Below are 57,671 nucleotides of genomic sequence, written 5' to 3'. Positions count from 1 at the left end.
CGCCATCGAGCGCTCGCCGCTCGACGTCGTCGGCTGGGACGGGACGGTGTACCCGTTCGCGTTCCCGATCCTGCGCTTCCAGGCGCGCGTCGGGCTCGTGCACCTGCCTCCGGACTGGCACGGGACGTTCGCCGCGCGGGGCGCCCTGGTCTGCAGCTTCGTGCCGCGCCCTGTCGACTTCCACCCGGAGGCGATCCCGTGCCCGTACCCGCACTCGTCGGTCGATTGCGACGAGTTCCTGTTCTACTGCCGCGGCAACTTCACCTCACGCCGCGGCGTCGGCCCCGGCAGCATCTCGCACCACCCCGCCGGCGTCCCGCACGGGCCGCACCCCGGCGCGTACGAGGCGAGCCTCGGGGCCCGCGAGACGAGCGAGCTCGCGGTCATGCTCGACACGATCCGCCCGCTCTCGGCCACCGCGGCCGCGCTCGCGGTGGAGGACCCGGGCTACCAGGACAGCTTCATCGCGGGCCCATGATCGGGGTCAGGCGCTCGGCCGACGACCATCTCGTTGGGTTCCAGCGCGAGCCGGACGCCGTGAATCGACAGGGACAGGCGATGACGCGCTACTCGCGGTGCCACACCACGATGGCGAGCGTCAGCGAGCCCAGCACGCCCGTGACGTAGATCGCGGCGGCGTGCTCCGGGAAGACCGCGGCGGCCGCCGAGCACGCCGCGCAGAGGGCGGCGGCTATCCAGCTCGCCCTCGGCAGGCTCGGCGCGGCCGTCGCGTGGACGGTCGCGAAGAGGAGCAGGTTCGTCGCGAGCGCGCGCTCCACGGGCTCGTCCGTGATCACGGCGAGCGCCCGGTGAAGGAGCATCGCGACGAGCAGCACCTTCACCACGTGGCCGATCCGCCGGTTCACCGCGCTCTTCGAGAGAGGGCGGCGGAACACCCGGAGCAGCGTGAGCCCCGCGAGCGCCGTGACGCAGCCCATCGCGAACAGGTCCACGGGGCGGACCACCGGGACGACGCGGCCGATGCCCACCGTCGCCATCACGACGCCGAGGGCGCCGATCAGGAGGCCGAAGCGGATGCGCTCGCGCCTGGAGACCGTGAGATCGAACTCGGAGCTCCTCGCCAGCTCATCGGCGAGGACGCTCAGCAGATCGTCGAGCCTCGGCCACCGCTCCTCGGGCCGGGCGCGGAGCCCGCGCGCGAGCGCGCCCCGGACCCGCGCCGGTACCTTCGAGCCGGCCGGCGCCGGCCTCAGGAGATCGCGCCGCGCGCCGTCGAGCCGCGCTCGGACGTCCTCCCCCTCGAACGGCGGCTCCCCGTAGAGCGCCTCGTAGAGCGTCGCGCAGAAGCTCCATTGATCGCTCCTCGCCGTCGCCGGCCTCCGCTCGGCCTGCTCGGGGGCCATGTACGCGGGCGTCCCCATGAACGCGCTCCCGGCCGTGAGCTGCGCGCGGAGCGCGTCCTCCCCGGGGATCTCGGCGCCGGAGCCCCCGCCGGAGAGGGGCCGGTCCTCCTCGAGATGGAGGCGCGCGAGCCCGAAATCGGCGATGCGCGCCCGGCCGTCCTTGCCGATCAGGATGTTGTCCGGCTTGACGTCGCGGTGGACGAGCCCCTCCTGGTGCGCCGCCGCGAGCCCGCGGCCGGCCTGGATCCCCGCGGCGAGCGCGGCCTCCCACGCGCGGGGCTGCTCGCCGCGCAGGTCGCGGAGCGTCCGGCCGTCGACGAACTCCATCGCCACGAACACGCCCCGCTCGTGCTCGCCGATCTCGTAGATGGGGACGACGTTCGGGTGCGAGAGCCTGGCCATCACCTGCGCCTCGCGCACGAGGCGGGCCCGATCCTCGGGATCGAACCCCCCCGGCGCGATGAGCTTGAGGGCGACGCGGCGGTCGAGCTCCGCGTCGTAGGCCGAATAGACGACGCCCATCCCGCCCTGTCCGGCCTTGGCGAGCACCGTGAACCGCCCGACGCGCGCGCCCGGGCTCAGCGATTCGCCGCGGTCCGGGAAGGCGACTGCGGCGCCTTTCAAGAACCCGTCCGGCTGCGCGCCGTCGCTCCGGAGCAGGCTCCACACCTCCCGGAGGAGCTCGGGGCGGCCCGCGCACCGGGCCTCCAGGAACGCCCGGCGGCGCTCGTGGCGCTCGTCGAGCGCCGCCTCGAAGAGCGCCTCTACCTCGCTCGGATCAAGGGGCGGGCTCATCTCCGCCGTGGAGCGCCCGGTAGAGCCACGCCTTGGCGAAGCGCCAGTCGCGCTCGACCGTGCGCGTCGTCACGCCCGAGAGCTCGGCGATCTCGTCCTCGGTCAGGCCCGCGAAGTAGCGCAGCATCACGATCTCGGCCTTGCGCGGGTGCTCCTGGCTCATCTTGCGCAGGGCCTCGTCGAGGGCGAGGAGGTCCTCGACGGGGAGATCGAGCGCGAGCGGCAGCTCGTGGATGTCCTCCTCGGGGGCGCGCTCCCGGTCTCCGCCCCGCTTCCGGGCGGCCTTGTGGCGCGCGTAGTCGACGAGGAGGTCGCGCATGGCCTGGGAGGCGGCGCCGAAGAAATGAGCGCGGCTCTGGAAGCGGGCCTCGCCGTCCCGGAAGAGCTTCTCGTACGCCTCGTGGACGAGCGCGGTGGGGCCGAGGGTCTGCCCGGCGCGGAGGTGGCGGACGCGGGCCAGCGCGATCGTCTTGAGCTCGGCATAGACGGCGCGGAGGAGGGCGTCTGCGGCGTCCTTCTGGCCCTCCTGGGCGGCGTGCAGGAGGCCCGTGATGGCCTCGCCGGCGCTCGGTCCGGGGGCGCGTCGATCGCTCGCGTTCATGGGGGGCGCCTCGCTCAGGCCGGAGCGTACACCATACGGCCGGGCCGACGAGCCCGACCGCGCGCCGCGCCGTGACAACAGTCCGGGGCGGGACGCCGGCGCGCCGCGCCGTCCCGCCGGCCGACCGGCGGCAGCCGTCAAGGGACCATGCTCGCCCGCCGCGGAGCCCCGCCCCAGCGGCCAAGCCGGGCGGCGCCGCGGTGGCCGCCTCGACGTCGCGGTCACCTCGACGCTGGAGGTGCTCGGCGTCGCAGCGTCGATGATCGGGTGCGACGAGATCTTCAGTCTGTTCATCCCTGCGCAGCGACCCTCCAGGAGCGTCCGCGCTCCAGCGAGTGTCCGAATCGAAGATGGATATCGCGTGTTTTGTGAGTTGCGCGACTCCGCCGTGCGGAGTAGTAAGCAGGGCTTTCCGCGAGCTCGCGATCGCTCGGCCGGGCGAGGAGCCGTCGCCGAGCGCAGATTGCCGCGGAACGCTCTATTGGCGGCAGCTCCGCGTTGCCGCTTCGACGCGGGCGATGAGCGCGAGCGCGAGCGTGTGCTCGACGGAGCGCCCAGCCCAAGGAGGTAGGATGCGTTCCTTACGAGCGAACATCGTTTATATTGCACCACTCTTCGCTGCCCTGACCGCGCTTTCGGCGTGCTCGCAAGGACCGGAGCTCGACCTGGCGCCGCTCGCCGAGGGCCACGATCGCGCGCTCGGGAGCGTGGTGAAGAGCGGAGTCGCGCTGTCGACTCGCGCCGCGGGCCTCGGCGCGCCCGCGACGCTCGAAGACCGCGCGCGGGCGACGATTGCCGAGCGACCGATGGCCCTCTGGTCGGAATACGCGCCGCCGATCCGGACGATCGGAGAGAACGTTCAGGTCAACGATCCGGCGCTCGACAAGATTTATAAGTTTCGCACCAACCCGCCGACACGCCCCTTCGTCCTGGTGACCCAGAGCGAGACCTCGATCGCCGCGCATGACCACAACATCGTTGTTGCCTACAACACGTCCGCCGGCGTGACGCCTGTTCTGGTCGACAACACCATCGTGCCCAAAACTTTTTTTGGCTCCGGCTTCTCGACCTCGAACGACGGCGGCGTGACCTGGAAGAGCGGCTTCATTCCTCCGCTGCCCGGGAGCACGACCACGCTCGGTGATCCTGTCGTGCGCGAGGATCGCCGTGGGGTCTTCCATTTCGCCGGGCTCACCGCGGACGCGGAGGGCCGGCTGGGTGTGCAGGCCAACAGGTCGACCGACGGCGGCCGAACATGGAGCGAGGCGGTGCTCGTGGCCCAGGACGACGGCGCCGACAAGAGCTGGCTGGCCGTGGGCCCCGACCCGGTGCGCCGGCGCCGGGACAACCTCTACGTGACCTGGACCAGCTACCAGCCCCCGGAGGCGCCCGTCCGGACCGAGCTCCGCTTCGCGCGCTCGACCGACGGCGGTGAGACCTGGACATCCAAGGTCGTCTTCGCCCCCGAAGCGAACCCGGATCCCACGCTGCCGCAGAACGCGATCCAGTTCACGAACCCCGTCGTGGATCGCCACGACGGCACGCTCTACCTGCCATTCCTTCAGTACAGCGGTTCGGACGCCGATTTCATCCGGATGCTGGTGTCCCGTGACGCCGGCGAGACGTTCGAGTTTGTGGAGTTCAATCTCGCGGGAGCCCCGGACCCGACCCTCCTGCCCGTGGTTCAGCCCGGCGAGCTCATCGATTGCGGCAACGTCGGCGGTCCACGCCTGGCCATCACCGACGGGCCGCGCCGCAGGGGGCGATTCGGTCTGCCCACCTACGTGCACGCCTCGCGCCTCATCGTTCAGCCGACGCTCGCGGTGCGCCGCGGTATCGTTTACCTGGCCTGGTCGGCCTCCACCAGCGAGATCTTCGGCGAAGCGGGATCGGGCTCGAACGTCTTCCTCATTCGCTCGGATGACCGCGGGCGGACGTGGACGTCGCCGATCCCCGTCACCTCCGGGGCCGGGGAGAACATCCATCACGTGCTCCCGGCCGTGACCATCGGCAAGCGCCGGAGCGACGTGCACATCGTTTACTATACGCAGAACCGCGACAGGTCCGTTGACGTGGAGATGGCGAGCTCGTTCGAATACGGGGAATCCTTCGGCGAGGGCGACAGGCAACAGGTGACGGACACCTCCTTCCGCCTCTCGCCGACGAACATCCCGCTGGACGTGCCTGTCGGTGCCAACTACCCGACGACGAACTTCGATCGGGTCGTCGCACCCTGTTACAACCTCGGCGAGTATCTCGACGTCACGTCGGAGCGGCAGAGGCTCTATTCGGCCTGGGGAGACCTGCGCAATCTCATCACGGAGCCCAGGAGCCCCGCGGACCCGATCGCGGGTCAGACGCACTCGCAGGCGGACGTCTTCTTCCAGGCCTTCAAGGCGCGCTGAGCGCGCGTCGTACGGCGCTCCATCGGCGCCTCGCCGTGCTCATCGCGCCGCCGGTGATCGTCACTTCGCCTTGCGCTTGCCCTGCCGCGACTTTTGCTCGGTCCGCTCGTGCGCCGGCGCCTTCTCGGGCCGCGTGGCCAGGGCCACGACGCGGCCGAGCTCCTCGCGGAGCGCGTCGGCCCTGCCCTCGCCGAGCTGCTCGCGGACGTGCTTCTGCGTCCGCTCCCACAGCGGGAACGCCGCCTCGATGGCGCGCTCGCCCTGGCGCGTGAGGGAGATGATGCGGACGCGCGCGTCGTCGGGCGCCCTCGCCACGCGGAGCAGGCCCGCCTTCTCGAGCGGCACGAGGTTCCTCGTGAGCGTCGTGCGATCCATGACGAGCCCGTCCGCGAGCGCGCTGAGCTGCACGCCCTCGTCGCCGCACGTCGCGACCGCGGCGAGCATCGTGAGCTGCGTCGACTGGAGCCCCACCGCGCGCAGGCTCTCGTCGTAGAGCCGCGTCAGCGCGCGCGACGCGCGGCGGACGCGCACGAGGGCGCACTGGCTCGCGATGATCTGGGCGGCGCGGGCAAAATCAGTCACCAGTGTATCTACACCGTTTCGACCGGGTCCGTCAAATCACGGCCAGGATCGCGGCTTGACATCCGTTCAGGTGTAGCTACACCTATCTCGTCCTCGACGACGTGGATCCGCCTCGTCTGCTCGACCGCCTGCTCGGCGTCGGCGGTCCTGGCGGCCCCGGCGCGCTGGCCGATCGCTGGAATCGATCGGTCATCAGTCGCCAGGGCCATGGCGGCGTTGAGGCGAGCATCGCGGCATCACCCGCGCGGACGGGGGCCATAGGCCTGCGGCGCGCTCTGCGCATTTACGTGTAGGTACACTTATTCGAACAGCCCGAGCGGCGCAACGGTGAGGAGCGCACGAGACATCGGCTGGCACCCGGTGCCAGGCGTGCGTCGACGCCGCGCGCGGGCGGGCTGCGTGGAGAGGATCTATGGGCGAGTTCTTCGTCGTTCCGTACTGCGTGAAGTTCGAGGACAGCATGGCTTATGGCAGCCATCACTACCTCACCAACTTCCGCTTCCAGTGCATCGCGCGCGAGACGCTCTACTTCGCCGAGGCCGCGGACGGCACGCTCCCGCATGAGGAGGATCGCGCCGCGATCCGGCTGCTCACCACCGAGGGGTACAGCAGGAACCTCGCGCCGGTGCGCGTGGGCGAGCGCGTCGCGATCTTCATGACCCTCGGCGCGGTGACGCGCTCGAGCGCGTACGGCTACTTCCGCACGGTCCGCTTCGACGGCGAGCCCGTGGCGTGCGGCTACCAGCGCATCGTCGCCGTCTCCTCGGCGAGCGACGAGCTCGCGCCGCTGCCCAGGTCGGTGACGGCGCACGTCGGGGCCCTCGACGAGCGCGTGCCGCACCAGCGCTTCGTCGAGCTCTGCCTGCGCGGCGGCTCCGCGCTGCGCGAGCTCTTCCCCGAGCGCGTGCTCCGGCACGCCGCCGAGGTCGCTCGGGGGCCGCTCCACGAGGCGCGCCCGCACAGGGCGCGGTGGGACGCGGAGGCCGCGGCGGCCGTGGAGGCGGCGCCGGGGCGCTCCAGGGAGGCCGCGGCGGGCGTGGACGGCGCCGGTGTCGCCGGCAAGATCGCGCTGCTCCTGCCGGGCCAGGGCTCGTTCGACCTCCGGCTCCTGCGAGCGCTCCACGCGCGCTTTGATGCCGCGCGCGAGGCGGTCGCCGCGGCCGAGCCCGCGGCGCGCGAGCTGCTCGGCGCCTCGCTCGCGGCGCTCGTGACCACCGGCGAGGCGGAGGCGCGGGCCGCCCTCGAGGCGTGCGTCGATCTCGATCAGCTCGGGATCCTCGTCCAGGACCACGTCGCCGTCGCGCTGCTCCGGTCCGCCGGGCTCGAGCCGGACATCGTGGCGGGGCACAGCCTCGGGGAGATCGCCGCGCTGGCCGCGGGCGGCGCGTTTCCCCTGGCGACGGCCGCCGAGGTCGTGTGCCGCCGGGTGCTCGCCCTCCGCGGCGCTCCGCCCGGCCGCATGCTCGCCGCCCACACCGGCGCGGAGCGCCTGCGCGACGAGGTGCACGCGCTCGGCCGGGACGACGTGTTCGTCGCGGTGGTCAACGCGGCCGATCAGGCGGTCGCGTCGGGCACGGCGGACGGCATCGCCGCGCTCGAGCGGCGGCTCACCGGCGCCGGCGTCCGCGCGACGGTGCTCGCGAGCCGCTACGCCTTCCACTCGCCGCTGCTCGCGCCGGCGGTCGGTCCGTTCGCGAGCGCCCTCGGGCGCGCCGGCGCGGCGCGGCCCGCGGTGGCCACGTACTCGCCGATCGATCGCGTCCACTACGGCGACGGCCCGCTCGCGCCCGCGCGCCTGCTCCCCATGCACCTCGTGACGCCGCTCGACTTCGAGGCGGCCGTGCGGGACCTCCACGCGGCGGGGGTCCGCACCTTCGTCGAGTGCGGCGGCGGCGGCGCCCTGACCGCGCTCGCGCGGCGGAGCGCGCCGCCCGGGCCCGATCTGCGCGTGATCTCGACGTTCCGGGCCGGAGAGGACGTCGTGGCCGAGCACCGGCGCGTGATCGACGCGCTGCGCGCCGCGGGGCGCGCGCTCACGGCGGTCGCGCCGCTCCCGGAGGAGGCGGCGGACGGCCGCCGCCCGCGCGAGGTCGCGAGCCCCGCCGCCGTGAGCTCCGCGAGCCCCGCCGCCGCCGCGAGCCCGCGCGAGGACGACGCCGCCGCTGCGGGTGCCACGGCGATCGCGATCGTGGGCATGGGCGCTGTGCTGCCGGGGGCCGGCGGCGTCGACGCCTACCTCGCGCAGCTGCTCGCGGGCACGTGCGGGATCGCCGACACCGGCGAGCGACACCCGGAGCTCGCGACCGACTTCCTGAGCCGCGGCCGCGCCGCCGACAAGACGTACAGCCTGCTGGTCGGCACGGTCGACGCCCTCGGCCCGTACGCCGAGCAGACAGGTTACGACGCGCGCACGCTCGATCGGCTGCCCAAGACGGCCCGCATGCTGGCGTGCGCGCTCGCCGAGGCCCGAGCGAACGCGGCCGCGCTCCGCGACGGCGCGCCCCTGCGGATCGTGTGCCTCCTCGGGTCCACGGCCGACGGCTCGATCGAGCACGACGAGGCCACGCTGCTGCTCGGCGTCGAGCGCGCGCTCGAGCGCGCCGCCGCGGACGAGGCGGCCCGCGCCGCCGCGGCGGACGCGCTGGCAGCCGAGCTCGGGCTCGACGCCGGGCGGCGCGCGGCGTGCCGCGGCCACCTCGAGCCGCTCGCGCGCGTCGTGCGCGACGTGGTGGGGGAGGGCGCGCGCACCGTCGTCGTCGACGCGGCCTGCGCGTCGTCGATGCACGCGGTGCACCTGGGCGCCGCGATGCTCCGCCGCGGCCTCGCCGACGTCGTGATCGCCGGCGGCGCCTACCAGCCCGGCCCGACGAACGCGTGCCAGTTCTCGCAGTTCGGCGGGCTCTCCGCGACCGGCAGCCGCCCCTTCGACGCGTCCGCGGACGGCGTCGTGTTCGGCGAGGGCGCCGCGGTCGTCGTGCTCGAGCGGCTCGACGACGCCCGATCGCGGGGCGATCGGGTCGACGCCGTGCTCCTGGGCAGCGGCCTGTCGAGCGACGGCCCGAGCCCGTCGGTCACGGTGCCGCAGCGCCGCGGGCAGGCCCTGGCGATGCGGCGTGCCCACGCGCGGGCCGGCGTCGAGGCGCGGAGCGTGCAGTACGTCGAGGCGCACGCCACGGCGACCCCGGTCGGCGACGCCACCGAGTTCCAGGCGCTCGCCGAGGTGTTCGCGAGCGACGCCGGCGGCGCGGGCGCCCCGCGCATCACCCTGGGCAGCGTCAAGTCGCTGCTCGGCCACACGGGCTGGACCGCGGGCGTCGCGTCGCTCATCAAGGTCGTGCTCGCGATCCGCGAGCGCACGCTCTTCCCGCAGCACGGGTTCCAGGCGCCGAGCGCGCGCATCGATCTGGCGGGCTCGCCGTTCGCCATCCCGACGGCGGCCGCCCCCTGGATCGCCGAGGGCGGAGCCCCGCTGCGCGCCGCGCTCGACAGCTTCGGCTTCGGCGGCACCAACGCCCACCTCGTCGTCGAGGAGCACCGCCCAGACCGCCACCCCGCGCGTCCGCGCCCGCGCGGAGGATGCCGCGCGCTGTGTGTCGTCGGGCTCGGGGCCGTGTTCCCAGCCACAGGCGGCGCGACCGGGGGCGCCCCCTCGGACGTGCTCGCGTTCGACGAGGGCGCGCTCCGGCTGCCGGCCCGCGCGCCGGTCCTCCCGGACGCCCTCGAGGCGATGGACCCGACGCAGCTGCTCGCGGCGATGGCCGCGGAGGAGGCGCTCGCGGCGCTGCCCGCGCGCGAGCTCTGCGAGCGCATCGGCGTCGTCGTCGGCCACGAGGGCAAGACGCGCCGCGGCGCCCGCGCCAACGAGCGCATCTTCGCCGACCGCGTGGCGCGGGCGCTCCGCGCGCGCGGCGTCGGCCCCGCGCTGGCCTCCGCGACGGCCGGCGCGCTCCGCTCGGGCTCGCCGGCGACGGGGCCGTACACGCAGCCGGGCAACATGCCCAACGTCATCTCCGGGCGCATCGCCAACGTCTTCGGCCTGCGCGGGCCGAACTTCGTCGTCGACACCTCGGCGACCTCGCTGCTCGACGCGCTCGCGGCCGCCGATCTCGTGCTCGACGAGGACTGCGACGTCGTGCTCGCGGGGGCCGTCAACGCCTTCAGCGACGACGTCGCGCGGGGCGCGTCCGCTACCCATGACCCGCGGCCGGTCGGCGAGGCGGCGCTGCTGGTCGCGCTGTGCACCGAGGACACCGCGGCGCGCCACGCCTGGCCGGTGCTCGCTCGCCTGAACCTCGTCGCCGGCGCGGCGGAGGGGCCGCGCCCCGCCGCCCGCGAGCTTACGGTCGGCGGATCGAGCGCGTGGCTGCGCGGGGCCGAAGGCGCCGTCGAGCTCCACGCGGCGATCCGCGGCGCGCGCGCGCACGGCGCTGCCCTGGTGCGCTGGCCGTCCGATCCCCGCGCCGTCCAGGTCACGCCCCCCGAGACCGCGTCCGTCGCGCCGGCGCGAGCGGCCTCGGGCTTCGCGACGGGCACGCCGATCCACGGCTTCGTCCCCGAGATCGCCCCCGCGCCGGCGGCGGGGCCGGCGGCGCGCGTCCCGTCCCGCGTCCTCTACGTCTGCACCGACGCGGCGCTCGCCGCGGAGGTGCGGCGCGCCGCTCGCTCCGACGAGGAGCGCGCGCGCATCCTCGCGCTCGCCGTCGAGGATGCGCCCGACAGGGCCGAGCCCGGTAGCCCGCGCGACCTCGCGGCGCCGGGGGCCGAGGCGTCCGGCGGTGCGCCCTCGCTCGACGCCCGCGATGAAGCGCGGCTCGGCGCGTCGTTCGCGGCCCTGGCCCCCGAGGACGTCGACGCGGTCGTCGTGCTCACCCGCGCCACCGACGCGCTCGCGTTCGTCGACGGCGCGCCGGGCTCGTACAGGCCCGTGCTGCGCGCGCTGTTCGGCGCTGCGCGCCGCTACCACGGCGCCATCGCGCGCGGCGAGGTGGCCTTCGCAGCCGTCGTCGCCTCCGCCGTGGACCTCCACGGGCGGCTCGCGCCGGTGAGCGGCGCGGTCGGCGGCTTCGTGAAGTCCCTGGCGCGCGAGCTCCCGGGCGGCGACGTGCGCGTCGTCCACACCGACGCGCGCGACGTCGCGGCCGCCCTCGGCGCGCTCTCCGAGGAGTGGCGGCGCGCCCGGCCCGCCGTTCCCGAGGAGGTGGTCGATCTCGGCGGCGCGCGGCACACCGTGCAGCTCGCCCGCGCCTCCGCGAGGCCGCGCGCGCGCGCCGTGCCGCAGCTCGGCGCCGATTCGGTCGTGCTCGTGACGGGCGGCGCGCGCGGCATCACGGCGGAGCTCGTCGAGGGCCTGCTCGACCGCTTCGGCTGCCGCGCCGTGCTCCTCGGCCGCTCGCGGCTGGAGGACGCTTCGGCTCGCGCGCTCGCGATGACCGACGCGGAGTTCGACGCGTACGAGCGGGACTTCTACGCCGAGGCCCTGCGCGAGGGCCCGGGCCTGCGGATGGGCGTCCTGCGCGAGCGCTACGCGCGCCTCCGCGCGGCGCGCGAGGCGCACCGGGTCCTCGCCCAGCTGCGCGCCGGGGGCGCGGGCGGCCGCGTCGTCGACTACCACGCCGTCGACGTGACGCGCGGCGAGGACGTCGACCGCGCCGTCGCGGCGGTCGCGGCGGCGTACGGCCGGGTCGATCTGGTCGTGCACGGCGCCGGCATCCAGGTGTCGAGCCGGCTCACGTCGAAGTCGCTGGAGCTGTTCGAGCGGATCGTCGACACGAAGCTCGCCGGCCTCGCCCACCTCCGCCGCGCCCTCGCGCGCCACCTGCCCGCCGCGCGCCCGCACGTCCACCTCGTCACGTCGGCGTTCAGCGTCCTCGGCAACGACGGGCAGCCGGACTACGGCGCGGCCAACGAGGCGATGAACCGCGCCGCGGCGTACTTCGCCGCCGAGGCGGGCGCAGGCCCGTGGTCGAGCATCGCGTGGCTCGGCTGGAACGGCGTCGGCATGACCGCCGGGTCCGAGTACAGCGCGCTCGGCGCGGCGCGCGGGCTCCGGGGCGTCGAGCCGGAGGAGGGGAGGCGGATCTTCCTCGACCTCGTCGCCGAGCCGCCCGCCGGCGCGGCCCAGGTCCTGCTCAGCGACGGCGAGATCGGGCGCTTCGCCCCGCGCATCGTCGCGGCGGCTGTGGCGGACGGCGCGCCGGGGAGCGCGCCCGAGAGCGCGTGGACGCTCGATCCACGCGTCGATCCGTGGCTCTCAGACCACCGGGCGCACTCGAGCGCCGTCGCGGCCGGGGCGTTCCTCGTCGACCTGGCCGTCCGGCACGCGCTTGCGACCTCGGGCGGCGGGGCGCTCGTCCGCGAGGTCCGCGACGTGCGCTTCCTCGAGTTCCTGCGCCTCGCCGACGACGCGCCGCGCGCCGTGCGCACGGTGACGACCCGCAGCGAGCGGCTCCCCGGCGGCCACGTCGCGTGCGCTGTCGAGGTGCGCGGCGACTTCGTCCACCGGTCGGGCGTGACCCTCCGCGCCGGCGTGGTCTTCGCGACATGCGTGGTCGAGCTCGGCCCGAGCCACGTCCGCCGCGCCGGCCTCGTCCCGCGTCACGCCGGGCGGGTCGACGGGCCCCTGGTGCGCGACCCGTACGCGGGCCCTGGCTCGCCGGTCCGGCACGCGGGCTGGTTCGATCACCTCGGCACCTTCGCGCTCGGGGCCGCGCTCAAAGAGGCCCGGTTCCGCCTCCCGACCGACGGCGCCCTCGCGCGGCAGCGCGCGGCCGCCACGCCGTTCCTCCTGCTCGACGCGCTCCTGTCGCTGGGCACGCTGCGCCGCGACGAGGCGGGCGCGTTCCCGGTGTGCGCCGCCGGCGGCGTCGACCGGATCCGCTTCGGGACGGCGGGCAACGACCTCGCGCTCCGCGACGCGGGCGTCCCCATCCGGCTCGTCGCCACGGTCCCGGCCGTGGCGGGCGACCGCGTCCTCGGCGCGTGGGCGCAGGCGCTCGACCCCTCGGGTGGCGTGCTTCTGGAGGTCGAGGGGCTCGAGGGGCGCGTCATGGGGCGCGTGGCCGCGGACGCCCGCACCGCGGCGCAGGCGCCGATGCTGAGGGCGCTGTGACGCCGCCGCTCGCGATCGCGGTCGCGCGCGCGGACGCCGAGGCCGCGGCGCGGCTCGAGCCCTACCTGACGGCCAGCGAGCGCCGCGCGTGCGCAGCGCAGCGCGTCCCGGCCCGGCGGGCGCAGTCCGCGTGCGCGCGCGTCGCGGCGAAGTGGCTGCGCCTGGAGCTCGCCGCCGGCCGCGGCGCGCCGCTGGTCGCGCTGGACGCGGCCGCGCTCGAGGCGCACCCGCGCGCGGACTACCTCGCCTGCGCGGTGACGGGGCCGTGCGGTCGTCGCCCGTGCTTCGAGGACGGCGCGTTCGCGCTGTCGCTCTCGCACGCGGGCGAGCTCGCGGCGGCCGCGGTCACCACGGCGCGCGCGGTCGGCGTCGACGTGGAGCGGGTCGAGGCGCGCGCGGCGGCCTTCGCCGACGAGCACTTCACCCCCCGCGAGCGCGAGGGCCTCGAGCGCGGCGCCGCGACGGGCGCCCCGCGCGCCGCGCTCGAGACGCTGCTCTGGAGCGCCAAGGAGGCGCTCTACAAGACGGGGGCGCTCGCGCTGCCGGCGCGGTTCTCGTTCCGGGACATCGACGTCGCGTTCCCGCCGGGGGGCGCGCGCCTGGCGCCGCCCTCGGTCCGCTCCTTCGCGCTGGGCGCGCGGGGCGGGCAGTTCTTCGGCCGGGCCGTGCTGACCGGTGCGTTCGCGCTCGTCGCGGCCGTCCCCGTCCCGCCGGCCGCGGCTCTCGGATGAATGGAACTCACCAAACACGAGGTTTCGACGATGCAATCTCATGATCTTCTCGACCATGTCCGCTCCGTCTTCGTGCGCATGACGCGCTACCCCGACGAGGTCGTCGTCGCCAACGCCGATCTGGAGCAGGACCTCGGTATCGACTCCGTGAAGCGCGGCGAGATCCTCGCGACGCTGCGCGCGGATTTCGGTCTCCCGAACGCCCTCAAGGCGGCGCCCGACGAGCTGCGCACGGTGGCCCGCGTCAGCGAGTTCCTGTCGCGAACGATCGCGGCCAGCGCGGAGGCCGGAGAGCACGCCGATGGTCATGTGGAGACCGGAAACCACGCCAACGGCCATGCGGAGGCGGCGAAGCACGCCAATGGTCACGTGGAGACCGGAAACGACGCCAATGGTCATGCGGAGGCAGCGAAGCACGCCAATGGCCATGTGGAAGCCCGAGGGCATGCCAACGGCCATCGGGAGGCCGGAAGGTACGCCAATGGCCACGTCGAGGCCGGAAGGTACGCCAATGGCCACGTCGAGGCCGGAAACCACGCCAATGGCCACGTCGAGGCCGGAAACCACGCCAATGGCCACGCCGGCGAGGCGTTCCATGTCGTGGTCCAGGCGCTGGCGGACGCGACCCGCCACCCGGTCGATCTGCTCGTCCCCGACGCGCGGCTCGAGGAGGACCTCGGGGTCGACCGCCGCCGGCGCGACGAGCTCCGCGCGCTCCTCTGGCAGCGCGGCGCCCAGCCGGCCGTGCTCGAGGCGGCGCTCGACGAGGCCCGCACGGTCGGCGATCTCGCGCGCCTCGTCGACTCCGCGCCGCCCGCGCAGATCGCCGCGGCGCGCGCGCCTGCGGCCCCTGCGGCGCAGCGGGCGCTCCCTGCCCCCGGGGTAGCGCTCGCGGGCAAGACGGTCCTCGTGACCGGATCGAGCCGCGGGCTGGGCCGCGCCATCGCCGCGAAGCTCGGGCGCGCCGGCGCGCGGGTCGTCGTCAACAGCTTCCACTCGCGGGACGACGGCGAGGCGGTCGCCGACGAGATCCGCGGGGCCGGCGGCGACGCTGTGCACGTCTGGGGCTCGGTCGCCAACCCCGCGCACATCGACAGGCTCTTCGATTCGATCGCGCGCGAGGTCGGCGAGCTGCACCACTTCGTCAGCAACGCGTCGAACGGCCGCTTCGGCCCCCTCGAGCAGACGACCCCGGAGCACTGGGAGCTGGCCTTCCGCACGAACGTCATCGGCTACCACCTGTGCGCCATGCGCGCGGCGCGCCTGATGGAGCGCCACGGCGGCGGGCGGATCGTCGCGCTCTCGTCGAACGGCTCGTCGAGGTACCTCGAGCACTTCGGCGCCATGGGCGCCGTGAAGGCCGCGGTGGAGTCGCTGACGCGCGCGCTCGCCGTCGAGCTCGCCCCGCGCAACGTGCAGGTCAACTGCGTCTCCGCCGGGCCGATCTACGGCCACGTGACGAGCAACTACCCGGATCACGAGCGGATCCTCCCGTACTGGGAGTCGCGCACGCCGGGCGGCCGGCTCTGCACCGAGGACGATGTCGCCGAGGCCGTCCTGCTGCTGCTCTCGGACGGTGCGCGGAGGATCAACGGCGCGACCCTCACCGTCGACGGCGGAGGCTCGCTGTGCATCTGACCGCGGCGATCGGCGGCGTCGGGGCGCGCTCGGCGCAGGCCCGCGCTGACCAGCTCACGTCAGCTTCCCTGGAGCTCGCGAAGAAGGAGGAATCATGAGTGCCACGCTCGATCGGCAGCCCCCGGGCCCTGGCCCGCTCGCCAGCCTGCGGTACCTGGCGAACTTCAGGACCGGTAACATGCGTCATTACGAGGACCTCTTCGCGCGGTATGGCGACGTCGTGCGCCTGCGGGCGCCCGGGGCCGAGGACTTCGTCATGGCGTTTCACCCGAACGACATCGCGCACGTCCTTCGCACGAACGTCCGGAACTACCCCAAGGGGAAGCGCTACCACGAGCTCGCCCCCGTGCTCGGCTGGGGCCTCGTGAACAGCGAGGGCGAGCTCTGGCGGCGCCAGCGAAGGCACGTCCAGCCCCAGTTCAACCACGCCAACACGCTCAAGTTCGTCCCCATCATCGTCGAACACATGGAAGCGGTGCTGCGGCGCTGGGACGCCCAGCCGGGCGAGTTCGAGCGCGACATCAACGACGACATGATGGACGTGACGTTCGGTATCGCGGGCGAGGCGTTCTTCGGCGCGGCGCTGGAGGCCCACACGGACACCGTCCGCGAAGCGTTCAAATATGCGCTGTCGATCGCGCTCAAGCGTATGTACTCCCTGGTCAACCCGCCCCTGTCCTGGCCGCTGCCCAGCCACCTGCGCTTCCGCCGGGCCATGGATCGCGTGCACACCGTGATCGACGGCATCATCGACGGCTACCAGCGCGGCGCCGGCGGCGAGGACAACGTGCTCGTCCGCCTCATGAACTCGGTCGATCCCGAGACCGGCGCCAAGATGGACCGCGCGCAGCTGCGGGACGAGATCAAGACCATCCTGATGGTCGGCCACGAGACATCGAGCGTCACCGCCTCGTGGGCGCTGTACCAGGTCGCGCAGCACCCCGAGGTGTACGCCCGCCTCACCGACGAGATCGACCGCGTCCTCGGCGGCCGGCCTCCGACGGCGAAGGACTTCGAGTCGATGCCTTACCTCACCATGGTCTTCAACGAGTGCCTCCGGCTCCTGCCGTCCGTGCCGTTCATCCTCCGCAGCCCGCTGGAGGACGACGTCATCGGCGGTTACCAGGTCGCCGCGGGGTCGACGGTGGCCATCGTCCCGTGGGTCACGCACCGGCACCCGGAGTTCTGGAGCGATCCGCTGGAGTTCAAGCCCGAGCGCTTCGCGAACCACCGGCGGAGCGCGGACGACAAGCTCGCCTTCATCCCCTTCGGCGCCGGCCAGCGGATCTGCCTGGGCGAGTTCATGGGGCAGCTCGAGGGCAAGATCATGGTCGCGATGGCGCTCCAGCGCTACCGGCTCCGGCTGGTCCCCGGCTTCGACCCGCGTTGCCGCGGCTTCATCTCGCTCCAGCCGGTGAACGGGATGCGCATGATCCTGAAGCGGCGGGAGCCGTCGAGCGTCGTACGCGCGGCGCCGGCGGGGCGCGGGGCGCCCGCTGCGGAGCCCGTGGTGACGGAGCCCGCGGCGGCCGCCGTGAGAGCTCACGGCTGCCCGTACAGCGCCCGGGCCTGAGGGCCTGGGCTCGGCGCACCTGGCCGGCGGCGCGACCGCCCGGTCTCTCCTCCCGGGCGGAGCCCCCGCCATCCTTTTTTTCTCGGCCCATGTCAGGCCCCGGGGAGCCGCGGCGAAGTAACAGGCAGGCAGGCGGACGGCTCGGGACGAAATCCTGAGCGCTGCCTTCTTCCACGGCACTGGCACGGCCGGCGCGCTCCGCATTCCGACGAGGAGCGCGCGCGCCAGGCGAGAAAGGCATCCATTCCCATGCGGACTCCCATGCACACGGTAGCTCGATCGATCGTCCTCACCCTGGCGGCGAGCCTCTCGGGCTGCGTCGCGGCCGGCCCTGCGGATGAGCCTGAAGACGAGGCGATCGCTGAGGCCTCCAGCCCGCTCGTGGCGGACCGGGCCAGCCTGCCGACGCCGGCGGCCTACTGGAGCTTCGACACCTGCGCGGCCGGCGCGATCACGCGCGTTCGCGAGGACTCGGGCCGGGGGGCGTTCGGCGTGATGTCCGGCCGCCGCCTTTGCAGCCCCGGATGGTCCCTGTCGGCCGGCGACTTCGACGGGGCAGGGGATCGTGTCGAGATCAGCAGCGAGGGGAGGAGCTACCTCCACTTCCAGGACCGGATCACGGCGGCGGCCTGGGTCAACCCGCGGAGCGTGACGGGGAGTCGCACCATCGTCAACCAGTGGTACGCCGCGGATTCGTTCCTGCTCGGCATCGACAACGGCAAGTACTTCTTCTCCGTGGCCTTCCCCGACGGGGGCGCCGGCCGGCGCGCGATCGTCCAGGCCCCGGCCGTCGCCAACGCGTGGGCGCACGTCGCCGGCGTGTACGACGGCGCTGCGCTCAAGCTCTACGTCAACGGCGTGCTCCGCGCGTCGACGCCCGCGTCGGGCGCGCTTCAGCAATCGACGCGGCCGATCGTCATCGGCGGACACCCCAGCTGGAACGCGTACGATGGCCTGATCGACGAGGTCCGCCTCTACCAGCAGTCCCTGAGCGACGCGCAGGTGGCGCAGCTCGCGGCGGGCGAGGTCTACCCGGTGAGGGCGTATTACGTCTATCCGAGCGACCAGCGGTATCACCAGGAGTACGTCGACGCCATCAACACGTACCTCGACGAGCTGCGCGGCTGGTACCGCGAGGAGTCGGGCGGCTCGTTCCACCTGGTGGGCTTCGTCCAGCCTGTGCGCTCGTCCCAGAACTACCTGACCATGCGCTGCGGCCCGACGCCGACGAGCGCCTGCCAGAGCAACCCGCAGGAGCTCCCGAACTGGCTCAACGCGGTGTCACAGGCCGTCGGCGGCTTCCCTGCGCGGCAGTCCACGCTGGTCTTCGGGCAGGGCGGCGGCGGCTGGGCGGGCGCCAACCTCCAGGGCGACTACACCGGATACGCCCTCGTGGGCGACTGGGTGCTTGAGCCCCTCTCGGGCGTGCGGGAGCCGCTCGCGCTCCACTGCGGATACGCCACGTGGCAGTGCAGCGGCGGCGTGCCGAAGGGGACCGTCGCCCACGAGCTCGGTCACTCGTTCGGCCTGCACCACCCGGACGGCACCTCGGGCACGACGATCATGGCGTGGCACGGCGACTATCCGACGACCGACTTCCTCGATCACGAGCAGATGATCCTCCAGGAGAGCCCGATGCTCTCGTCCGGCGTGTTCGTGCGCGGCGGGCTCTGGCTCGACTTCAACAACGCCGACGTCATGCACTGGGACACGACCGTGAGCCTGACCGGCTCGGGCTTCGGGCCCGGCGCGCAGGTCGAGTTCGTTGGCGCCAACAACGCCAACATCCGTAACCCGATCAGCATCAGCGCGACGAGCCTCACGGTGCAGGTCCCGCAAGGCCTCGGCCCCGGGTACATCCGCGTGCGCAACGGGAGCGGCGCGAGCAACAAGGTGCCGGTGAACTTCTATCCCTGAAGGGTGAGGTCCTCGAGGTGACGCCGCCGCGGTGACAAGCGGCGTCATCGCTATCGCTGGCCGCCCCGAGCGATGGCGCCCGCCAACCGTGGCAGGCGCCGTCGCCGTCTCTCGCGCAGCGCCGATGCGGCGCCGGCCGTCGGTTGTCGCTCCGACGGCCCTGCGCCCGCCCTCTCTTCAGCCTCCGACCGTCATTGCTGGCCCAGGACGGCCCACCCGCTCCACGTCGTCTGCACGCCTGCGCGGAGCTCCTGCGTTGCGCCCTGGTCCATCCATCGCACGCTGGCCCATGCCACGTCTTTGGCGAGCCCCTGGTCCAAGGCGTAGATGGCCTTCGCGGAGCCGTCGGGCCTCGGAGCGACCTTGTAGGTCGCGAGCGGTACACCCCTCGTCGAGTAGAGCGTCATCGAGACGTTGGGCATCGACTCCCTCTGAGCGATGAACAGGTACAGCGTCCGAGTGCTCAGGACGTACGCCGCGCACGCGCCGCACTGAGGATCTGCCGGTTGCATGGGCTCGTCCTTGATCCGGCGTTGCGGCCGCATACCGGATGACAGCGCCTGCGCCGCCTGGCCGGTCTCCGTGGCCGACTCGACAGGCGTGGCATCCATCGATGGACCGCACGCGGTGAGGACAAGGGCGCTCAGACCAAGAATCGAGGTACGCATCGTTCAGATCCTCCGTATGCCGTTTCCGGGGTCGATCTTCTCTTCGCCGTCGCCTTCCGGCCTCTGACAGACAGAGCTCGATCCCTCGCCCGATCTGTCAGGGGACGAGCGCCCGGAAGCTCGCCCAGTCGCTCGACGGATCCGCGCGCAGCGCCGCGAGGGTCGCCTCGCGGAGCTGCTCGCACGGCTCTCCTCGCTCGCCGGCGTAGAGCGCGGCCATCACCCGCTCTGCCAGCGCGTCGTCGACAGGGCGCGTCGCCGCGATGACCGAGCGCGCGCCGGCGATCAGCAGCGCCTGGGCCAGGCCGAGCCCGAGCCCCCGCGCCCCGGACGCCGCCTCCGTGCGCGCCGTGTCGCAGCCGGACAGGACCGCCCGCGCGGGCGCCCGGCGCAGCGCCAGGATGTCGCCCACGGCGAGCTCGCTCCCGCCGGAGAGCGCGAGGCTGCTGTCCCAGCCGTCGAGGCCCTCAAAGACGCCGTGGCCCGCGTAGTGGAAGAGCGCGAGCCCGGGCTCCTCCAGCGCGTCGGCCACCGCTCGGCGCGTGGCGAGCCCGCCCGACAGCCGCTCGACGCGCAGCCCCTTCCCGGAGAGCGCCGCCGCGACAGCGTCCGCCTCGCGCCGCGCGGCCGGCAGATCGCGCCGCGGATCCGAGACGACGAGCGCGCGCTCCGGCGCTCGCCCCGCGCCGGCGCCCTCCGCGGGCCGCGCGCCGCGCCTGGGGAGATCCAGGCCATACGTCACCGGCATGCGCGCGACGAGCGGGGCGCCGTCCCAGGGCAGGGCGTGGAAGTCGACGCGCGCGAGCTCGCCATGGGCGGCGACGCGGAGTCGCGTCGCGGCGCGCAGCTGCGCATCGAACGGCGCGAGCAGCCGCGGGGCCAGCGCCGCGGCCGGGGCGGAGGCGTCGAGCGCCGGCAGCCGCTGGGCCACGACGCCGTCGCGGGTGATTGCGAAGCCGGCCCATCCTTCGCGGATCGGATGGAGCACGAGCATCAGCTCGCCCTCTTCCAGCGCCGGCGCCGCCTCGACCTCCACCGCCGCGGGCTCCCCCTGTCGCACCAGGAGCAGCGCCTCCTCCAGCCGCGCGCGGATCGACCGCCCGCGCGACGCCCGGGCCACCCGGACCGCCTCGAGCTCGTCGGACGAGAGCCGCCAGTCGTCGCGCCCCTCCTCGTCGAAGGCCGCCCGCGCGTCGCGGTACGCCGCGAGGGCGCGCTCCCAGCGCGCCCGCTCCTCGCCGCCGAGCGCCTCGATCCGGTCGATCCAGCGGAGCATCGCGAGCGCCCGCGCGCGCGACCGCCGGGCGGCGCGCACGGCGCGGCGCGGATCGCGCCGGAGCAGGAGGTCGACGAGCCGCCGCGCGCTCTCCTCGAGGCGGCCGAGGTAACCGCCCCGGCCCTGCCCGAGCGGCACGAGCGCGCCGAGGTCGCCCCGCAACTCCTCCGCTTGCTCGTAGGCCTGGGCGGCCGCGTCGAGCCGCCCCATCGCCTCGAGCGCCCGCCCGCGGCCGAGCGCCGCGCGGTAGCGGCCTTCCGGCAGCTCGCTCGCGTCCGCGAGCCGCGCGAGCCGGCCGTAGATCTGGAGCGCGCTCGCGGGATCGCCGCTGCCCAGCGCGACGCGCCCCTCGATTTCGAGCCAGTACATCGCCACGCCGGCGTCGGGGCGCGCGTCCGTCCGCCGGGCCTCGTCGAGGAGGGCGCGCGCCGCGCCCGCCTGGCCCGCTTCCAGCTTGGCGAGGGCCAGGTTCGTCAGCGCGTTCGCGCGCTTCGCCGGCTTCGGGCACGCGGCCCCGTACAGCTCGAGCGCCGCCATGAGCGGCGATTCGGCGTCCGCGAGGGATCGAGGCCGCTCGGCGCCCGCACGCGGCTCGCTGGAGCCGCCGCTCGCCCACGCGACCTGCAGCGCGTTCCAGCCGAGATCGTTCAGCAGGGAGGCTTGCTCGCACGGGGCCCGCCCGGCGGGGGAGGACGCCTGCACGTCGCGCAGCAGCGCCTGCGCCTCCAGCGGTCGCCCCAGGGTCTGGAGCACGTCTGCGCGCTCCTGGAGCACGTGCAGCCGGTGGTCGCTCAGGCCGAGGCGCTCCGCGCCCGCCGCCGACGCGTCCAGCTGCCGGAGCGCCGCGCGCAGATCGCCCGCCTCGGACGAGAGCAGCGCCGCGTAGTACGGCTTCACCGCGCGCCCCTCGGGGTAGCTCGCCTCGAGCGGCCCGAGCGCGTCGAGCGCCGCCCGTGCCTCCGCGAACCTGCGCCCGTTGAAGAGGAGCGCGTACGACAGCGCGAAGCGGTCGAGGAACTCGTCGGAGATCCGCCCCGCCTCCCGGTGCGCCCGGATCGACGCCTCGAAGCCCGCGATCGCCTCCGGGATCCTGCCGCGCGCGAGGTCCACGCGCGCGCGCTTGCCGATCGCCAGGGCCTGGACGGCGGGGTCCGCGTCGGACGCCAGCGCGTCGAGCGCCGAGGACGCCGCGTCGAGATCGCCGCGCCGGCGCAGCGCCTCGGCCTCCTTCAGCCGGGGCGCGTCGACGGCTGGGCGGAGCTCCAGGCGGAACGACGCGCGCCCGCCGCCCCGCTCGGCGGTCACCGAGAGGGCGCGGGCGCCCGCGGCGACGGGGACGCGCGCCAGCACGCCTCCCTGGACGCGCGCTCCATCGAGCGAGGCGAGCGGAGCGTCCGCGACGACGGCCGCATCGACGGCGATCGCGACGCGGGCGTCCGCGGGGGCCTTCACCCAGATGCGGAGGGTCCGGTCGTCTGGCAGCGCGCAGGCGGGGCCGGCGTGCACGGCGCTGCAGCCGGCGAACTCCACCTCGAGGGGCGGCGCGGGCGCCCCGGTTGTCGCCGGGGCCGTTGTCGCCGGGGCCTCGGATGCACCGGAGGTCGCCTGGGCTGAGGTCCCCGTCGGGCGGCGCGCGTCGCATCCCGGCGCCAGCGCCGCCGCGCCGAGGATCGCTGCGCCCAGCGCGGGCCGGAGCGCTCGCCAGCGCGTCACGGGTCCTTGGAGGGCGCTGCGGGTCGGGCGGTGGGGAGGGGGAGCGGCGCTGCGCGTGGCAGGAGGAGCACTTTGAAACGTAAGATTCGGAATGGTTTATCTTTTTTCTCAGACGGCCGTGCGTCCGTCAGTCCGGCCGCGCTGTCTGGCAGCGCCGCTGGCCGTCCGATCGCGATCGCGATCTCCCACTCGCCCTCGGGCACTCCGGAGAAGAGCGTCTCCGTGTCGCCTTCGATGCGCGCCGCGCCCTGCTCCGAGAGGTCGGCGTGCACGTCCCAGGGGCGCGCCGTATCGCCCTGGATCAGGAAGGCGCGTACGGCGACGGGGCCGTCGACCCGGGTTGCGGGCCGCAGGGTGATCTCGAGCCTCGAGCCAGGCCCGAGCCGCGCGGTCGCGCCGGCGGCGCTGGAGGCGGAGCGCTCGCTGACCTCGCCGCCGGCGAGCGTCACGGCGTAGGCGGGCACCGGGAGCATGGCCACCGCGCCCGGATCGTCGAGCAGGCCGCGCGGGTGGTGTTTGTCGCCCTCCAGCGAGAGCCGCACGACGAGGACCGCCGCGGCGGCCGCGGCCAGCGCCGTCGCTGCGATCCGCCAGGGCGCCCTGCCCGGCTTTCGCGGGAGCGGGAGCACCTCGCCGCCGCGCGCTGCCGCCGTGCGCTGTCCCGGAGGTGGCGGGCCTACCGCCTCCGCGCCTGCCGCCGCGGTGCCAGTCGCCGCGGCGGTGCCTGCCGTCCCCGCGCCAGTCGCCGCGGCGCCTGCCGTCTCCGCGCCTCGCTCGCCCGCGCTCACCTGCAGCCCGGCCAGGATCCGGTCGGCGATCCGCGCTCGCGCCTCGCCGTCCAGCGGGCGTGACGCCTCCCACGCCTCGCGGTCCTCCGGGGTGCGCTGCGCCTCCGCCTCCAGCGCATCGCGCTCGCCGGCCGCGAGCGTCCCCAGCGCCCTCGCTGACCAGCGCGGATCGCTCGCCCGGTCCTGCTCGCGCGTGACGCGCGCCAGCGCCTTCAGCAGATCGTCGTCGTTCATCGTCCCCCTCCTGGGCTCGCAGCGCGCTTCATCGTCCCCCTCCCGGGCTCGCAGCGCTCGGCGAGGCGCTGTGTCCTCTCGGCTCCGCCTCGGCCGCGAGCTCCGCGGCGATCTGCCGGACGAGCCGGGCGATGCGGCTCCGCCACGCGTACACGGCGTCCGCGGTCATGCCGGTGATGGTGCAGGCTTCCTCGGTCGATCGCTCGTCGACGAGCAGCAGATAGAAGAGCTCCACCCCGCGCTCGCTCAGGCGATCGCGGAGCTTCCTGGCGATCGCCGCGAGCAGCTCGCGCGAGATCGCCGCGGGCTCCGGCGACACGGAGGCGCCGTCCACGCGCTCGAGCGCGTCGTCCTCGGTGGGCTGCTCGGTCCAGGGGTTCCGGCGGCGGCTGCGCAGGATCGAGCACGCCTCACGCTCCGCCACGAGCCCCACGAAGCTCGCGAGCGGCAGCCCCCGGCCGGCGTCCCACTGGCGCAGCGTGCGCCCGCGGTCCGCGAAGAGCGCGAGGAACACGCTCTGGGTCAGGTCCTCGACCTCCTGCCGGACGTCGCGGTGCCCCGCGGCCCGCCGCCGGCGGAGCAGCGGCCGCATCACCCGCTCCTGGATGGTGGGCGTCAGCAGATCGACGAGCGCCCTCACCGCGGCCGGCTCCCCGGCCACGGCCCGCGCGATGAGCGCGGCCTCCGGGCCCGGGGCGGCGGCGCCCGCCGATCCCCGCCGCGCGTCCTCATCGATCGTCCGCGGCTGCGCGGGCAAGGGAGAGCTCGGGGCCATCAGCGCACGGATAAACGCGCGCCACACGCCCGTCAATCCGGCTGGCCCGCCAGCTCGTCCACGAGCGAGCCCACCGGGATCGCTCGCGATCAGCCGCCGCAGGCGAGGGGGATCGTCAATCTCCACATGTCGTTGAGCAGCACCGGCGCGAACTCCGCGGTCGCTCCCCCGAAGATGTAGAGCTCGTAGGCCGTGGCGGTCTTGCGAGAGAAGTAGAACTGGCCGAACCTCGGCGCCGGCGCCGGCCCCGTCATCGCGGTGTCCACGCGAGTCCAGGTCCCGGCGTGGAGATCGAAGTACCAGAGATCGGACAGGGTGGTACCGTCGAACTGGCTTCCCCCGAAGAGCCAGATGCGGTCGTTGTGCTCATCGGCGATCAGCTTCGCGTTGTCGCGGTGGCCCGGTCCGCCGGCCTCGTCGAAGACGAGCTGATCCCAGGTCTCCGTGCCGACGTCGAATATCCAGAGGTCGCCGAGGTAGTTCTCCGGCGTGAACAGGCCGGTCCCGTTCACGGCGTCGTTCGTGTATCCGCCGTAGACCAGCAGGGCGTTCCAGCCCTGGGCGTAGACGAGCGGGTGATGGGCTCGAGCGCGCGGGCCGGGCGAGCCGGTCGCGACCTGCTTCCAGCCGTTCTTGTAGCGGACCAGGTCGTGCTGGAGTCCGTCCGGACGGTTGATGAAGGCCGGCAGCGTCGACGACGAGCCCGAAAAGGCATACGCGACGGTCTTGTGCTTCCCCTTCTCTCGCACGGCGACCGCCTCCGTGGAGCGGTTGGCGCGCCCGATCTGGGCCGCGCTCTGCGAGATCTGCGTCCACCCATGCACCGGATCGAACCGGAACGTGTCCTGGTGCGTGAGGTCGAGCCCGCGCCGGAAAGGACCTCTCCCGCCGGAGACGATCAGCGCGTCATCCTCGGCGACGCACCACATCATCGACTCGGCCCTGGCGGACGGCCCGCCCGGGTACTGGCCGAGGTCGTACCAGGTGAGCGTGTCGACGTCGAAGGCGCTGAAATCGGCCACGGGCTCGTCATTCGGGTAGGTCCCGTTCAATCCGCCGAAGATGTAGAAGAGGCCCTGGTGATAGGCACTCGCGCCGTCCCATATGGCGTCGGGGATGGCGCCGCCCTGCGGGAGCTCGGTCCAGTAGGGCAGGCTCGACCGGGCGGCGCTCGGGCGAATCCCGGCGAACGAGAGCGAGAGAAAGAAAGAAGCGATGAGAACGATCTGAAGGTGAACCCTGCGTATCATCCGGGCTATCTCCTTGTTCAGGCAACGGCGGGCTCGCGCCGTGGGCCTGGTTTCCGCCGAGGTCGTGGCGACGGCCATCGACGGGGCCCCGACCTGAGCGAAACCCCATGAACACCCGCACGACGATCCCTGGCTTGATGGGACGTTTCTTGGTCCTGCCGCGCAACAGCCGCATGTGCTCGTCGCGGCGCCGATCGCGTCGATGCTGACGCTCCAGAGCCACCTCCGCGGCAAGGGGCGCGCGCCGGAGCCGGCCTATTGGCCGGCTGCCGGAGCGGGGTGCAGGTTCGTGGGATACGGGCTTAGCCGTCAGCCCAGCGCGAGGCTGCTGCCGTCTTCCTGTTCGGGCGTCAACCGATCTCGCGGTAGTCGAACCAATCGAAGTCGGCGTGCAGGCGTGTTCCGGCCAGGTCCTGGCACGCCATCCCGACGAAATTGCCCGTGAACCCACAGGGCACCGCGTGCTCGTCCGACAGGATCGACGCGTCGTGCTCCCACCCCACCGCGTGGAAGGTGACGCCATCCCGGGAGTAGAAGAACGATATCCGATCGTCCTTGATCTCGAGCCGCAGGAAGATGTTCTCGGCCCCGTCCAGCACGTACTCCTTCTCGATCGGGAAGGTCAGGTTCCCCCGCTCGCACTTCATGAGCGCCAGGGCCTTCTCGGCGTGGTCCGCCCGTGAGACGTAGAGATAGTAGAACGAGTCCGTGCTGTAGAACGCAACGATGCCCGCCATCTGCTGGAAGTGCTGAGGGGCGAACTGCATGCACGTCGTCGCTTGCACATGTTTGGCCTGCTGGCGCCGCGCGACGAGGCTCTGCTCGAAGTTCGAGGTGATGCTCTCGCGTCCGATCAGGCGCAGGTACCCGGGTCGGGCGGCGAGGCTGCTCACGTCTGCCGGCAGCACGCGCGGCGACTGCCACTCGATGCCCAGCGTGGGCTTGTCGAAGTCGTCGCGCTCGGGCGTCTTCGGCCATTCGTGGCGAGCCAGGTTCGGCCCCTCGTAAACGTCCAGCGGAACCTGCCCGCCCGAGGTCAGCCGCGGCCACCCCTCGACCCACGTGATGCCCTGGAGCGCCGTCTCACGCCCCAGCGTCGATCGGCCATTCTGCAACGGGCGACGGCACAGGTGCGCGAACGCCCACGAGCCGTCCTTGTTCTCCACGAAGCTACCGTGGCCGGCGCTCTGGAGCCGCACATCGGGGCGGGACGCGCTGGAGATGAGCGGATTGTTCGGCATGACCTCGTAGGGGCCGTGGATCGAGCGAGAGCGGGCGACCGTCGCGGCGTGCGTGATGAACGTGCCCCCCTCGGCGGTCAGCAGGTAGTAGTAGCCATCTCGCTTGTAGAGGTGCGGCCCCTCCACGAGCCCGAGCGCGGTGCCTCGGAAGATGTTCTCCACCGGACCCACGAGCTTCTGCTCCTTGGGGCTGTACTCCTGGAGCAAGATCCCACCGAACGCGTTGTTGCCCGGCCGGTGATCCCACACCATGTTCACGAGCCACTTGCGGCCGTCGTCGTCGTGGAACAGCGAAGGATCGAACCCCGAGCTGTTCAGGTAGATGGGCTCCGACCACGGACCGGTGATGGAAGGCGCGGTGACCAGGTAGTTGTATACGTCCTTGAACGCCCCCGCCCAGCGTCGCGAGTTGGTGTAAATGAGGTGAAACAAGCCGTCTGCGTAGGTCAGGCACGGCGCCCAGATCCCGCCGGAGTTCGGGTTGCCGCGCATGTCCAGCTGCGAGTACCGCTCCAGCGGCCGCGCGACCACCCGCCAGTTGACGAGGTCTTTCGAATGGGAGATCTGGACGCCCGGGAACCACTCGAACGTCGAGGTCGCGATGTAGTAGTCGTCCCCCACGCGCACGATCGACGGATCGGGGTTGAACCCTCTCAGTGCCGGATTTTCAACCTTGCTCATTCACTCACCTTGATTGTCTCGTTGTGTTCCAGCGCAGCCAGTCCTGCTTCCAGCGCTCGACGGATACGCTCGGCATCGTGGGGACGCGCCCCGCCCATGCCCCACCGCTCGCGCGTCGGCGTGAGGCATCGGAGGTGCGTGGCCGCAGGCAGCTCGGGGTGCAGCGCGAGCTCGGGATGCGGCGTGGGGGGGCGAAGGCATCATAGGGGAACGTGGCGTCTGCAACGTCGCCCCTGCTGGTTCCCGCATCTGCGGTCCGTGGCCGCGCAGCGGGACCCGCCGGAGGAGCTCCGCCGTCGGCGCGCGAGGGTAGCACCGTGCGCGCCCACGTCCAGACGCTTCGTCCTGATGCGCGGGCGCCTCCGGTGGGGTTGAGCGCGTTGAGCGACCGCGCGCCAGCTCACTCCGCTGCCGTCGCGAGCTGCGCCGTGTCCGCCGGCCGCGCGCGGTTCCACGCGGACGCGACGGCGGCGAGCGACGCCATGTCGGCGTCCCCGTGCGTCCCCGCCCCGAAGCTGCGCTTGCGCCCGACCGAGATGGCCACATACGCCGCCGTCTCGTCGCCGCCGCTCCTCGGGAGCGCGTGCGCCGCGTGCTCGTCCACCGCGATCGCGATCCCCGCGTGGCGCGAGAGCGCGCTCGCGAACGCCTCGACCGGGCTGCCGCCGGCGGCGCTCAGCGCGTGGGCGACGCCCCGGATCTGCACATGGAACTCGTGTCGTTCGTCCGCGCCCTGGCCGACGCGCCTGTGCCGGGTGACGCGGAGCGGCCCTGCGCGGTTCACGTACTCCCGCTCGAAGATCGCCAGGATCTCGGCCTTCTGCACCTCGCCCTCGGTCCGCTCCGCCCTGCGCTGCACGGCCTGGCTCACCTCGACGGCGAGCCCCCTCGGCAGCGTGTAGCCGTGGTCGTGCTCGAGTACGTAGGCCACGCCGCCCTTGCCCGACTGGCTGTTCACGCGGATCACCGCCTCGTAGCTGCGCCCGACGTCCTGCGGATCGATGGGCAGGTACGGCACCTCCCAGAGCGGGCTCCCGCCCTCGCGCAGCGCCTTGAACCCCTTCTTGATCGCGTCCTGGTGCGAGCCGGAGAAGGCCGTGTACACGAGCTCGCCGACGTACGGGTGGCGCGGGTGGACCGGCAGGCGGTTGCAGTGCTCGACCGTCTCCTTGATCGACTGGACATCATGGATCTCGAGCTCGGGATCCACGCCCTGGGACATCAGGTTGAGCGCCAGCGTCACGACGTCGACGTTGCCCGTGCGCTCGCCGTTGCCGAACAGCGTGCCCTCGACGCGATCGGCGCCCGCCATCACGGCCAGCTCCGCCGCGGCCACGGCGGTGCCGCGGTCGTTGTGCGGGTGCACGCTCAGCACGATGCTGTCGCGCTGCTTCAGGTTCCTGTGCATCCACTCGATCTGATCCGCGTAGACGTTGGGCGTCGACATCTCGACGGTGGCGGGCAGGTTCAGGATGATCTTCCGTGATGGGGTGGGCTCCCAGACGTCCATCACGGCCTCGCAGATCTCCTTCGCGAAATCGAGCTCGGTGCCCGTGAAGCTCTCGGGGGAGTACTCCAGCGCGACCTCGGTCCCCGGCAACCGCGCCGCGAGCTCCTTCACCAGCCGGGCCCCCCGCACGGCGATCTCGGCGATGCCCGCGCGGTCCAGGCCGAACACCACGCGCCGCTGGAGCGTGGAGGTGGAGTTGTAGAGGTGGACGATGGCGCGGCGCGCCCCGCGGATGGCCTCGAACGTGCGTTCGATCAGCTCGGCGCGCGCCTGGGTGAGCACCTGGATCGTCACGTCGTCCGGGATGAGCCCCTGGTCGATGATCCAGCGCACGAAGTCGAAGTCGGGCTGCGACGCGCTGGGGAAGCCCACCTCGATCTCCTTGAACCCCATGCGCAGGAGCTCGTGCCACATACGGAGCTTGCGCTCGAGGCCCATGGGCTCGACCAGGGCCTGGTTGCCGTCGCGCAGGTCAACGCTGCACCAGCGCGGCGCTCTCTCGATCACGCGGCCGGGCCAGCGGCGATCGGGCAGATGGATGGGCTGAAAGGGCTTGTACTTGTGGACAGGCATCGTGGACATGACAGGACTCCCTGAAAGCTAGCGATGGGAGTCGTCACGACACGACGACGATGCGGGGGACCCCCATCGGGACCAAGAAAACCGAGGGGGGCCGTACTGCGAGGAGCGACGTCGTCAGCAGCGCGCGCAAAGGCCCCCGGGCCGTAGGCCTAGGCAGGGGCGTAGGGAGCGCGCGCGAGGGACGGACATCGAGGTGCAGCTTAGCGAACATTCGCGCGCCTGTCCAGCGCCGCGATACGAGGCGGCCAGGCGTGTCGCGCATCGTTGTGATCTTGCAGCGGCTGCTGGCGCTCGTCCCGCGCTCGTCCGGCGCGCAACGGGCGGAGCGCAGCGATGCCGGCTGGCTCGACAAAGATGTAGCGTAGTGTCGATGACGATGGCTGCGGATCGAGCGAGCAGCGATATCGACGTGCCGATCGACCCGGCGCTCCAGGACCTCGGCAAGGCCTACGAGAGCGGGCAGCTCGTCGTGTTCGCGGGGGCCGGCGTCTCTGCCGCCGCGGGGCTCCCGGGCTGGCAGAAGCTCACCGAGCAGATGGTCGCGCGCCTGCGCGTGAGCGGGGCACGGGCGGTGCCTGCCTGCACGCGATCGCGAAGGGTGAGATCGCGCGCTCCATCGGTGCGTAGCGGCGCGACGGACATGGACGGTGCATGTGCGTGCGCGCACACTCGTGCTGCGACGCGCGGGGCGCGGATGCCAGTGTGAATGTTAAGGCTACGATCAAAGCCTCCTCGTGTATCCTCGTCTGTCGGTCGCTCCGGGCGCGAGGTCACGGCGCATGCGAGAGCGCGAGCGAGGGTGGATTGACATGTGGAATCGACGATCGCTTGAACGATGGTCGCTCGCTGTCGCGACCGGGGTCGTTGTCTCTGCCTCCGGCTCCGGGCAGGCGCGCGCGGACGACGGCGCACCGCCTGCTGCGCCAGCCATGCAGACACAATCCCTGCCTGCGCCGCAGGCTCCTCCGCCTCCGGGCTTCCACGGCGCCCCGCCCGCGGTGGGCCCGAAGGTGCTCCCCTGGAGGGAGGGCGAGCCGGTGCTGCCCGGCTATCATCCGGAGACGCGCGTCCGGAAGGGGCTCGTGATCAGCGGCGCGATCGTCTTCGGAACCGTCTACCTGTTCACCGCGATCGGCGGCGGTGACGCGGTGTACCGCGGATCCCCGGGGTATGCGGCGCTGTTCGCGCCGTGCGCGGGCCCCTTCATCACCCTGGCCACGACCCGGCAGGACGACCTCGAGACCATGGCCCTCGTCCTCGACGGGCTCGTCCAGATCACGGGAGCCGCCCTGCTCGTCCCGGGTCTCCTCGTGCCGCGAAGTGTGCTGGTCCGCGACGACGTCAGCCAGCCGTTCGTGCTCCCGGCGCCGGTGGCGCTCGGCCCGAGCAGCGCCGGCCTCGGCCTCGTCGGTCGATTTTGATCGCGCGACCTTCCCTATTCCGCTCGACCGTGACAGCGGCGGATCTGTAACCCCTTGCCGCCGTCAGGGGTGCGCGTGGCAGGCGCCCGACGCCTTCCCGAACACCGCGTTGAACCTGGAGCCGCCGCTGTACACCTGCACGCTTTGCAGCTTGTACCCGAGCGAGGCCTCCTGGGCGGCGTACACCGGGTATACCAGGGTCGACGTGTCGACGTACGCGTGCGGCGCGCAGCCCGCGGCGGGGACCGCGAGCATGCTGAACTTCGCCGGGCTCCACGTGGTGTCGGCGACCACCTGGCCGACCTGCAGGCCCGCCGGGATGCCCGCGATGTCGCTCTGGACCAGCGCCGCCGACCGGCCGTACGTCAGCCAGTTCGATGTGCTCGCGCTCGTCGTGAACAGCACGGCGTAGTACTGCACGCCGGCCACGCGGTACGGGAAGAAGTCGCCGATGCCATAGCCGCCATTGACGACATAGACGTTGTACAGGCTGTCGAGCTGGGCCTGGGTGAGCTGGTGCCAGAACGCCGTCTGCTCGCCGGACTGCCTGGGCGTGGCGGTGAAGTCGTAGACGGGGTTTCCGCTGCCGTCGATCCGGATCCGGGTCTCGCGCGGCACCCACGCCTCGTTCGCGCCGTCGTTCTCGGCGATCTTGGAGCCGCCGACGCCGACCTGCAGGAAAAAGCCGGTCGTCGAGTACTGGTAGGAGCCCGTCACCTTGAAGCCGCCCTCGTTGTAGAAGCTGAGCGTCGCCGGGGCATAGCCCATCCCGCTCAGGTAATCGGGGTAGTCGGTGAACGGCTTCCAGCCGAGGTCGTGGAAGTCGGGCAGGAACGGCGCGAACAGCCGCGAGTAGTACGTCGGCTGATCGGTCTCCGTGAGCGGATCCTCGACATAGCAGCCGTTGGCCTTCTGGTACGCGCCGAAGGCGTCCACTTCTACCGCGATCTTGTCGTTCGGCGCCGTGGTGCCCTTGGGGACGGCGATGTAGACGTGCAAGTGCATGTTGCCCCAGTCGGCCGAGGAGACGCCGTTCGCGTCCAGGGTGTCCATGACCGTCATGCTGCTCCCCGCCCGCGCGATCTTGGTCCCCCGCTTGACGAGCTGGCCGGGCTTCACGGGGATCGTGTCCGACTCCTTGCCCCACCATTTCGCCAGGGGAGACTTGTTCGCGGCCAGCTGATAGCGCTGGCACGCCACCGAGGCGCCGCAGCTGATGTTCTTCACGGCGCTTGCGTCGTTCGTCGCTCCGTTCCGCAGGTGCATGTAAAGCGAGTAGATCTTCTTCCCGTTCTCGCCCGTGTGCTCGATGATGACGGTGTTGCCGCCGCCGCCGGGAGGTCCGTCGAAGTACACGCCGATGACCCTGCCGTCCGCCACGGCCAGGACATCGAAGCTCGGATCCTCCGAGCCCGAGGCGGCGCGCCCGATGTCCAGGCCCCGGTGGCTGCCGCCGCCGCCGTAGATCCAGCCCTGCCCCAGGCTGACCTGGTTCCCTGTGCTCTGGGGCCCGTAGGGCAGGCTCATGGGCAGCGGCGCGCGCACGTTGCGCAGGAACGTCTCCCGGGCCGCGGCGTCGGGGAACGCCGTGGCCGGCCCCTGGATGTTCGTCAGGAGCCGGTTCAAGAGGTCGGTCTTGGTGGCCGAGCTCGGCATGGCCTGGAGGCTGTCCGTCCACTCCTGGAGCTCGGCGTTCGCTCCGCTCGTATTCAGGTCTTCGCCGAGGTTGGTGTTCGGCGTCCCGCAGGCCAGGGCGGCGTCGTTCACACGGTAGGCTTCACTCACGCTCTCGACGCTCTCCGTCGTGAGCTCGTCATAGGCGCAGCCCGAGAGGATCGTCGTCGCGGTGAGGATTTGGTAGAAGAGGGGGCGCGTGTTCATGCCGTGGGCGCATTGCACCTCACGTGCCGCCGCCTCGCTCCCGCGCCTCTCCGCGCAGCGCGCGCGCCGGATGCCCCCGCAGGGCAGCCCCTGGAGGCTGCTGCCTGCAGCCCCTGGAGGCTGCGGCCTACGCCCCTGCCGGCGCGCGCCTCTGGCCGTGGAATCCGACGATCTTCGACCTGGTTGCCGTTCTACTCGAACTCGGGGATGAGCTTGCCGATCTGGCGGATGCTGCTCATGACCTGCTCGTGCGACAGGCGCCCGACCTGCTGGAAGCTCAGCAGGCGATCGATGCCGAGGTCCTGGTAGAACTTGATCTTCTGCCGGCACGTCTCCGGGCTGCCGACGATGAGCGAGTTCTGCTCTTTCAGGGCGTCGAACACCTCCTCGTTCGGGACGTCTTCGTTCTGCATGATGCGGGCGAGGACCGCGTTGGCCTTGGTCTCGGCCGGCGTCTTCCCCGCGCGGTCGCGCAGGAGCTGGCCCACGAGGCCGCCGCCCGCCGGGTCCTTGGCCAGCGCCTGCTCCTCGGCGTGGGTCCGCAGGAAGTGCTCCTTCGCCTCGAAGAACGTGAAGGACCCGTTCGTGTACCACGCGGCCGCGGAGGCGGCGCCGTTCTCCATGGCCTGCTGGTCCGTCTCGGCACAGTGAGCGAACGTGAAGAACCCGACCTGGTTGTTGATGAAGGCGCCCACGGGCCGCTCGCACCGGCGGATGGCCTCGCGGTAGATGCCGATCCACTCCTTCACCTGGTCGGGCGGCGCCCACAGCGTGACGCCGAGCGCGCCGACCCCGTTGCGCCCGGCCTGCTCGAACGAGGCCAGGCTCGAGCAGGCCTGCCAGAGGGGCGGGTGGGGCTTCTGGTACGGCTTCGGGATGATGGGAACGTTGTTGATCTCGGCGTCCTCGCTCTTCCAGGAGAACCGCTCCTGCGTCCACATCTTCGGGATCATCTCGAACGCCTGCTGCATCTGATCGCGCGTCCGGTCCGGAGGGATGTTGAACGTGCGCCACTCCGGGATGGTCGAGCGGGCCAGGCCGAGCTCCAGGCGCCCGCCGCTCAGGTGATCGAGCATCGCCGCGCGCTCGGCGACGCGGATGGGGTGGTTGAACCGGAACGGCGACAGCACCGAGGCGTGCCCGAGCCGCATCGACGTCGTGTGCTGCGAGATCGCCGCGAGCATCACCTCCGGCGCCGACGAGTAGCTGAACTCCTCGGCCGTATGGTGCTCGACCTGCCACCAGCAGCCGTACCCGAGCCGATCGGCGAGCTTCGCCTGCTCGAGGGTGTTCATGATGATCCGGTGCTCGTGGTCCTCCGACCACGGACGGGGACTCTGCATCTCTGTGAACAGGTCGATCTTCATTACTTCCTCCCTCGCGATTGCTGCGCGCCAAGCATCGATCCGTCGCGTACAAAACGGCAATGTGTGGTTTGCCGCACACCGATGTACATGTCGACGGATCGCCGGCATCGGGCGCTCAGAGGCTGTGATGTGCGTGTAGACCGTCGCGGGAGACTTCCTGTTGAGGGCTCCTCGGGGCCGGCGCTCCGGGCCACGGGGCGCTCCGGAGGCCGCGGGCGATCGCCACATCTTCGCCACAACCTCTCCGTGTTTGTTCCTCGTCGGGCGCGCGGGTGCGCCTCACCCGGGGGGTACGTCCATCGAGGTCTGCGGCGGCCGTGACCAGGCCCCGCAGCGCTCACCCCGATGGAGGTCCTCGTGCAGGCGCAAGCTACCTGTCTCCCCGTAACGTCATCGCCCGAGTCCGGCACGGACGCCGGCGCAGAAGAGCCCGCGGCTCGTCGAGACGACGCCCCCGCGGCCCCCGCGCCCGGCCCCGCCGCGGAGCCCACCGAAGGCGCCGGACACCGCAGCTGGACGGCTGCTCTCCTCGCGGAGCGGCCTTCGTTCTCGCTCCGCGAGGAGCTGTCCCGGTTCGGCGTCGGCCTCGGCCTCGCCTCGCTGTACGGCCTCTCGCTCGGCGCGCGGCAGGGCGGCGTGTCGTTCGTCCGCCACGCGGCCGGCGTCCCTGCGGCGCTGATCGCCGTCGCCTGCGTCGGCGTTCCGGCGCTCACGATCGTGCTGACGCTCTTCGACGCGCCGCTCGACCCGCCGCGCGCGCTGTCGGCGACGGCGCGCGCCGCCGCCGCGACGGGCCTCGTGCTCGGCGGCCTCGCGCCCGCCTCGGCGCTCTTCGTCGTGACGAGCGGGGCGGATGCGACCGCGGCCCTCATGGGGCTGCTCGGCCTCGCGGTGGGCGGCGCCGTCGGCATCTGCATCCTGCTGCGCGACCTCGGCGCGGTGCTTCAGCGCAAAGACGATCTCGCCGGTGTATCGGGGACGACCGCGGCGCTCGTCTTGTTCGCGGCGTTCGCCGTGGTGCTCGCGCTGCGCGTGTGGTGGGGGATGCTCCCGATCCTGAAGGGGGGTGCCCTGTGAGCGCCTCCGTCCTGAGCCGTCTCCTCCGGGCGCCCTCCGAGGTGGCCGCGAGCTGCCGAGAAGACAGGGACATCCGCGCCATCGCGCTCGCGTCGCTCGGCGCGATTGCCCTCGGCTCGGCCGTGTTCGGCGGCGTGATCGGGAGCTTCCGCGGCAGCGAGCAGATCGTCTTTGCGGCCGTCAAGGTGCCGCTGGCGATGCTGATCACGCTCGCGCTGTCGGTCCCGGCGCTCCACGCGTTCTCGGCCGTGCTCGGGCGTCCGTGGCCCATGCGGTCCGTCATCGCGCTTGCGCTCGCGTCGGCGGGCCGCTCATCGCTGGTGCTGCTCGCGTTCGCGCCGGTGCTCTGGCTGGCCATCGACGTGGGGCTCGGCTACCACGCGTCCTCGGTCGCCGCCTGGCTCGCCTACGCCGTCGCGGGCCTCGCGGCGCTCGGCGTGCTCGTGCGGGGCATCGGCGCGGGCCGGGGCCGCTGGCTCACCGCGGTCGCTTTCATGGCGGTCTTCTTCGCCGTCGGCGGCCAGGCCGCCTGGATCCTCCGGCCCTACCTCGGGCGGCCGAGCGAGAGGGAGGTCCCGTTCCTGCGCGCCCGCGAGGGGAGCTTCTCCGACGCGCTCGTGAAGAGCTTTCGCTCCGCGCTCACCTACGACGACGATCTGCGCTCGCACGGCGGGCTGCGCCCATGGGAGGGACCCTGGCGCGATGGCGTGGCTCCAGTCGATGACCCGCCGGCGGACGGCGCGACCGTACGGGAGGTCCCGCCGGCGGACGGCGCGACCCGGCGGGAGATTTCGCCGGCGGACGGCGCGACCCGGCGGGAGATCCCGCCGGCGGACGGCGCGAGCCTGGACGGCCTCGATCGGGGCGCCGAGCGCGGCGACCGGGTGAAGGAGGCGCAATGAGCCTCCGCGATCTCTCGGTGCTGTACCTGATCGCTGGGCTCGCGTGCGCCGTCGCGGTGTACCGCGCTTCCCCCGAAGGACGCCGCCGCGCCGCCCTCTCCGCGGCGCTCTGCGTGCCGCTCTGGCCTATCTGGGCGCCCATCGCGCTCACGGCGGGCCGCGGGGAGGGAGGCGAGCGCGTGAGCGGCGCCGCGGCCGAGGCCGCCGCGCGCGTCCAGGGCGCGCTGCGCGAGGGGGTCAGCGCCTGCGCCGGCACCTCGTTCGAGGCGCTCCTCTCGCGCGAAGCGGCCTCGCGGATCGAGGCCGAGGTGGCGCGCGCCGCCTCCCGGCATGCGGAGCTCGACGCGCTGCTGCGCCAGAGCGGCTTCGACGAGGGCGCCGCCGCGGCGCGCGTCGTGGAGATCGAGCGGGGCGGCGGCGGCGCGGGCGCGCGGTCGCTGGCGACGGCGCACCTCCACCTCGAGAACATCCGGCGCCTGCGGGCCATGCGCGACCGCGACGCCCGCGCCCTCGAGGAGCTCGCGGATCTCGTCCAGGCGCTGCGCACGCAGCTCGTGCTGGCGCGCTTCGCCGGATCCTCGGTCGAGGGCGTCGGTGGTATCGTGTCCGAGGTCTGGGCGCGCGTGGAGGGCCTCGGCGCGGCGATCGACGCGCACGGCGCCGGAACAGAGGGACCGATCGCGACGTGAGCAAGCACATCCTGGTCGTCGACGATGAGGCGCGCATCCGCGAGGTGCTGCTCTACGCCCTGCAAAAGGAGGGGTACGCCGTGACGGCGGTGGCCGACGGGCGCGCCGCCGTCGAGGCGGCGGGGGCGGGCACGGTGGACCTCGTGGTGCTCGACGTGATGCTCCCCGAGCTCGACGGCCTCGAGGTGTGCCGGCGGCTGCGCGCCGGGAGCAGGACGCCGATCCTGTTCCTGTCGGCGCGCGCCGACGAGGTCGACAGGATCGTCGGCCTGGAGCTCGGCGGCGACGACTACCTCACGAAGCCGTTCTCGCCGCGCGAGCTCGTGGCGCGGGTGCGCGCGCTGCTCCGGCGGACCGAGGCGCCGCCTCCCGCGCCCGCACCGGCGGAGGCGCGCGCCGCGGTCCTTCGCCACGGCCCGATCGAGGTCGACACCGAGCGTCACGAGGCGCGGTATCTCGGCCAGCCGGTGTCGCTCACGGCGACGGAGCTCGGCGTGCTCGGCGCGCTGCTCGAGCGGCCCGGGGTGGTGCTCTCGCGCGGGCAGCTCATGCAGCGGGCCTACCGCTACGACAACCTGATCACGGAGCGCACCATCGACACGCACGTTCGCCGGATTCGCGCGAAGTTCCGCGTGCTTGGCGGCGATCCGATCGCGACCGTCCACGGCGTCGGCTACAAGCTGCAGGGGGCGTAGCCGGGTCTCGCCATGATCGAGCGCCTGCGCTGGGAGCTCGGCCGGATCCGCGTCCGGCTGCTGGTCGTGAACCTGGTGGTGCTGCTCGTGCCGGTGGCGGGGCTCGAGTTCGCGCGCCTCTACGAGCGGCAGCTCCTCGGCTCGCTGGAGCGCGACATGGCCAACCAGGCGGTCCTGGTCGCGGCGATGCTCGGGTCGGATCTCGACCGGGGTGTCGAGCTCGGCGCGCTCGATCACCGCTACGTCTTGACCCAGGCGGCGACGCACACGCGCACGCGCGTCCGGATCCTCGACAGGGCGGGCGCGGTCGTCGTGGACTCGCACGAGAACGGCCCGCCCGAGGGGCCCGAGCCGGCGGCCCCCGCGCTCATGCCGACGGCAGGCCGTCGCCCGAGCTCGGCGGACTTCCGGGAGCTCGCCGACAACGTGCAGCCGATCGGAAAGGGCGCGCGCGAGCGCTGGGCCGAGGTCCCGGATCGTCCGGAGGTGCGCGAGGCGCTCGCCGGGCGCCGCGCGGCGCGGACGCGTGTCCGGCAGCAGGAGCTGGCGGTGTTCCTGTTCCTGGCCGAGCCGATCCGGTGGGGCGGCCAGGTGGTCGGCGCGGTCTACGTGGTCCGCTCGACGCAGCCGGTGCTGGTCGAGCTCTACCGGATCCGCTCGGGACTCACCAAGGTCCTCGTGGTCGCGAGCCTGTTCACCGGCCTCGTCACGCTGGCGCTCGCGTGGTCGATCTCGAGGCCGCTCGGCAAGCTGTCGCGCGCGGCAAAGCGCATCGCGGCCGGCGAGCGCGACGTCGTGGTGCCCGTGTCGGGGACCGGCGAGATCCGCGAGCTCGGCGAGTCGTTCGCCGCGATGAACGAGCGGCTGGGGGCGAGGCTGCGGTACATCTCGGATTTCGCGGCCGATGTGGCGCACGAGTTCAAGTCGCCGCTGACGTCGATCCGGGGCGCCGCCGAGCTGCTCGACGAGGGGGCGGCGGACGATCTCGAGGCGCGGCGGCGCTTCCTGCGGAACATCGAGCTCGACGTGGCGCGGCTCGACCGCCTCGTGTCGAGGCTGCTGGAGCTGAGCCGGATCGAGGCCTCGAGCGAGGCGATGACGGTGCTCGATCTGGAGGCGCTCGTGGCGCGCGTCGTGGAGCGGCGCGCGAGCCCCGGGCAGCCGGTGGTGCTGCGGTACGAGATGCCGACGCGGCTGCTCCGGGCGCGGCAGACGGATCTGGAGACGGCGCTGTTGAACCTCGTGGACAACGCGGTGAAGTTCTCGCCGCCGGGGGAGCCGGTGGTGGTGACCGTCGAGGGCGGGGAGGGGCGGGAAGGGGAGAGGACGGCGAGGATCTCGGTGCGCGACCGGGGGCCGGGGGTGCCGCCGCAGCACCTGCCGAGGATCTTCGACAGGTTCTTCACGACAGACGAGGGCCGTGACGGGACGGGGCTGGGGCTGGCGATCGTGAAGAGCGTCGTCGAGGCGCACGGCGGGGCGGTGACCGTGGAGAGCGCGCCGGGGGAGGGGGCGAGCTTCGTGGTGGAGCTGCCGGTGAGGCAGTAGAAGGTGGATGAGGGGTGAGTGTTGCTGGATGTGAGGTCAGTGCGCTCGACGCTTCTCGTCGAGGGTCGCCTGGAGCAGCAGGAGCATCGCCCGATCCTTGGGCCGGGTCAGCTTCGCCTTGACCTCGATCAGCCGTTCCAGCGAAAGGACGCGGACCAGCACGCCGGCTACCTCGAGTACCGTGGAATCGGGCAGGAGATCCTGGTAGCACGTCGATTCCTCGATCGTTGCCAGCACGTCGAGGACCCCGTGCTTCGTCTGGAGCAGCTTGTGCCCGGTCGATCGGAGGTGGGACTCGTTCGGGACGAGCCGTCGTGGGTCGGTGCGGAAGACGGCTTCAAGGTCTGTCAGGGCGGCCATGAGCCGGACGATGTTGTCGTCCGAGCGTGAGTACACGATGTCGATGTCGATGGTAGTCACCGGGGCGCCCTGCAACGCTGCAGCCATCCCGCCCACAACGATGAACTCGACATTGCGGTGCACAAGCGCGCGAAGGATGTCAGCGAGCGCCATCGGGGGGCTCACGCACGCTCATGATCAGATCGATCGAGCTCTGCACCTGCGCCAGCCGCTCCGTCGGAGACAGGCTGAGCATCCAGCGGACGAGGGAGCGGTCCACGCCGTTCTCGTCGTAGGGGCTGTCGTCCAGCTCCTCGGCGGGAGGGTCCAGAGGCTCGGGCATGCTCCGAGCCTAGCATGCGGGGCCGGCGAGCCGCGGGTGCCCTTCTTCGGGTCGACCTCGCCTCGGGCATCCAGCCGCCAGCGATCGGCGGGGTCGGCCCGCAGATCATTCCGGACAATCCGAAGATCGTCCACCCCTCGATCGTAAGAGCTTCACCAGGTCGTCTGTCCCGTCGATGAGGAGCTCCCGGCCGCTCGTCCACGAGGAGGTCTGGATCGTCGCGCTCGACGTGCACGACCGGGCCCGCGGCGCCCGCATGATCAGTCGCGGCGGCCTCCTCTCCGCGTCCGTGCGCCCCGCCGACGTCCTCCGCGCGGCCCTCGAGCTCGGCGCCGTCACGTTCGTGATGGCCCACAACCACCCGGGCGGCGACCCCGCGCCGTCCGCCGACGACGTGCTGCTCACCCAGGAGATCGAGCACGCCGCGCACCTGATCGACGTACCCCTTCGCGACCACGTCATCGTGACGCCTGCCGGGCGCTTCTCCTCCGTCTTCCGGGCTGGCTCACCCCGCTGAACCACGGTTCCTGGCGAAGCGGCGCAATAGCGAGATCAGTGCCAACCCCGCTATCCCCTCAACATCCCTCGACCTTCTCTCCCTCTCTCCGCCCGCCATCGCCCCCGGACAGCAGGAATTCGACACAGCGCCTTCTTCTCCTAATCGCCCTCCCGTCAAAATATCCCTGGACAACCCTCTTCATTTCATCGATAGCTCACGATGGCCCGTCTGGCATTCCAGCGCAATCCCGCGCTCCTGCCACGCACGAGGGTGATCTCATGAGCAAATACACAGCATCGGAAGTGATCCAGCTCCCGCGCTTCACGGCCGTGGGGGCGATGGCGCTCGGCGAGCAGCTGATCACGGCGGCGAAGCCGGCGAAGAAACAGCTCGTGAAGGGCGTCGCGCGGGTGCTCGCCACGCTGGCCTTGCGCCACGACGAGCTCGCGTCGGCGCTGCGCGATCAGGTGTCGCTTTCGGAGGGAGGGGAGGCGAGTGAGGACGCGGTCCAGTGCGATCGCGTCCTCGACAATTGCTGGAGCGGTCTCCACGACTTCCTGACCGCATATACCAAGCTGCCGCCTGGCGCGCCCGAAGCCGCCGAGGCGAGCTCGCTGAAGGCGGCGCTCTTCACCGGAGGGCTCAAGTTCCTCCAGCTCACGTATGTGCTGGAGTGGTCCGAGAGCGAGCTCCGGATGCAGCGCATCCGCAAGAGCGGCCTCGACGCACGCATCGAGGCGCTCGGCGGCAAGCGCTTCCTCTCCGCCCTCGAGGCCGCGCACGCCGCATACGGCAAGGCGCTCGGCGTCACCGCGCCTGCGGCCACGGCCGCGACGGCACCGCCCAGCGTGCGCGACGCACTCGCCGCATTCACCGAGGCGCTGCGCGCCTACGTGATCAAGGTGATGGGCTCCGTCGAGCCCGACGAGCCGGAGACGCAGGAACTCGCCGACAAGCTTCTCGCGCCGCTCGCGAGCTGGAGCGTCGGGTCGAGCGGCCGCGGCGCACCCCGGAGGAACGACAAGCCCGAGGGCGACACCGCGACGCCCGCCCCGCCCGGTATTCCCCTCCAGCCCGGCGCGCCGACGGCCGCGCCCGCGCCGGCCGATAGCTGATCCCAGCTGCCTGACGCGCACCGCCGGCGCCGCGATCTCCTCCCGCCTCGTCCGCTCCTCGTGACCCTGTTCCAGGGCCAAGCCCCCGCAGACTCCTCTGTACGCTCCGGACGGCGTGGCCCTCGCCGCCTCCCGCCGGTGCCCATCCCCGTCCTCCGGCCCATCCCGGAGCGACCAGCGCCGCATCCTGTGCCGCCTCGGCCTCGATCTGTGCCAGATCAGGGGGGTCCGACACTGGCTCAACCGCAATGCATTGCGACACACCGGGGTCCAGACCCCTCCGAGGCGCTCCGCAGAGCGCCTCACCGGGGTCAAGTTGTGTCAAATGTCGCTGTCTATCTGGTTCTTCTGTGCCATCGCCCCCCGGATCCGCAGCTTATTGTGCCAGATGGAGGGGTCCGGACCCCTCCGGACCGCAATGAAGAACGCCTGCCGGGGTGCCGGACCCCCTCCGGACCGCAACGCAGAGAGCCCGCGGGGGCGCCGGACCCCTCCGGATCGCAACGCAGAGCGGCCGCTGGCCGACCGCCCGTCGCCTGGGCGTCGAGGCCGACCCAGGCTGGGCCCGACCTGGCTGAGGCCCGACCAGGTTGAGGTGCCGGCGGCGCTGCCGGAGGCGGCGCAAGGCGCCTCACGTCATGCCCTGATCCGACCGCGTGGCGATTGCTGCCCAGCATGGCGGCTTCCGTCGCATGTCTTCCACGTGCGACCATCTCACCATCATGGGCAAGGTCACGGCGCTCCACATGGACACCATCACCGAGAAATCCGGTCACCAGATGACTGGCATGGCAGTGAGCGTGTGCCTCACCCCCGCCGCCCCGAGCCCCTTGCCGATCCCCTATCCCACGATGGGCACCGTGGCCGAGGGGATCATCGATCCGTGCATGCGCACCAAGATCGAAGGCGCGAAGATCCTCACCGTGGGCGGCTGCATGAAGGCATGCCACGGCAACGAGCCCGGCACGCTCAAGGAGGTTGTCAGCCTCAACACCGGAGGGCCCTGCTTCCCGTGGCTCGGCGCGCCGAACGTCATCATCGAACTCGGCATGGCCGGCATCACCGGCAGCATGGGGCAGATGAACAAGTCGATCACCGTCGGCGCGGGCGCGACGGCGAGCGGCGCGGGCGGCGGCGCCGGGGGAGGGGGCGGCGGCGGCGGCGGCGCAGGCGGGCCGGGCGGGGGCGGGCCGCAGGGCGCCGGCAATGGCGGTGGAGGCGGCGGCGGGAGCAACCAGGGAGCAGCACCGCCCAGCCCGCCAGCGCCCCCGGGTACGGAGGGGCAGGCAGCCGGTGGCCACCCCGTCGACGTCGTAACTGGCACGCTGTTCACAGAGCCTGTCGTCGACTTCCAGCTTCCGGGCTTCCTGTGGGTCACGCTGATCCGACACTACAGGACCTCGTCGGTCGCGTTCGACGCCGGCATCGGGCGCGGATGGTCGCACAGCCTGCTCTGGTACGCGGAGCGCCATGGCGACCACCTCGTGCTCGTCGATGAGACGTTCCGGCGGACCACGCTTGCCCTACCGAGCACCGATGAAACGCTGCTGCTCCCCTACGGGCGGCGCCTCTGGCGCCAGCAAGATCGCCTCTTCGTCGATCTGCAGGATGGCATCCTCCGCGTGCTCGCGCCCTCGCCGACGCGCCATCGGTGGGAGCTCGCGGAGCTACGCGATCTGAGCGGAAACGTCGCCGAGGTCCGCTGGCGGGACGGCGCGGTCGTCGAGATCGTCGACTCGGTAGGGCGACGCGCTTGGCTCGAACGCGACGACCGGTTCGTGATCTGGTGGGTCGCTGCGTCGGACGAGGAGGGACGCGTGCACCGCCAACGCCTGGTCACCTACGAGCTCGATGAGCGCGGGGACCTGGTGGGCGCCGTGGATGCTGGTGGGGCCGAGACGCGCTACGAGTACGATGAAGACCATTACCTCGTGCTCGAGGAGCGGCCGGACAAAATTCGCTACCATTTCGTCTACAAGACCGCGTTCGGACAGCGGCGCTGCGTCGAGACATGGGGCGACCTGAAAGGCGAGGACGTGCTCGCAGCGCTCGGCGCGCCGGAGGCAAACGCGCCAGACCGGCCGAAAGGCATCTTTCACACCCGCTTCGTGTACGGGCCAGGACTCCACGAGACCACGATGGTCGACGCGTGCGGTGGTGTCCATCGCTACTGGGGCAACGAGCTCGGCCTCATCAAGCACTACATCGATCCGTGCGGATACGCGACGCACTTCACCTACGATGCAGCCGGGCGGGCCATCTCCTCCATCCAGCCGAACGGACTCCGATGGTCGCGTGCGTACGACGCCACCGGCACGCCGGCGCGCACGAGCGCCAACGACGCCCGCGCGCAGGTGAGCGTCAAGGACGGCGCGCGGATCAGCCGGCTGCCGAACGGGCTGTCCGTGACCGAGTGCACGCGCAACGGGCGTACGCTCGAGCACGTCTCCCCCTCGGGCGCCGCCACGCGCGCGTCGTACGACGATCGCGGCAGGAACCGCGCCATCGACTGGCCGGACGGCTCCACGACCGGCTTTCAATACGATGCCCACGGCAACGTGGTCGAGATCGTCGACGCGGTGGGGGCCGTCTGGCAGTACACGTTCGACCTGTTCGGTTTGCCGGTCAGCCTGCGACTCCCGACGGGCGCCACCTTCGATCTGTCCTACGACTCGCGCGGAGACCTCGTCGCGCTCGAGGGGCCCGAGGGACAGCGCACGAGGTGGACGATCGATGCCGCGCAGCACGTCGTCGACGTCGAGTGGCCAGGCGGCGGCCGCGAGTCGTTCCGCCATATCGCCGGTGCGCTCGTCGAGCGGATGCGGGCGGACGGCACGCGCATCCGCGCCGGATACGACGCCATGCTCCGGCTGCGCTGGATCGAGAACCCGGCTGGCGAGCGCCACGAGCGACAGTACGACGGCCGCGGGCGGCTCGTCAGCGAGCGGTCGTTCGCGGGCCTGTGGACCCGCTTCGACTACGACGGCGGCGATCGGCCTGTCACGATCTCCCGCCCGGACGGGACGTTCGTGCGCTTCGTCCTCGACCAGCTCGGCCGCGTCGTCGAGCGCCAGCACTCGAGCGGCGAGCGCGCGCGGTTCGAGTACGACACGTTCGGCGAAGTGCGCCGCGCCACGAACGCCTCCACGTCGGTCCTCTTCGAACGCGACCCGCTCGGCCGCGTGGCGCGGGAGGTACAGGAGTGCGGCGGACACCGCTTCACGGTGGAGTACACGCACGATCTCCTCGGTCGGATCGTCGCGCGACGCTACTCGACCGGATGGTCGGCCGAGCTGCAGCGCGGCGCTGGCGGCTGGCTCGCCCGCGTCGGGTCGCGCGAGGACGAACGCGGCACGGCGTCGCTCGATCTATCCCTCGAGCGCGACCACGAGCGCCGCGAGGTCGCGCGCTCGCTCGGGGATCTTCGCCTCACGACCGAGCGCAGCGCCCTCGGGTTCCCGACGCGCGTCTCGCTGCGGCGGGCGGACCAGACCCTGCGCACACGCGCGTACGCGTGGGATCCGCGCGGGCCCGTCGCCCACATCGACGACGATCGCCACGGCGCGCGTAGCTATGCGCTCGATCCGATCGGGCGGCCGCTCTCGGTGCGCGGGCTCGGGGCGAACGAGGCTTTCGAGATCGCCCCTCAGGGGACCGCGGTGCCGCGCGGCGCCAGCTGGCAGCTCGGCCCGGGCGGGCGGCCACTCCGCACCACCGCCGCCGAGCTCTCCTGGGACGACCGCGGCCGGCTGGTGCGGAAGGTGACCGGTAGCGCAGCGAGGAGCTGGACGTTCGAGTACGACGCCGAGGACCGGCTCGTCATCGCGCGCTCCGACGCCGGCCACCGCGTGCGCTACGTCTACGATGCCTTCGGACGACGACTCGCGGAGCTCGGCGACGACGGCCGGAGCACGTTCTTCCTCTGGGACGACGAGGCGCTCGTCGAGGAGGTCGATTCGAGTCATCTGCGCTCGGTAAGGCGTGTCTTCGATGACGACGGCTTCACGCCGCTCGCCGAGCGCACCGTGGAGGGAGAGTGGCGCCTCATTGCCACGGACCTGACCGCGACGCCCTGGCTCTACGCGGCGCCGAGCGGCGAGCTCGCCGACGTCGACCTGTCAGCGTGGGGCCGCGTCGCGCGCTCGAGCGGCGCGATCGGCGCGCTGCGCTTCGCTGGGCACCGCGCCGATCCGCGGACGGGCCTGCATTACAACCGGTTCCGGTACTACGACCCTGACCTCGGTGTCTATCTCACGCCAGACCCGCTCGGCTTTCCGGCCTCGTTTCAGGACATCGGGTTCCTGCCGAACGCGACCTTCCACCTCGACCCGCTCGGGCTCGTCGTCATCATCCAGGGGAGCAACGACAAGGTTATCAATGACTCGGTGGCCATGTACCAGAAGCAGTATCCCGGAGCGACGGTGATCCAGGGACACCAGCTGCCGAGCGCGAACCTCGCCGGTGAGGATCACGTGATCGTGGTTTCCCACGGCGATCCAGGCTCGATCGAGTGGAACGGCAAGAAGGAGAGCATTGGGGGCAGGGAGCTCGGCAAACAGCTCAATGCCGCTGGATTCAACGGCGCGGCGCCCGGCGCCAAGGTCGACGTCGCCTCCTGCAACGGCGCCACCAAGCCGCTCTTCGGGCCGAGCATGGCGCAGGGGGTGGCCGACATGACGCTCGCGCCGACCTCGGGCGCCAAGGCGGACAGCCGTGTCGGCGCCTACCTCGGCTCCGACGCGATCATAGGGAAGATCGTCCCCTCGTATGGCGCGACGATCACCAAACCCGGCCCCCCGGTCCACGAGAAGGTGATCAAGGGCTCATGGACCACGGTGGATCCGCGGCCCTTCTAGGAGCCGCGCTCACCCGCTCACCCAGGCTCCACGGGAACGAACGCCGCGCCCGACTGCAGCCATGCGGCGAAGTACGGCGCTGGCGCGCCGGCGCGCCGCAGCGCGAGCAAGAACGGTCCGTCGCACACGAGCTCGCGCCCACGGCGACGGCGGCTCTTCATGCCGAGCGCGAGCGCCTCGGACACGAGCCGCGCTCCGTGCTCGTCGACGTCGAGCTCCAGCGTCTGAAACGCGGCGACGAGGACGCGATCCCCCGGCACGATGGGCTTGCCGACGAGCTCGTCGAAGGACGCCTCGACGCGCAGCGACACGACCGGGACCTGGAAGATGTCGTCGTCCTGCAGCGAGGTCTGCCCCCACAGACGAGCCCACCGGCCAGGCCCACGATCGACCGCGCCGAGCGCGTCGTGCGTCGCCTCCGCGAGCGTCGACCAGCCTTCACGGCGAGCGACGACGACCGACGCGCCGCCGCGGCCGCGGAGCTCGATGACGAAATCACCCGGCGACTCGTAACGGTGTACGGTCGCGGCGCCAGCATAGGCGCTCGCCCCGGCGCCGCCCCAGTGGCCGAAGCACTGCACGCGGCTCCCCAGGAACGAGAGCCCCGCGGAGCGATCGCGGACAAAGGGCCGCTCGAATGCAACCCTGGTCCGCAGCAAGGCGAACGCTACGAGAGCGTGCGCCGGCACGCTCTGCGGCAATAGCCGCGTCTGCGCATCGCCGAACCGGCGAACCAGCTCGGCACGGATCGCAGCGACCGCCGCATCACCCTCTCCTGCGCAGGCGAATGACTCCGCCGAATCCACGGTACCGGCGGCGACGGCAGCTGCGCGGCCCAGCGCCCGTGAGAGCTCCGTGGGCTCGACCAGCACGTCCTCGGATCCGAGCTGCCGTTGGAGCTCCGCCCACGCGAGCGCGAACGTCGCACAGTGGATGAGGTCACGGTCGATCGGCAGCGCGTGCTCGAGCGTCGGCGTCACCAGGGGGGCGGTCATGATCTGCTCGCCGTGCACTGTACGTCGATCAGGAGGAAATCGGCACCTGGGATCGCTGACCAGCGGCGCGAGCTTGGGCTCGCGCGCCCCGCCGACGTCGGGCGCGGGAGGATCGGAGACGAAGATCTCCCCGTCCTCCACCGCAACGTCCTTGCACATCCCTGCGCCGGTGATCTGCTCCCGCGCTTCCTCCGTGCGCGCTCCTTGAGAACCGCAGCCACGTTCTCGCCCACGGCGCGTCGACGTCTCGCGGGACGTTGCCAGGTCGCGATCCCTTCGCTATCTTCTCGCTCGCCGAAAGAGGTAGGCCGGTTCAGGCGAGCCCCGGCCACTCCCATGACGGGAGCCCATGTCCCCTCCACCACGGAGTGAGGTCCCACGGCACCTGGACGCACGTGCGTCCTCCGTGGAGGCTCCCATGCAGCTCAATCACATCGATCTCCAGGTCCCCGACGTCCTCGAAACGGCCGCCTTCTTCGAGCGGCACTTCCGGTTCGAGGTCCACGGCAACCGGCACTCGCCGGCGATCGCCATCCTCACGGGGCCCGGCGACTTCACGCTCGTCCTCCAGCGTCGGCGCGAGGCGGACGGCCCTTATCCCGAGGGCTTCCACATCGGCTTCATCGTCGGCGACGTGGCCACTGTGTACGACAAACACGCGGCGATCGTCGCGGCGGGCATCGACAGCGGCCCCGTGAGCGAGAACGGCCGCGGCGTGATGTTCTATTTCAAGGCGCCCGGCGACATCCTCGTCGAGGTGAGCTGCCGGCGCCGCCCGCTCCCCGCGGCGCGCACCGACGGTTGACGGCGACGCGCCGCCGGGACGCGCTGAGGCCCGACCCAGGTTGCGGCACCGGCACCGCCCACCGAGGTTGAGGTTCGGGCCCACCGAGGTTGAGGTTCCGACCACGCCCCGCCTGGACTATCGTGCTCGACCATGCGCCCGCTTGCCCTGCTCGTTGGCTCGTGCACCGTCCTGCTTCCCCTGGCTTGCGGCCCTGCCCAGCCTCAGGGGGGCCCGGCAGCACCCCTGAACCCGCCGGGGTCCTCGACGGAGGCGAGCGCAGCGACACCCCCGAGCGCGACGCCTCCGCTCGCCGTGAAGCCGCGGGGCAACGTCACCGTCACGCTGCTCTACACGTCGGACGAGCACGGCTGGATCGAGAGTCTGTCCAACGACGGCGTGAGCCGCGGAGGCGCGGCCGAGCTGCTCGGGAGGCTCGTGAAGTACGAAGGGCATTGCCCAGGGCCCGTTCCCGCGGGCATCGAGGCGGCAGGAGCGCTCACGCCCGCGGCGCCCGAGGACTGCACCTCGCCGCGCACGCTCCTCCTCTCGGGCGGCGACAATTTCACCGGCCCCGCCATCTCGACGTATTTCAACGGCGAGTCCATGGCGAGCGCGATGGGTCGCATGGGTTATGCCGCCTCGGCGTTCGGCAATCACGAGTTCGATTTCGGTGTGCCTCAATTCACGAAGCTCCGTGATCTCGCGCGACTGCATTACCTCGCGGCGAACGTGAAGATCGACGACGCGAAGCTCGCGGGCGAGCTCGCCATCCGGCCGTACGAGGTCTTCGAGCGCAAGGGCGTGAAGATCGGCGTCGTGGGGCTCGCCGCAGCAGATACGCTGAAGGCCGCGATGGCCGAGCGCTTCAAGGGGATCACGTTCGAGCCCACCGAGGCCTCGCTCGACAAAGCGATCCACGAAGCGCGGGAGAAGGGAGCGGCCGACGTCGTCGTCGTGACCGCGCACGAATGCCCCGACAACCTCGTGCCCATCGTGGAGAAACACCCGGAGTGGCGGCTCGCGTTCGTCGGAGGGGGCCATTGCCACAGGAAAATCGACACGCGCGCAGGCGACACGCCCGTCATCGGCCCCGGCTGGCGCCTGCACCAGTACGCCCGCGTCGCCATCACCATCAACCCCAGCAATCCCCCGCAGGCCCGCCTGGTCACCGTCAGCCATTCCATCGTCGACGTGGCGACCGATCCGCAAGTCCCAGCGGATCCTCCGCTCGCACGGCTCGTCACGGCGTGGAAAACCAAGGTTGACAGCGCGCTCGGGAAGGTCATCGGCTATTCGGAGGGCGGGATCGGGCCGGAGGAGGCCGTCGGCAAGATCGTGAGCGACGCCTGGCTCCACGAGCTGGGCGGCGACGTGGCGATCATGAACCGAGGCGGCGTGCGACAAACCATCCCGCGGGGGCCGATCACGCACGCGACGATCTGGAGCGTGCTCCCGTTCGACAACCGTCTTGTGAAGGTATCCATCGACGGCGCGTCGCTCGCGCAGGATCTCGAGGCGAAGTCGTTCATCGTCTCCGGCGCGAAGAAGGCGCCCGACGGAAGCTGGTCCGTGGGCGGCAAGCCGATGGATCCGAAGAAGCGCTACACGGTCATCATCACCGATTTCATGTACGGGGGCGGTGACGGCGCCGTCTTCGCGGCGCAGGATCCGAAGCCCGTGGGGACGGGGCTCTCGTGGCGAGACGCGGTGATCGCCTGGATCGAAAAGAAAAAGAGCGCAGAGGGGGCGCCGCTCGAGAAGAAGCTCGGCGAGAAGCCGGCGCCGGCGCGCACACAGAGATGATCGATCGGGCCCAGGGATCATGCCTTCGGTTTCGAGGCGACCCTGACGAACTGCTACCGGCCCCTCTTCGCCAGCGCCGCGCCGAGCTTGGCGAGCTTTTTCTCGTCGGCAAACCAGGAGAGGCATTCGTGGCGCGTCTTGCGTTGCGTCGAGGAAAGGCTCTTTCCATTGTCGAGCTTCCCCGCGAGCACCTCGATCAGGAATGCCTCGGTCGAGGGGTGCCATGCGTAAAAGAGCGGCCAGAGCGACTTCGCCGGCAGGCGCGCCAGGCCGTAATGGCCTGGCACGGATTGCTCGCGGCGGATGAGCTCGATCAGCGCCGGGGCGAGCTTCGCGGCGTCCGCCCGATCGAGCGGCTCGGCGAGCTTCACCCAGGCCGGCCGCGGCGTGGCGAAGGATGCCCAATCGTTCCGGAAGAGCTGCTGGGTTGCGGCGAGCGCCGCGACGACCGCCTCCATCGGCGCGCCGGCGTGGACCGTCGCGTCGAAGACGTCGCGCAGCGGGTCGAGCTTGTCGAGCCTGGCCTCGAGATGCCGCCTCACGCGGCTCCACGCGTCGTCGCCGAGCGCGGAGAGGACCCGCTCCTCGTCGATCGCCTCGGCGTCGCCGAGCGCTCGCAGGAAGGCGAAGAAGCCGGCGCGCTCGGCCTTTTCATGGCGGGGCAGGACATCGAACGCGATCTCGTGCGCGTCGTCGAGGACGCTCTCCAGACGGTCGGCGTCGCGCCGGTCGGCGAAGCGATCGAGGAGCGGTCGGGCCCGCTGCGCGAGCTCGAGCCGATCGGGCAGCTTCACGCCGTCCGCCTCGCCGAGCTTCCACAGGGCCGCCGAGTGATCGACGATGGCCTTGACCAGGGCGAACGCGATCGGAATCGACGCGCCGCGCTCGCGAGCGCCGGGGACCACCCGCCAGGGCTGCGCGCACCAGACGGCGGCCGCTCGGCTGCGTTCGTCGTCGCTGCGCTCGCTCGCGAGGAACCAATCGGGGTCGAAGCTCTCCGGGATCGCGCCGCCGTTCTCCTTGCCTGAGCGCTCGAGGCGCCGGATGTCCTCCCCGTGGAGATCGCCTTGCCAGGAGAGCCCGGCGGCGGTGGCGAGCGCCCGCGCCCGGCGATAATCGTCGAGCGCGCCGGCGGAGTCTCCCGATCCTTCGCGGACCAGGGCCCGCGAGGCGAAGATGCGCGCCTCGAAGCCGCGATCCGTGACCCCCTGGCCGGCGCGGGCGCGCGCCTCGTCGCCTCGAGCGCGCTCGTCGACGAGGGCGACCGCCTCCTCGGCGAGCACGCACGCCGTCGCGAGGAGCGACGAACGCTCTGTCTCGGAGACGGCCTTGGCTTTTCTTGTCTTCGGGCGGTCGCGGCAGGGGTCTTCCCCGCCCGCGAGCTTCCCGAGGGATCGCGCCACCCGCGCGAGCCCCATCGCCCTTCGATCCTGCCGGTCGCCACGATGAAAGAAGCCGAGCGAGAGCCCGTGCGCCGGGTCGTCGATCGGCTCGGCCGCGCGCCAGTCCTCCGCGGCGGCGCGCGCGTCGCCGCGGTAGAGCCGGCATTCCCAGCGGGCGCGGAGCAGCTCGGCGCTGGCGATCCCCGCGTCGCGCGCCGCCGACAGCCACGGCTCGGCCTCGGCGTAGGCGCTGCGCTCGAACAGCTTGTACCCGATCATCTCGGCGATCCCGACAGCCGTCTCGAAGACGGCGCCGTCCCCCTCTTTCAGCCACGCCTCGAGCGCAGGCTGGGTGTTCTTCATGAACGTGAGGTGATTGTCGTTCGAGAGGTGCTTCGTGGTGCTTCGATAGTGCTTGGCCACGAAGAGGCGCTCGCGAGGATCGCTGCTGCCGGCGTGAGGCGCGAGCGCTTTCAGGTGGCCGCCGAGCGAGGAGGTCGAGCGGGTCCGCTCCTCGAGCTCGGACAGCTTCGCGAGGACCTCTTTCCGGAGCCCGTTCGGCACGGCGCGCTCGAGCTCGAGCCAATAGCCGGAGTCGACGTCAAGGACGTGCCGGAGGAGGAGGACCGCCTCTTCGTGCGCATCGTCGTCGAGCGCGAGCGCGATCCGGCCCACCGCGGGCAGCGCCGCCTGCTGGAGGTTCTGCCAGTTGTCCCATTGCGTGGAGAAGCTGAGGGGATAAGGGGTGAGCGTTGGCAGCAGGCAGCGGAGGCCGTGCCCCTCGCTCGCGCGGGCCTCGGCCCAGAGCCGCCCGGCGAGCAGGTAGAGGGCGGAGCCCCGCTGGCGGATGATGGTCGTCCCGACCTCGCCCGCCTGGAGGGTCACTTCGATCGACGTCCCGACGAGCCTCGCGGTGAACGGGGGGACTTCGGGCGTCCCCTGGAGGAAATTCGATGAAAAGAGCGCGAAGAACTCCGCGAGAGCATGGTGCAACGCTGCATTGACATGCATCGGGAGCGACCGTAGCACGTGCTCGGCGATGTGTACTGTCGCACGGCGCCGGCCCTCGATCACGGAGCGGAGACATGGCGGGCTCCTTCCGTCGCACCAGCTCCGGGCCGCCGACGCGGGAGAAGGTGAGCGCCTGCTTGGTCACCGCCGCCGCGCCGCGGACCCTCGAGGGAGGTTGCCCCCCGAGCTCGACGCCCCGGCGGAGCTTCCGACCGAGGTTGAGGTCCCATCAACTGAATCGGTTCAGTTTTTCTGCGCCTCCGTGGTATGGCCGGTCCTGGTTTCCTCCACGCGGCCTGGCGAGCAACGTTCCGGGCCGCGCAATCACCCGGCCCGCTCGTGCAGCGGCAAGGAGCCAACATGCGACAATCTTCGTTCTTGAGCCTTGGTTCGTCAGGCACTCTCGCTCTCCTCCTCGCGGCGTTCGGATGCGACTCGTCGGACGGGTCGTCCTCCGGCGCCGGCGGTCAGGGCGCCGGCGGTCAGGGCGCGACAAGCAGCGCGAGCGGCTCCGGCGGCGCCGGCGGTCAGGGCGCGACGAGCAGCGCGAGCGGGTCCGGCGGCGCGCCGGGCACCGGCGGTGCAGGCGAAGGGGGCGGCGGCGCGCCGGGCACCGGCGGTGCAGGCGAAGGGGGCGGCGGCGCGCCGCCGGCGCCGCTCTGGGACTGGACCGGCATCGTCGGCACGGGACAGAGCCTCTCGGTCGGCGCGGAGGGCACGCCCCCTCGCACCACGACGCAGCGCTTTCACAACCTGAAGCTGTCCCTCGGGGACACGAGCGTGCCCCCCTTCGACGCGGCGAAGACGTCCCTCGCCCTGGTGCCGCTCGTCGAGCCGATCCGCGCGTTCGCGACGACCTACCCCAGCGCTTACCCGAAGAACATCTATGGCGAGACGCCCCACACGGCGATGGCCGACCAGATCTCGTCCCTCGCGGAGGCCGCCGCGGGCGGCGATCACATCACGGTGCACACCGTCGTCGGGGAGAGCGGGCAGCCGATGAGCGTCCTCCGGAAGGGGGCCACCCAGACGGCCTCGGGCGACACGTCGATGGGCCGCGCCTACGCGGCGACGCTGTTCGAGGCGGAGGCCATCGCGCGGCTCGCCAGGGAGGCCGGCAAGACGTACGGCGTCGGCGCCATCGTGATCACGCACGGCGAGGCCGACGCCGGCAGCGCGACCTACGGGGACGAGCTGGCAAAGCTGTGGTCCGACTACAACCAGGATGTCCTCCGGATCACCGGCCAGTCGCGGAGCATCCCCCTGCTCGTGTCCCAGCAGAACTCGGTGCACACCGACGCTGGCACGCGGTCGACGTCGACGCAGGCGCAGTGGCGCGTCGGCGTGGATCACCCGGGCGATATCGTCTGCTCGGGTCCGAAGTACCAGTACCCGTATGCGAACGATCACATCCACCTGAACGCGAACGGGTACCAGCAGCTCGGCGAGAAATTCGGCCAGATCTACTTCGAGAAGGTCGTCCTCGGGAAGGACTGGCAGCCGCTCCAGCCGACGCGCGTCGAGCGCAGCGGCAACGTCGTCACCGTGCACTTCCATGTCCCGGTGCCGCCGCTCGCCTGGGACAGCGCGCTGCCGTCTCCCCACCAGACCGCGTTCACGGAGTGGGCGCAGGGCCGCGGCTTCGAGCTCTGGAGCGGCAACACCCGGATCCAGATCAGCGGCGTGGAGATCGCCGGCGATTCGGTGCAGATCACCGCGCGGAACCTCCCCGCGTCCGGCGTGATGGTCGGTTATGCGATGACGACCGACGGGACGTCGATGACGGGCGGCACGATCCGCTGGGGTCAGCTGCGCGACTCCGATCCGTTCGTCGGATCGACGACGGGCAAGGCTCAGCCGAACTACAGCGTGGCGTTCGAGATGAGCGTTCCCTGACGGCGCGGCGCCGGCGCGGCGCCCCAGCCCGGCGATCCTGCGGGCAGCGGTGCGCACGCGCGGCGTCGTGCGCTTGACAAGACAGACCTGTCTGTCTACAACAGCGCCGTGCGGGACGCCAGGCGCCACATCCTCGAGGTCGCGGAGCGCCTCTTCTACGCCGATGGGTATCGCGCCGTCGGCGTCGATCGGTTGATCGCCGAGGCGGACGTTGCCAAGGCCACCTTCTACCGCCACTTTCCGACGAAGGACGACCTGCTCGTGGCGGTGCTCGACGCGCGCGACGCGCGCTTTCGCGCGTGGCTGGCCGGGCGAGTCGAGGCGCTCGCGGGCGATCCGCGGGACCGGCCGCTCGCGGTCTTCGACGCGCTCGCCGAGCTGTTCGCCGCGGACGACTTTCGCGGCTGCGCGTTCCTCAACACGATGGTCGAGGTCGCGAACCGGAGCCACCCCGCGCACGAGGCCGCGCAGCGCCACAAGCTGCGGCTCATCGACTATTTCGAGCGGCTCTTGCGCGAGGCCGGCGTGCCGGCCGCCGACGCGCTTTCGCCGCAGCTCCTGTTGCTGATCGACGGCGCGATCGTGACCGCCGTCCGCGAGGGGGGACCGGGCGCCGCCGCGCGCGCGCGGTCCCTCGCCGAGAACCTCATTGCAACCGCGCGGCCAGGAAGGCGACGACGATGAACCGGATGACGGGTGTCCCGAGCAGGTGGAATGGACGTGCCGAGCAGCTCCCGCAGCCCGCCGGGGCGGAGCCCGGCGCAGGCGCGCCCTCGACGGGTCGCCCGCGCAAGCCGCTGGCGCCCGTGGGGTCGATCGTCGCCGCGCTGCTCGCGCTCTCCCTGACGGCCTGTGCTTCGCCGGACCGCGGCGGAGCCAGCGCGCCGCCGGCCGGCTCGGCGGCCGCGATCACGCCGCCGGCCCCCGCGGCCGAGGCCTCGAGCGGGCGCTTCCAGTGGCGCGGCGGCCCGACGGCGATCCTCGAGCGCGACGGCCTCCGGCTGCTCACCGATCCTGTCCTTGGCCCGCGCGGGCCAGCGGTGTTCGTGCTCCCCAAACACCCGTCGACAGGCGTCGAGAACGCGCCGATCGCCCGCTACACCGATCCTCCGGCGGAGCCGCTCGGGCACCTCGACGTCATCCTCCTCAGCCATAACCATGCTGACCATTTCGACGCCGTCGCGAAGGAGACGCTCCCGAAGGACGTCACCTTCGTCCTCCCCCCCGACGCCGTCGAGGCCGCGCGCGCCGCGGGGTTCACGAAGCTCACGCCGCTCGATTGGGACCAGGAGACCGTCCTCCCGACCCGCGCCGGGCGCCTGCGCATCCTCGCCGTGCCCGCGAACCACACCCACGACGCTGCGCTCGACGCGACGCTCGGCAAGGGCAACGGGTATGTGCTCCGCTGGGAGGGCGCGACCCCCTATTCGATTTACTGGACCGGCGATTCGGTCTTCGGCGAGCCGATGCGCGCGGTGGCGGCTCGCTTTGCGCCCATCGATCTCTGGCTACCGCACCTCGGCGCGGTCGGCGTCGACGGCGCGCGCGGCCTCCGCACGATGGACGCGGAGGAGGCGGTCGCCGCCGCCGCGCTGCTCCGCGCCCGCCATGTGATCCCTATCCATCACACCACGTTCGCCCATTACCGCGAGCCGGTGACGGCGTTCACCCAGCGTGCCGCCGCGAAGAACCTGCCCGCGCAGATCCACGTCCCGACGGACGGCGCGTGGATGCCCCTGCCGCGCTGAGCCTGCCGCGGCGTACCCGCCGCGCCGCCGCTGCGCCGTTCAGACCAGCCACTTCAGGAGGAAGAGGCCCACGGTGGCGGCGAAGCTGATGATCCAGACCGCGGTCCGGGCAGACGCCTTGTCGGCGAGGTACATGACGAGATAGAGCACGCGCGCGGCGACGTGGGTGACGGCGAGGATGGCGCTCCAGCGAGCGTCGGCGCCCGCGAGGTGGGCCGTGAAGACGCCGGCGGCGAAGGGCGCAAACGCCTCGAAGCCGTTCTGGTGGGCGGCGAGGGCGCGGCGCCCGACGCCGGTGAGCTTGGCCTGCTGGTCGCGCGGGTTGTGGTTGTCCAGGCCCTCGGGCTGCTGTGACTGCGCCTTGGCGACGAACAGGCGGGCCACGTAGATCAAGAGAAGTGAGATGAAGACGCAAGTCATCGGAATGGTCATCGGATCCCTCTCGAGCGCACAGGCTCCTCGGAGCGTGGTGCGACTCTAACGAGCTCTCGCCGCCGGGGCGAGCGCCAAGCATCGCGGCGGCTCCCACGGCGCGTGTGCCGGAGCGGCCAGGCGGCCCCGCGGGGGCGGCGCGCTCGAGCGACGGACGCGCGCCGGTGGCAGGACGGGGGCGGCCGGTCCGCGGTACGGCCCTGAGGAGCTCCGCGTGGAAAGGGGTTGCCGGGGACGGGGGATTCGAGGAAGGTTCGTTCAGGTGCACCTTGAGCGAAGATCCTGTCGTGTCGCGCCCGCCGCTGCCGCCCTTCACCGCAGAGACCGCCGCCCGGAAAGCGCGGCTGGCGGAGGATGCCTGGAACAGTCGGGATCCCGCGCGCGTGGCTCAGGCATACACAGTCGATAGCCGCTGGCGGAACCGGGCCGAGTTCTTCCAGGGGCGGGCGGCGATCGAGGCGTTTCTGCACCGCAAATGGCAGCGGGAGCTGGACTACCGCCTGATCAAGGAGGTCTGGGCGTTCACCGGTGACCGGATCGCGGTGCGCTTCGCTTATGAATGGCGCGACGACAGCGGGAACTGGTACCGGTCCCACGGCAACGAGCAGTGGGAGTTCGATGGGCAGGGGCTGATGCGGCGGCGCGAGGCGAGCATCAATGACGTGCGGATCGCGGCAGAGGAGCGGAAGTTCCACTGGCCGCTCGGGCGGCGGCCCGACGAGCATCCTGGGCTGAGCGAGCTCGGCTTGTAGCGGCTGTCGCTGCGCCGGTCCGAGAGCGCCTCTGCGGTGGGTCTCGCCACTGGAATGCTCGGGTGATGTGCTGTTGACATGGCCGCCGTCCCCCCGATAGACTCCCCGGCGTCGAGGGCGTTCGGCAGACCGGGAGGCCTTCGCGATCCTGGTTGACGGCGTTTCCTTGGGCGGGTGAACGACACAGGAGTCCGAGCGAGCTCATGTCCAGCTCTCCAGACAAACCCGAGATCGCCACGGCCTACGATCGCTGGGCCGCGACGTACGATGACGATTTCAACCGGACCCGCGAGCTGGCGGCCGAGGTCCTCCGGAAGCGCGGCCTGGCGCTGGCCGGCCGGGACGTGCTCGAGATCGGCTGCGGCACCGGGCGCAACACGCAGTGGCTCGACGAGCACGCGAGGAGCGTACTCGCGCTCGATTTCTCCGAGGGGATGTTGCGTCGCGCGAGGGCCCGCGTGCATTCTCCCCGCGTCCGCTTCGTGCAGCACGACATCCGCGATTCCTGGCCCCTCGCGGAGGGCTCGTCCGACGTCGTGATTGCCATGCTCGTGCTGGAGCACATCGAGCACATCGACGCGGTCTTCGCCGAGGCCGCCCGCGTCTTGCGCGCGGGAGGCGAGCTCTACCTGTGCGAGCTGCACCCCGTGCGACAGATGCGCGGGGGGCAGGCCAATTTCGTCAACCCGGAGACGGGCCAG

41 protein-coding genes (2 of these 41 running past the window's edge) are annotated in these 57,671 nt (G+C 72.1%); 24 read left to right on the top strand and 17 right to left on the bottom strand.

The genetic code is table 11. From position 1 onward, the window contains the following. On the top strand, nt 1-478 hold the 3' portion of the coding sequence (locus tag WMF14_RS27115; RefSeq protein ID WP_437790669.1) for a homogentisate 1,2-dioxygenase. The gene continues 683 nt to the left of window position 1, outside the view; the window shows 478 of its 1,161 coding nt (coding positions 684-1,161); the start codon falls outside the window, past its left edge; it ends in the stop codon at nt 476-478. Nucleotides 479-566: 88 nt separating this feature from the next. On the opposite strand, the gene WMF14_RS27110 is transcribed toward WMF14_RS27115, so the two are convergent. Together WMF14_RS27110 and WMF14_RS27105 are read right to left on the bottom strand one after the other, a co-directional pair. Next, the gene (locus WMF14_RS27110) at nt 567-2,159 is read right to left on the bottom strand and encodes a serine/threonine-protein kinase (protein ID WP_437790667.1); all 1,593 of its coding nucleotides are present in this window, start codon (nt 2,157-2,159) and stop codon (nt 567-569) included. Beyond that, on the bottom strand, nt 2,143-2,760 hold the full coding sequence (locus WMF14_RS27105; protein ID WP_272093784.1) for an ECF-type sigma factor: 618 nt from the start codon (nt 2,758-2,760) through the stop codon (nt 2,143-2,145). The genes WMF14_RS27110 and WMF14_RS27105 overlap by 17 nt, the downstream gene beginning before the upstream one ends. 335 nt (nt 2,761-3,095) lie before the next feature. Here WMF14_RS27105 and WMF14_RS27100 point away from each other — a divergent pair, with 335 nt between their 5' ends. Beyond that, on the top strand, nt 3,096-5,165 hold the full coding sequence (locus WMF14_RS27100) for a sialidase family protein (protein WP_437790666.1): 2,070 nt from the start codon (nt 3,096-3,098) through the stop codon (nt 5,163-5,165). 60 nt (nt 5,166-5,225) lie between these two features. On the opposite strand, the gene WMF14_RS27095 is transcribed toward WMF14_RS27100, so the two are convergent. Next, entirely contained in the window at nt 5,226-5,747 is a 522-nt protein-coding gene (locus WMF14_RS27095) for a MarR family winged helix-turn-helix transcriptional regulator (RefSeq protein ID WP_272093782.1), read from the bottom strand. 412 nt (nt 5,748-6,159) lie between these two features. Here WMF14_RS27095 and WMF14_RS27090 point away from each other — a divergent pair, with 412 nt between their 5' ends. From WMF14_RS27090 to WMF14_RS27070, 5 genes are all read left to right on the top strand, one after another. Next, on the top strand, nt 6,160-12,855 hold the full coding sequence (locus WMF14_RS27090) for an SDR family NAD(P)-dependent oxidoreductase (protein ID WP_437790664.1): 6,696 nt from the start codon (nt 6,160-6,162) through the stop codon (nt 12,853-12,855). Continuing rightward, a complete protein-coding gene (locus WMF14_RS27085) occupies nt 12,852-13,586 on the top strand; it encodes a 4'-phosphopantetheinyl transferase family protein (protein ID WP_437790662.1) in 735 nt (244 codons plus the stop codon). The genes WMF14_RS27090 and WMF14_RS27085 overlap by 4 nt, the downstream gene beginning before the upstream one ends. A 30-nt stretch (nt 13,587-13,616) precedes the next feature. Then, nucleotides 13,617-15,224: an SDR family oxidoreductase gene (locus WMF14_RS27080; RefSeq protein WP_437790661.1), complete on the top strand. Its 1,608-nt coding sequence runs from the start codon at nt 13,617-13,619 to the stop codon at nt 15,222-15,224. A gap of 94 nt (nt 15,225-15,318) precedes the next feature. Beyond that, on the top strand, nt 15,319-16,797 hold the full coding sequence (locus WMF14_RS27075; RefSeq protein WP_437790659.1) for a cytochrome P450: 1,479 nt from the start codon (nt 15,319-15,321) through the stop codon (nt 16,795-16,797). A gap of 261 nt (nt 16,798-17,058) precedes the next feature. Continuing rightward, nucleotides 17,059-18,714 carry a LamG-like jellyroll fold domain-containing protein gene (locus WMF14_RS27070; RefSeq protein WP_437790657.1) on the top strand — a complete coding sequence of 552 codons (1,656 nt, stop codon included), beginning with the start codon at nt 17,059-17,061 and terminating at the stop codon, nt 18,712-18,714. A 191-nt stretch (nt 18,715-18,905) separates the two neighbouring features. Here the strand turns inward: WMF14_RS27070 and WMF14_RS27065 are convergent, their stop codons facing one another. The 7 genes from WMF14_RS27065 to leuA all read right to left on the bottom strand — a co-directional run bounded on the left by WMF14_RS27065 (nt 18,906) and on the right by leuA (nt 29,432). After that, entirely contained in the window at nt 18,906-19,382 is a 477-nt protein-coding gene (locus tag WMF14_RS27065) for a hypothetical protein (protein WP_437790655.1), read from the bottom strand. Nucleotides 19,383-19,479: 97 nt separating this feature from the next. After that, nucleotides 19,480-22,371 (bottom strand): CHAT domain-containing protein, encoded by a 2,892-nt coding sequence (locus WMF14_RS27060; protein ID WP_437790654.1) that lies wholly within the window; start codon nt 22,369-22,371, stop codon nt 19,480-19,482. Continuing rightward, on the bottom strand, nt 22,368-23,393 hold the full coding sequence (locus WMF14_RS27055; RefSeq protein WP_437790652.1) for a hypothetical protein: 1,026 nt from the start codon (nt 23,391-23,393) through the stop codon (nt 22,368-22,370). The genes WMF14_RS27060 and WMF14_RS27055 overlap by 4 nt, the downstream gene beginning before the upstream one ends. A gap of 28 nt (nt 23,394-23,421) precedes the next feature. After that, nucleotides 23,422-24,168 (bottom strand): RNA polymerase sigma factor, encoded by a 747-nt coding sequence (locus WMF14_RS27050; RefSeq protein WP_437790650.1) that lies wholly within the window; start codon nt 24,166-24,168, stop codon nt 23,422-23,424. A gap of 89 nt (nt 24,169-24,257) precedes the next feature. Then, nucleotides 24,258-25,418, bottom strand: a complete 1,161-nt coding sequence (locus tag WMF14_RS27045; protein ID WP_437790648.1) for a Kelch repeat-containing protein — start codon at nt 25,416-25,418, stop codon at nt 24,258-24,260. 350 nt (nt 25,419-25,768) lie between these two features. After that, nucleotides 25,769-27,340, bottom strand: a complete 1,572-nt coding sequence (locus WMF14_RS27040) for a glycoside hydrolase family 43 protein (RefSeq protein WP_272093769.1) — start codon at nt 27,338-27,340, stop codon at nt 25,769-25,771. 400 nt (nt 27,341-27,740) lie between these two features. Next, a complete protein-coding gene (gene leuA / locus WMF14_RS27035) occupies nt 27,741-29,432 on the bottom strand; it encodes a 2-isopropylmalate synthase (protein ID WP_437790646.1) in 1,692 nt (563 codons plus the stop codon). 370 nt (nt 29,433-29,802) lie between these two features. Between leuA and WMF14_RS27030 the strand changes: the two genes are divergently transcribed. Then, complete coding sequence (locus WMF14_RS27030; RefSeq protein WP_437790644.1) at nt 29,803-30,138, top strand: hypothetical protein; 336 nt, start codon at nt 29,803-29,805, stop codon at nt 30,136-30,138. 223 nt (nt 30,139-30,361) lie between these two features. Continuing rightward, nucleotides 30,362-30,853 carry a hypothetical protein gene (locus WMF14_RS27025; protein ID WP_437790643.1) on the top strand — a complete coding sequence of 164 codons (492 nt, stop codon included), beginning with the start codon at nt 30,362-30,364 and terminating at the stop codon, nt 30,851-30,853. Between the two features lie 63 nt (nt 30,854-30,916). On the opposite strand, the gene WMF14_RS27020 is transcribed toward WMF14_RS27025, so the two are convergent. Both WMF14_RS27020 and WMF14_RS27015 read right to left on the bottom strand, forming a co-directional pair. Further along, the gene (locus WMF14_RS27020; protein ID WP_437790641.1) at nt 30,917-32,734 is read right to left on the bottom strand and encodes a M23 family metallopeptidase; all 1,818 of its coding nucleotides are present in this window, start codon (nt 32,732-32,734) and stop codon (nt 30,917-30,919) included. Between the two features lie 191 nt (nt 32,735-32,925). Next, nucleotides 32,926-34,101: an LLM class flavin-dependent oxidoreductase gene (locus WMF14_RS27015; protein WP_272093764.1), complete on the bottom strand. Its 1,176-nt coding sequence runs from the start codon at nt 34,099-34,101 to the stop codon at nt 32,926-32,928. Nucleotides 34,102-34,458: 357 nt separating this feature from the next. On the opposite strand from WMF14_RS27015, the gene WMF14_RS27010 reads away from it, so the two are divergent. From WMF14_RS27010 to WMF14_RS26990, 5 genes are read left to right on the top strand one after another with little or no spacing between them, the layout of a single operon-like run. Continuing rightward, the gene (locus WMF14_RS27010; RefSeq protein WP_437790640.1) at nt 34,459-35,178 is read left to right on the top strand and encodes a hypothetical protein; all 720 of its coding nucleotides are present in this window, start codon (nt 34,459-34,461) and stop codon (nt 35,176-35,178) included. Next, on the top strand, nt 35,175-36,080 hold the full coding sequence (locus WMF14_RS27005; protein WP_437790638.1) for a hypothetical protein: 906 nt from the start codon (nt 35,175-35,177) through the stop codon (nt 36,078-36,080). The genes WMF14_RS27010 and WMF14_RS27005 overlap by 4 nt, the downstream gene beginning before the upstream one ends. Continuing rightward, nucleotides 36,077-36,769, top strand: a complete 693-nt coding sequence (locus WMF14_RS27000) for a hypothetical protein (RefSeq protein WP_437790636.1) — start codon at nt 36,077-36,079, stop codon at nt 36,767-36,769. Before WMF14_RS27005 ends, WMF14_RS27000 begins: the two co-directional genes overlap by 4 nt. Then, nucleotides 36,766-37,464, top strand: a complete 699-nt coding sequence (locus tag WMF14_RS26995) for a response regulator (RefSeq protein WP_437790635.1) — start codon at nt 36,766-36,768, stop codon at nt 37,462-37,464. The genes WMF14_RS27000 and WMF14_RS26995 overlap by 4 nt, the downstream gene beginning before the upstream one ends. Before the next feature lie 12 nt (nt 37,465-37,476). Then, nucleotides 37,477-39,012 (top strand): sensor histidine kinase, encoded by a 1,536-nt coding sequence (locus tag WMF14_RS26990; RefSeq protein ID WP_437790633.1) that lies wholly within the window; start codon nt 37,477-37,479, stop codon nt 39,010-39,012. Nucleotides 39,013-39,048: 36 nt separating this feature from the next. On the opposite strand, the gene WMF14_RS26985 is transcribed toward WMF14_RS26990, so the two are convergent. After that, nucleotides 39,049-39,537: a nucleotidyltransferase domain-containing protein gene (locus WMF14_RS26985; protein ID WP_437790631.1), complete on the bottom strand. Its 489-nt coding sequence runs from the start codon at nt 39,535-39,537 to the stop codon at nt 39,049-39,051. Then, the gene (locus WMF14_RS26980; RefSeq protein WP_437790630.1) at nt 39,512-39,694 is read right to left on the bottom strand and encodes a hypothetical protein; all 183 of its coding nucleotides are present in this window, start codon (nt 39,692-39,694) and stop codon (nt 39,512-39,514) included. Before WMF14_RS26980 ends, WMF14_RS26985 begins: the two co-directional genes overlap by 26 nt. 175 nt (nt 39,695-39,869) lie before the next feature. On the opposite strand from WMF14_RS26980, the gene WMF14_RS26975 reads away from it, so the two are divergent. From WMF14_RS26975 to WMF14_RS26965, 3 genes are all read left to right on the top strand, one after another. Beyond that, nucleotides 39,870-40,211 carry a JAB domain-containing protein gene (locus WMF14_RS26975; protein WP_437790629.1) on the top strand — a complete coding sequence of 114 codons (342 nt, stop codon included), beginning with the start codon at nt 39,870-39,872 and terminating at the stop codon, nt 40,209-40,211. 260 nt (nt 40,212-40,471) lie between these two features. Beyond that, nucleotides 40,472-41,308, top strand: a complete 837-nt coding sequence (locus WMF14_RS26970) for a hypothetical protein (protein WP_437790627.1) — start codon at nt 40,472-40,474, stop codon at nt 41,306-41,308. Between the two features lie 692 nt (nt 41,309-42,000). Next, entirely contained in the window at nt 42,001-46,164 is a 4,164-nt protein-coding gene (locus tag WMF14_RS26965) for a PAAR-like domain-containing protein (RefSeq protein ID WP_437790625.1), read from the top strand. A gap of 17 nt (nt 46,165-46,181) precedes the next feature. Here WMF14_RS26965 and WMF14_RS26960 read toward each other — a convergent pair whose 3' ends face one another. Next, on the bottom strand, nt 46,182-47,318 hold the full coding sequence (locus WMF14_RS26960) for a hypothetical protein (protein ID WP_437790623.1): 1,137 nt from the start codon (nt 47,316-47,318) through the stop codon (nt 46,182-46,184). A 259-nt stretch (nt 47,319-47,577) separates the two neighbouring features. Here WMF14_RS26960 and WMF14_RS26955 point away from each other — a divergent pair, with 259 nt between their 5' ends. Continuing rightward, the gene (locus WMF14_RS26955) at nt 47,578-47,964 is read left to right on the top strand and encodes a VOC family protein (protein WP_437790621.1); all 387 of its coding nucleotides are present in this window, start codon (nt 47,578-47,580) and stop codon (nt 47,962-47,964) included. A 132-nt stretch (nt 47,965-48,096) separates the two neighbouring features. Further along, nucleotides 48,097-49,749: a bifunctional metallophosphatase/5'-nucleotidase gene (locus tag WMF14_RS26950; RefSeq protein WP_437790619.1), complete on the top strand. Its 1,653-nt coding sequence runs from the start codon at nt 48,097-48,099 to the stop codon at nt 49,747-49,749. A gap of 53 nt (nt 49,750-49,802) precedes the next feature. Here the strand turns inward: WMF14_RS26950 and WMF14_RS26945 are convergent, their stop codons facing one another. Continuing rightward, on the bottom strand, nt 49,803-52,124 hold the full coding sequence (locus tag WMF14_RS26945; protein WP_437790617.1) for a hypothetical protein: 2,322 nt from the start codon (nt 52,122-52,124) through the stop codon (nt 49,803-49,805). 378 nt (nt 52,125-52,502) lie between these two features. On the opposite strand from WMF14_RS26945, the gene WMF14_RS26940 reads away from it, so the two are divergent. The 3 genes from WMF14_RS26940 to WMF14_RS26930 all read left to right on the top strand — a co-directional run bounded on the left by WMF14_RS26940 (nt 52,503) and on the right by WMF14_RS26930 (nt 55,786). Beyond that, on the top strand, nt 52,503-54,038 hold the full coding sequence (locus tag WMF14_RS26940) for a dockerin (RefSeq protein ID WP_437790615.1): 1,536 nt from the start codon (nt 52,503-52,505) through the stop codon (nt 54,036-54,038). A 108-nt stretch (nt 54,039-54,146) separates the two neighbouring features. Then, nucleotides 54,147-54,722: a TetR/AcrR family transcriptional regulator gene (locus WMF14_RS26935; protein WP_437790613.1), complete on the top strand. Its 576-nt coding sequence runs from the start codon at nt 54,147-54,149 to the stop codon at nt 54,720-54,722. Further along, a complete protein-coding gene (locus tag WMF14_RS26930; protein WP_437790611.1) occupies nt 54,719-55,786 on the top strand; it encodes an MBL fold metallo-hydrolase in 1,068 nt (355 codons plus the stop codon). The genes WMF14_RS26935 and WMF14_RS26930 overlap by 4 nt, the downstream gene beginning before the upstream one ends. Before the next feature lie 39 nt (nt 55,787-55,825). Here WMF14_RS26930 and WMF14_RS26925 read toward each other — a convergent pair whose 3' ends face one another. Then, the gene (locus tag WMF14_RS26925) at nt 55,826-56,218 is read right to left on the bottom strand and encodes an MAPEG family protein (protein WP_437790609.1); all 393 of its coding nucleotides are present in this window, start codon (nt 56,216-56,218) and stop codon (nt 55,826-55,828) included. 287 nt (nt 56,219-56,505) lie between these two features. On the opposite strand from WMF14_RS26925, the gene WMF14_RS26920 reads away from it, so the two are divergent. Both WMF14_RS26920 and WMF14_RS26915 read left to right on the top strand, forming a co-directional pair. Next, entirely contained in the window at nt 56,506-56,970 is a 465-nt protein-coding gene (locus WMF14_RS26920; RefSeq protein WP_437790607.1) for a DUF1348 family protein, read from the top strand. Nucleotides 56,971-57,173: 203 nt separating this feature from the next. Beyond that, nucleotides 57,174-57,671 carry the 5' portion of a class I SAM-dependent methyltransferase gene (locus tag WMF14_RS26915; protein ID WP_437790605.1) on the top strand. The gene runs 174 nt beyond the window's last position, so 498 of the gene's 672 nt are visible here — the first part of the coding sequence; it begins with the start codon at nt 57,174-57,176; its stop codon lies beyond the right edge, outside the window.

It is taken from the genome of Sorangium sp. So ce693 (genome assembly GCF_051521375.1).
In the GTDB taxonomy this organism is placed as follows: domain Bacteria; phylum Myxococcota_A; class Polyangia; order Polyangiales; family Polyangiaceae; genus Sorangium; species Sorangium atrum.
This window is presented reverse-complemented; position numbering and strand designations above follow the sequence as displayed.

What these genes read in the sequence shown, in the direction of transcription:
- WMF14_RS27000 (WP_437790636.1), top strand. Translation starts at nt 36,077, where the DNA reads ATGAGCCTCCGCGATCTCTCGGTGCTGTACCTGATCGCTGGGCTCGCG.
- WMF14_RS26955 (WP_437790621.1), top strand. Translation starts at nt 47,578, where the DNA reads ATGCAGCTCAATCACATCGATCTCCAGGTCCCCGACGTCCTCGAAACG.
- WMF14_RS26960 (WP_437790623.1), bottom strand. Translation starts at nt 47,318, where the DNA reads ATGTGCAAGGACGTTGCGGTGGAGGACGGGGAGATCTTCGTCTCCGAT.
- WMF14_RS27045 (WP_437790648.1), bottom strand. Translation starts at nt 25,418, where the DNA reads ATGATACGCAGGGTTCACCTTCAGATCGTTCTCATCGCTTCTTTCTTT.
- WMF14_RS27020 (WP_437790641.1), bottom strand. Translation starts at nt 32,734, where the DNA reads ATGAACACGCGCCCCCTCTTCTACCAAATCCTCACCGCGACGACGATC.
- WMF14_RS27110 (WP_437790667.1), bottom strand. Translation starts at nt 2,159, where the DNA reads ATGAGCCCGCCCCTTGATCCGAGCGAGGTAGAGGCGCTCTTCGAGGCG.
- WMF14_RS26950 (WP_437790619.1), top strand. Translation starts at nt 48,097, where the DNA reads ATGCGCCCGCTTGCCCTGCTCGTTGGCTCGTGCACCGTCCTGCTTCCC.
- WMF14_RS27080 (WP_437790661.1), top strand. Translation starts at nt 13,617, where the DNA reads ATGCAATCTCATGATCTTCTCGACCATGTCCGCTCCGTCTTCGTGCGC.
- WMF14_RS26925 (WP_437790609.1), bottom strand. Translation starts at nt 56,218, where the DNA reads ATGACCATTCCGATGACTTGCGTCTTCATCTCACTTCTCTTGATCTAC.
- WMF14_RS27025 (WP_437790643.1), top strand. Translation starts at nt 30,362, where the DNA reads ATGCAGACACAATCCCTGCCTGCGCCGCAGGCTCCTCCGCCTCCGGGC.
- WMF14_RS27065 (WP_437790655.1), bottom strand. Translation starts at nt 19,382, where the DNA reads ATGCGTACCTCGATTCTTGGTCTGAGCGCCCTTGTCCTCACCGCGTGC.
- WMF14_RS26930 (WP_437790611.1), top strand. Translation starts at nt 54,719, where the DNA reads ATGAACCGGATGACGGGTGTCCCGAGCAGGTGGAATGGACGTGCCGAG.
- WMF14_RS27040 (WP_272093769.1), bottom strand. Translation starts at nt 27,340, where the DNA reads ATGAGCAAGGTTGAAAATCCGGCACTGAGAGGGTTCAACCCCGATCCG.
- WMF14_RS27090 (WP_437790664.1), top strand. Translation starts at nt 6,160, where the DNA reads ATGGGCGAGTTCTTCGTCGTTCCGTACTGCGTGAAGTTCGAGGACAGC.
- WMF14_RS26965 (WP_437790625.1), top strand. Translation starts at nt 42,001, where the DNA reads ATGTCTTCCACGTGCGACCATCTCACCATCATGGGCAAGGTCACGGCG.
- WMF14_RS27070 (WP_437790657.1), top strand. Translation starts at nt 17,059, where the DNA reads ATGCACACGGTAGCTCGATCGATCGTCCTCACCCTGGCGGCGAGCCTC.
- WMF14_RS27030 (WP_437790644.1), top strand. Translation starts at nt 29,803, where the DNA reads ATGACGATGGCTGCGGATCGAGCGAGCAGCGATATCGACGTGCCGATC.
- WMF14_RS27055 (WP_437790652.1), bottom strand. Translation starts at nt 23,393, where the DNA reads ATGAACGACGACGATCTGCTGAAGGCGCTGGCGCGCGTCACGCGCGAG.
- WMF14_RS26975 (WP_437790629.1), top strand. Translation starts at nt 39,870, where the DNA reads ATGAGGAGCTCCCGGCCGCTCGTCCACGAGGAGGTCTGGATCGTCGCG.
- leuA (WP_437790646.1), bottom strand. Translation starts at nt 29,432, where the DNA reads ATGTCCACGATGCCTGTCCACAAGTACAAGCCCTTTCAGCCCATCCAT.
- WMF14_RS27050 (WP_437790650.1), bottom strand. Translation starts at nt 24,168, where the DNA reads ATGGCCCCGAGCTCTCCCTTGCCCGCGCAGCCGCGGACGATCGATGAG.
- WMF14_RS27075 (WP_437790659.1), top strand. Translation starts at nt 15,319, where the DNA reads ATGAGTGCCACGCTCGATCGGCAGCCCCCGGGCCCTGGCCCGCTCGCC.
- WMF14_RS27015 (WP_272093764.1), bottom strand. Translation starts at nt 34,101, where the DNA reads ATGAAGATCGACCTGTTCACAGAGATGCAGAGTCCCCGTCCGTGGTCG.
- WMF14_RS26990 (WP_437790633.1), top strand. Translation starts at nt 37,477, where the DNA reads ATGATCGAGCGCCTGCGCTGGGAGCTCGGCCGGATCCGCGTCCGGCTG.
- WMF14_RS26970 (WP_437790627.1), top strand. Translation starts at nt 40,472, where the DNA reads ATGAGCAAATACACAGCATCGGAAGTGATCCAGCTCCCGCGCTTCACG.
- WMF14_RS26940 (WP_437790615.1), top strand. Translation starts at nt 52,503, where the DNA reads ATGCGACAATCTTCGTTCTTGAGCCTTGGTTCGTCAGGCACTCTCGCT.
- WMF14_RS26980 (WP_437790630.1), bottom strand. Translation starts at nt 39,694, where the DNA reads ATGCCCGAGCCTCTGGACCCTCCCGCCGAGGAGCTGGACGACAGCCCC.
- WMF14_RS27105 (WP_272093784.1), bottom strand. Translation starts at nt 2,760, where the DNA reads ATGAACGCGAGCGATCGACGCGCCCCCGGACCGAGCGCCGGCGAGGCC.